A 57,671-nucleotide genomic window follows, 5' to 3' on the forward strand; every position below is an offset into this window, starting at 1 on the left:
GTTGTAAACGCCAGTCGAGGTGTCTCCGACATCTTCCTAAACATTACGCAGAATGCAGGTAACCTAGTAACATTCAAAATACAATCTCTGAATCGCACAAGCAGCAGACTCACGGCTTCCTTTGGTAAACAAGTAAGCGGTGTCTCCAGTGCCAATATCATTCTCCAAGATAAGAACAACAAGATCACTGCTAGAGGATTCATTAACAAGAAAGCAATCGTACCCGTTAAACTTGAAAGCGGTTGTCAATGTGGTTGCTCCTGCACGCGTACCCAAAAAATACGATTCAAAGACGGCACAACATTAAAGATCAGCATCGATAAATCGCTCCAATTTGCCCTTAAACGACTATTTACTAAACTTGAGCGTGTAATCAAAAAGCTGACTCCGCGGAGAGGCAAAAGCGCGACCGCTGATCCCGAATGCAATGCAAGATGTTACCGTATCGGAAACGCTTGTCGGTCTGCATGTGGCATCTTCGCTGTCTTATGCACGCCGATATGTTTGAGTGCGCAGGCGGTTTGCCTCATTAGCTGTTTGCCGACATAGCATTTCTATCCAAAGAAGCCACTCCATTGGCAGGAGTGGCTTTGTCTATATTTGCTGATATCGTACTTTGAATAACATACATAATTTTCATGCTTCGCGGCTGTTACGGACCGACCAACACGCCATGAATAAATTTCTCCAATACGTCGACATCCGTTATGTTCTTGTTGCAAACCTCGCTATTCACGCACAAATAATTACCTATGGCCCTGTAATAATCTGGCGATGCACCTTCCGGTTTCCACTTCGTCACAGCAGTGTAAAGCGCGACCTCCGTATGCCGATTGCACACAAAGCAAACGCCCTTCTTATTAGTCGGTGTATACTTCCCTTCAATGCCGATTAGCTTTCCGTTCAGATCATAAACAATGAATAATTTATTCGTTGCAATATCGGTCCAGCCCAGATATGTCGCGAATCTATAAGTGATACCTGTAAGATCAGGTATTTTCAGTTTCTTGTGCTTAGGGAAAAGTTTCTTTATTTGATTCTCCGTCACATCCGCATATGCCTCTGCTAAATAAGGCTCCAAGGCATGCAGATATCGCTGAAAGTCCGCAGTGGTTTGTAGCTGTTTCAGGTTCACAAGCAATTGTTTTTGCAAATCAGTTAGATCCGAAAACAATCCGCCTATCTTGACTTCTGTATCATTGCGAACCGCTTCGACCACTTTCAAATTGGAAACGGAATTACAAGCATTTTGTAACTGACCGATTAGTTTCTTAATCTCGTTGTATTGATGGTTTCTAATGAATGGTTGACTCATAGCTTTCAGCCCCTTATTTTTGATGAAAATAAAATAAGCTGCAAAGCCCCATGATTAGAAACGATATTTTCTCGGGCGATCACCATAAACGAATCACCCCATGCAAAGATCGCCCTAATGAAAGGCTCTGCATGAGTCGCATCTTATTCCGGCAAAATGATTTGCCATATTTACCGCCTCCCTTATAGATATAAATTATAAAGGAGGTCCTACGCTACCCGCAAGTGTTGCACCCAATGGAATAATTCCCAAATTACCTTACAATAAATAAAGCGTTTACAAACTTAAGGAATACCCATATACTATTTCTATTTGAATGGTCAATTCTACATGAAAGAGAGATCATTACGATGAAACGGTGGTTACCACTTGCTATACTCTTTACGAGCGCGCTTTATATTTTTGAAATTCGACCGGAACATCAAGCATTCAAATTCTTGTTCAAATTAATTCCGATGTGGCTGATTTTGTATTACGCATACTCGCATAGGCCTGCAGTCAAAAAAAGCGTACATTGGTTGATGTTAATCGGTTTATTCTTCGGCATGCTTGGCGATGGACTCATTATGTATTGGTTCGTGCTTGGGCTTGTTGCTTTCCTAATCGGTCATTTGTTTTATACCGCAGGTTTTCTCGTCCAATGGCGTTTCTCTTGGTTGCGCTTCTCTTCGATCGTACCTATCGCCATTTATTCCTTCATAATGGGCAGAGAACTAGTGATCTCGCTCATGGAGCAAAATAACGCTGGTCTTGTGGTACCTGTGCTATTTTACATTATCGTTATCTCCCTAATGGGCTTGTCCGCGATTATGACTGGTAATAGAGGGGCGATTGTCGGCAGTTTTCTGTTCTTGATTTCGGATTCTATTCTGTCCTGGAACTTGTTCGTCTCTCCCATTTCCTATGCGGATATCTTGATCATGACAACCTATTACAGCGCCCAGTTCATTATCGCTCGCAGCGCAACTCTTCCTGAACAAAAGGAATTGAAAGTGCACCCCTGAGTTGAGGAGTGCACTTTTTTCATTCTTCTAAATTACCCGATAGGTGTCCCATTAGGCAATTTAATATCTGGTTTCAAGAGAGTTACATCCCCCTTTTCCGGTACTCCTCCAAGAATTAATACTTCTGATCGGAAACCCGCAATAGATCGAGCGGGAAAGTTAACTACTCCAATGATTTGTTCCCCTATAATCTCTTCAGCCTTATAACGTTTAGTGATTTGAGCACTCGACGTTTTGATTCCGATATCTGGTCCAAAATCAATTTGGAGTTTAATCGCAGGTATTTTTGCTTCTGCAAAAAACTCCGCTTCAGTAATCGTTCCAACACGAATATCGAGTTTCAAAAAATCATCAATCGTTGCCATCGTTCATCCCCCTATTCAACTAAAAAGAATTTTCAACTATTCATTTACTATTTTGAACATTGTACTTTAAAGATTTTAACCAAAAATACATTCCCATACCGAGTAAGGTCATCATGCCGCCTAAGAACTGAAATGAAGATATTGTTTCTCCTAGTAATACATAAGCAAGAATGATGGCAAGAACCGGTTCTCCAATAATCCCTACCGAGACAGTCGTTGCTCCAATTGACTTTAACAAAAAATTAAAAATGTATTGTCCAAAAATAGTTGGGATTATTGCAAGCAACAAAAAATAAGTCCAATCTGATGTGTTGTAATCAATTAATGAGAAATTATTTATCAAATTGTAGACGAGCATGACGGCACCACCAATAAAAAAGACGAAAATGCTGTATACATTTGTATCGATTTTCCGGCTTACTTTCTGCCCCGCCAATAGATAGGCTGAAGCGAAGAATGTGCCTATTAACGATAATCCGTCGCCAATTAGTGCATTTTTCGAAATCCCTATGTCTCCCCATGCAATAACGATTGAACCCATAAGAGCAACGATCAAGCAAAAAACGGTTAGCAGATTAACATGTTCTTTAAACAAAAAGTAGGAACCAATCATAACAAATAACGGCTGTAATGCCAAGATGACCATGGAGCTTGCAACTGCCGTATAGACCAATGATTCCATCCAAAATAAGAAGTGTAACCCTAGAAAAAGGCCGGCTAAAATAACGATGGTCCAATCTTTTTTATTCATCTCAGTAGAGCGAACCCTCTTCCAAGGTACAAAAAAGAGCATGATGATGACGGAAATAAACAATCTGTACATCCCAGCCACAGAAGTAGGTGTATCTGAAAATTTTATCAGGATGGAAGAGATCGAAACCGACAATATACTGATAATTAACAAAATAAACGGATGAAATAGTAAAGGTGATTTATTTGAATTAACCATAGTTCCTCCAGGATGTAGAAACAATCCCTGTGCACAGAATTGTATGATAAGCCTTAGCTGGATATAATAATATCATCACCGACGTCTATTTTGTGCAATTAAATCTTTGATTTATATCGAAATATCGTCTAATACGGAGGTGCACTTTGAAAAAACAATTACACGAAACCATTCAGTATCCTGACGATGCATTTCCATACATCATGTATACGCATACCAATCATGGATCGATTCCTAAAGGCAGAGGCGTTAACGATCTACATTGGCATGAAGAACTACAAATTACTTTAGTGACCAAGGGGAAACTAACGATACAAGTCAATGGAATCAATTATGATTTAGAAACGGGTCAGGCCATCTTTATTAATAAGAGCGTTCTTCACATTGTTACAAACCTTAACCAGGATGGTGAATATGTTAGTTTTAACTTCCCGGAAAAGTTGCTCGCCTTTTATTCCGATAGTGCTATGGAAAAAAGATATGTACTTCCGTATACCAAATCTTTTTTGTTAAGTTTAGAAATCAAAGGGGATATGGAATGGCATAATCAAATTCTACAAATTCTTTGGGATATGAAAAAAGAATTTGAATCGAAGAAAAGCTGGGGATGGGAGTATGAGGTTTCCATTAAAACGGTCCAGTTATGGTTAATTCTTATATCAAACTTTTCTCTATCCTCAGAGGAGTCGTCTAAATACAACAGACTCCAACAAGAGCGGCTGCAATTGATGCTTAGCTTTATTCACCAAAACTATTCTAACAATTTGACATTGAAGGAAATAGCTGATATAGCGCATTTAAGTGTATCGGAGTGCACTCGCGGTTTTAAAAAAAGTATCCATATGACGCCGTATTTCTACTTGGTTACCTATCGGTTAAAAAAAAGCTGCGAGTTGTTACTATCAACTGACTATTCAATAACTGAAATCGCACTGCGAGTTGGTTTCAATAATGCCAATCACTTTATTCAGTCTTTTAAAAAGCATCATAACCTAACTCCTAAGGAGTTCAGAAAAATTAGAAATGAACAGACTTATACAATGAGATTATAATAAGGATAGTCCATCAATTTTTGAATTTCTTGTGCAACTGCATTATTTGTTATTGCTTCGATAAAAAATAAACCAAGATCGATTGAAGCTGTAATCCCTCCTCCGGTAAAAACATCACCATCACGCATAGCTCGTACCTTTACTACATCTTTGCAATACGGCTTTAGTAAGTCTAAAGCTAGTGGATTGGTGGTGATCGTCTTATTCTCAGTAAAACCTGCAGCCCCCAGCAAAAGTGCCCCCGTGCATACAGAAATTTTATATTCTACATTCTTTGCTGTTTTAATCCAATTAACAAATTCTGTGTCATGAATTAACGATCTTGTCGCTATACCGCCAGGGATAAAGATTAAATCATACTCAGATAAATCAGGATAAACACGATCTACTTTAATTATCAGCCCACGATCATCCTTCACTTCTTGCTTATTTGAGCAATAGTCCCAAGATAAATCATCTAGGATATTACGCTTTTTCAGCCATGTCACTGCATTATGAAATCCTGAAAAATCCAATGTTGTCATATCATCAAATAAAATAAATGCCATTTTCATCTGAAATCTCTCCTCAAGATTAATGTTAGTAATAACTTATTACAAATACTATAATATTATTGACCCCTTAATAAGGGGCAGATTGCATGCATATTTAGGGGTCAGATAGGAGGGGAATAAACATAGAAATTGTTCTTTCATTTAATACAGCTGAGCCACAATATATGCAATTGTATACATATATTCGTTCACTAATTCAGGATGGCGCCATACAAGATGGTGCAAAGTTACCATCTATTCGTTCTCTTAAGAGACAACTAAACATTAGCAAAACGACAATTGAAACCGCCTATCACATGTTGTTGGAAGAGGGTTATGTATTCAGTAAGCAGAGATCAGGATTAATTGTAGTTAACCCGCATCTTCTACAGTCACCGAATCAATCTTCTTCCATAAAACAAGCAGATACAGTCCCATCACTGACTCAAGTGGGTATAGAAGATCTTATTGATTTCAGTCTTCTAACCGTTGACGGTGATTCGTTTCCAATTCGTATATGGAAATCAATCATGGGCGAATCCCTTTCAATGAATTGTCAATTCATTCACGAATATGGGGAATCTCAGGGTGAATATTCATTGAGAGAAAGTATTTCTATATATCTTAGGAATTCACGCGGCGTCACATGCTCACCTGAGCAAATTGTAATTGGTAGCGGTATTTCTTATAGTGTTCAGCTACTCTCTAGACTGATTGGGGAGCGTTCTCTCATTGGAATAGAGAAGCATGGGATAGCCCAAGTCAGACAAGTTTTTAGTCAAAATAATTTCCATCTCATTCCGATCTCGATATATGATGATGAACTTTTTGAGAAGGAAATAAAAGAGAACAAAATAAACGTTTTATACGTAACCCCATCACATCGTCCCATGGGTAGTCCTATGCCGTTTGCTAATAGGCAGCAAATGCTTCAGTGGGCTATTAAAAACAATGGTTATATTATTGAAGATGATTATGATGGCGAACTTCGGCTTACTGGCAAACCAGTTCCTTCACTTCAGGGACTGGACAAAGATGGGGTTGTTATTTATATTGGAACGTTCTCGAAGGTTTTCACCCCCGCAATACGTTTGAACTATATGGTTTTGCCCCAAAGTCTACTTGAAAAACTACAAAGCTTAGATACCATCTTGTCTGGACCTTCTCGAATTGATCAATGGGCGATGCAATTATTCATTTCCCGTGGTCACTGGTATAGGCATTTAAGACGCATGCGGAAAATTTATCGATTAAAACATGATTTTTTAGTTCAATTACTACAAAGACATATGCCTGGAACTGTACGAGTTGAATTCAGTGGATCAGGCTTACATCTAGAAATGACTATCAGAACAAAACTAAGCACTGAAAAACTTATTGAGTTAGCGCGGAACGAAGGAGTAGTTGTTTACGGAAGCCAGGATGCACTATTACATACTGATCAAGGAGAGGTGAAAATCTACTTAGGATTTGGAGGAATACAAGAAAGGGACATGGAAAGAGGGATACTATTGCTAAAAAAAGCCTGGTCAGAAGCCCTAAACATAAAAGTGTGATTCTTAGTTTCCTGTGGTGACCTTGCAGCTCCGGTAGCCTGTTGATGTTAGGCACTACCATTCTAACGTGCTATCACGTTATCCTGCCCGATCGCTGAGAAGGCTGCCGGTCGTTCGCGGCAACCTCATTAGCTGTAAAAACGGACAATAACCCGCCATGCATTTCGTTCAAGACTTGTAAGCCTGCCGTTTCTAACCGCTTCTTCCCATGCGTTTTGATTGTTATGATAAGCGGAAATTAAGATTATCTCAGGGTACTTGTAATTCATGTGCTTGACGATGAAAGAGCTGGTCGACCCGTTTACGGGTGAGTGGTTATGACTGATAGCACAAAAGTGCTACTTATAGATCAAAAGACTCAATTTGGATGCATTTTACAGGATATTTGTGGATAAATGGAGAATGTTTCCATAAGAGGTTCACCTAAACTGCAAAGAGAGGTGAAAGCTTTTGAAAGGCCTCGTCATCACATTGATTTTGCTTGCAATGCCTTTTTTGGTAGGAATCCATTTAGCTCATGCTACGGGGGTCTTGGGTTCCATTGAGCCATTGAATAAAATCACTCTACCGATAGCGGAAGCGGTGACGGACTCGCTGAAGCCTATCGCGGGAGCGGCTGGGGAGCTGACGGACAAAGTTGTGCAGCCGGTCGCAGAAACGGTGACGGACCCGCTGAAGCCTATCGCGGAAGCGGCTGGGGAGCTGACGGACAAAGTTGTGCAACCGGTCGCAGAAGCGGTGACGGACCCGCTGAAGCCTATCGCGGAAGCGGCTGGGGAGCTGACGGACAACGTTGTGCAAGCGGTCGCAGAAGCGGTGACGGACCCACTGAAACCTATCGTGGAAGCGGCTGAGGAGCTGACGGATAACGTTGTGCAACCGGTCGCAGAAGCGGTGACGGACCCGCTGAAGCCTATCGTGGAAGCGGCTGGGGAGCTGACGGACAAAGTTCTGCAGGCGGTCGCAGAAGCGGTGACGGACCCACTGAAGCCTATCGCGAAAGCGGCTGAGGAGCTGACGGACAAAGTTGTGCAACCGGTCGCGGAAGCGGTGACGGACCCACTGAAGCCTATCGCGAAAGCGGCTGAGGAGCTGACGGACAAAGTTGTGCAACCGGTCGCGGAAGCGATAGGTGTGCAGCCGGTCGCGGAAGCGATAGGTGTGCAGCCGGTGTTGGACTTGGTTATTTCGCCCGCTGAGAGCGCCTCTGCGGATAAATCGCCACCCCCGAAAGCTGGTCCTTCGGACATAGCACCTTCGACTGCCCCCTCATTGCCTGTTGCGAGCCGTTTGGAGACTGCGGGAGGTTCATACACCGCTGAAATTCAATCAATCCCGAAGCCTACGCCGCCTCTATCCAAGGAAAAAGGTCACCAATCGGCAATCGCGAATTCGTCGAATAAATTTATATCTGCAAAAACAAGCCAATTTCCGGAAAGAGAACCGATCCCGACTATACCGTTATCGGAACCTACACTGCCTCCGTCTGCATCAGCCGCAGGCTCGCTGTTGCCTTTAGCTGCTAGTGTCAAAGATGGCAAAGCGAAGCCTTCGTATTCCGGAAGTGATTGCAAAGCGGTGCTGATTGATAAAACCGATGCCATGATACAGTGTAGCCGAATGTCATGGCATTGCCGGACCCGACATTACTTAAATTGGTCACATGCTCCGCCGCTGCGTCCTCCTGTCGCTCCTGCTCTCGATAATTGCTTCAGCCAATCGAGAACAAAGGAGTGTATCTTAGATGCGCTGCACAAAAGCCAAGATCAAACTAACGTTAAACGACAAACTGATTATTATGAACGTTTTGGTGCAATGTTCAAAGAAGACGGAGAGTCGATTTCAGTCCAGAATGTACCGCGAGCTGGCGAAAAAACTGATATACAAAAATGTGATAGACGCCTTCGACGGTCAGGAGCTAACCATGATGGCACTCGCTTTGGAACAGGCGGCGGACAGCTCTCCGAACCCTCGGTATAAGCGAATCTACAAGCAAATGGCTCAGAAATTGATGCTTGATAAGAAAAAGTTCCACCAGATCGCATTTCAAGAGCTATCCAATCGTTATCTCTTTAAGTAGATTAAAAAGTACCGCGTTGTGGGAAAATAAAGTTTTAGACTGGATATATTGAAACCACGCGGTTTTTAGCGTCACAATTCGTTAAATAAGTCTTAGACTGACCATATTATTTAGATCAGCGACAGCCATGGACGTGAAAATAGTCCTTGACTGTCGCTTTTTTATTGAACAATCGTTATCCGTTAGTTTAATGCGTAATGGAACTGAGTGTTAGAGTTTCTATCTTCCCATTGTATTTTATGGTGAGTTTGAAAACTTCATCTGTAGTGGGTTTAATGGTGACAACATCAGCATTTGCTTCAGATGACGTGTGAAAACTTCTAACTCCTTGTAACTCCTGAGGATACTGGCTTTCAAACTTAAACCTTTCTCCACCAACTAATTGATACTCAATTGGTCCGATTTTTGCTTCTCTGTTTCCTCCAATATTTTGAATATATATCGAATCAAACAATGAATTTTTAACTTTAAATATCGAAAAGGTGGCAAGCCACTCTTCCCCTTTCCCATAATAAACAACCTCATCTGACTTTTCTTTTAAATTAATATCCGATTCTTTGTTTGTACAACCTGAAATAAATAAAAGAATTGATAAAACAAGAGAAAACAATATTCGATATTTCATGAGTTCAATAACACCTCCTACTTTCGAACCCCTCCGTATACCACATTATACCATGTTAGGGAACATAAGTTTATTTTCCCTGCCCGTTTACGCAACGAAGGCTGCCGTACATGCTGGCAGCCTCGCTTTGGTTGTATTTGTTTGAACTATCGTTCTGCGTTAGCGTAACGAATCATTGCTTCATTCTTCGTAAGTCTAAAAATGCAGGTCTTAAACTTTATAATTTAATTTTGCGAGAGAATTTTTATAACTCAGCTAGTAACAAAACCAAAAACAAACCCATCATATCCTTTACTTCCAACTGTTTGAATCGCAGTGGCAGCAATTCTATCCTCATCTGCCAAAAGATCATAAAACTCCCTTACACCTTGTACACGTGGATCTTGACTGTTTTCATTAATAACTTCGCCTTCGCGAATGACATTATCTCCAATAATAACAGTTCCAGGTTTGGAAAAGTGAAGTGCCCATTTCAAATAATTAGGGTTATTCGGCTTGTCCGCATCAATAAATATAAAATCAAAAGGCTCAATTACTTCGTTACTCATCTGCGACAGTTGCTCTAAAGCATCCCCTACTCGAAGCTCTACCTTATCTTGAACTTCAGCCAGGCAGAGATTAGCTGCGGCCACCTGTGCATGATGTGGATCAAGTTCCAACGTGACTATCTTCCCCTCAGCAGACAGTGCTCGTGCCATCCAGATTGTACTGTATCCTCCCAATGTACCGATCTCCAAGATACGATTCGATCTTTGCATTTGTATAAGCAAGTTTAAAAATTTTCCTTGCGTGGGTGAGACATCATAAGCTGGTAATCCTGCTTTTTGATTTGTGGATAACACTTTTTCGAGAATAGCATCATTTTCAATTAGGCGCTCCGTTATATACTGATCAACCTTATCCCAGACATTTGTTTGACTCATATAGATCACTTCTCCTCTTCATTGTTAACTTCTAATTACATTATAATCGCGTTATAATCATAAATATAATATATGTTTAACACGTATACATATATATAATATATAAATTTATCATAGGAGTATCAAAATGAATCTACATGCCTTACGCTTGTTTCATGTCATCGCCACTACCGGAAGTGTGACTCGTGCTTCAGAATTACTCAATATTAGCCAACCAGCCATAACTTCACAGATTAAAAAATTTGAAAAAGAACTGCTCCTAACGCTACTCAAGCCCCAAGGAAGAGGTATTTCTTTAACAGATGCAGGTGAAGAAATTGCTTTACTTGCAAAGCGACTTTTTGCTGTAGAACAACAAATCGAACAATACACACAGGATTACCATAAAGGCTCAAACGGGTGTATCCGTTTAGCCGCGACGTATTTACCTGCTCATTTTCTGATACCTACATGGATAGGAAAATTCAAACAACAATTCGAACAAGTGGAAATGATAATAACAACTACGAATTCAAAAGAGGCTTTAAAACAACTATTAAATGTCGATGTGGATATAGCCATTTATGGGGGGATACCAGAGGAGTATTCGGATACGATTCAGACAGAGGAACTTTTTCAGGACGAGTTATGGTTCGTCGTTTCTCCTAATCATCGATATGCGAATCAACATGTTTCACTAATTGACATGATGAAGGAACCCTTCGTTATGCGTGAGGAGGGAAGTTCGACACGAGAGAGATTGTTATCCTTATGTCGCACCTACAATACTTCGACACCTATAATCTCTTTGCAATTCAATGGGTTGCATGAAGCTATCACAGCTGTTATCGCAGGCTATGGTGCCAATTTCGTTTCTTCTTTGGTTGTGCGCGAATATGTAAGACGTGGAGAGTTATGCCGAGTTTATATAGAAGGGATTCATCTAACCAATACAATTGCCATTTGTACCCGCAAAAATGAACCATTATCTGCTTCCGCAATGAACTTCATTAAGATGATTCGTCAAAATCCTGTTAGAAAATAGAAAAAGCTGACCACCTTCATTTGAACTAATCTGCCCGATCGTATTATGAGATCAACCAGAACTTACTGGTTGATCCTTTTTGCATTTGCTTGGAGGATTAAGGTAGTCGGGTCGAATGTAACTGCCCGTGGGACTAGATCCCGAGCGCTATAATATTCACCCCTACTTGTCATTACCATGATTGAGGCTGGTTGGGACGAAGATCCCGTATCACATGCGATGCTATGGAGCGACAAGAAGAACCTTAGGGGCTGCCAGCAAATATAAATCAAGGAGAGATCGGATGAATCCAGTTATTGGTCTAGATATTTCTAAAGATGAAAGCCATGGACAGGCTTTTTTAGAGCGTGGTAAACCATTCAAAGGGACGTTTCATTTCGAACATACACAAGAAGGACTCTTGAAATTGCTTCATGTTATTAAGGAAGTTGAGCAAGCGTCTGGACATCGTCCCACGCTGATTCTCGAATTTCAAATCGACTTAGAAAATCTAATCTTCGTAAAGTGAAAACGGATGCTGCTGATGCTTATCTTTTGGGAGAACTTCACTACAAAGAAGAGTTCGAACCTTTCAAAAAAAGGGGTGTGCAGTTACTTAATCTGCGCTATCTAACGCGGCAATTTGAGTCTTTTTCTAAGATGTGTGTACAGACAAAGCTACAGTTCCAAGCTGTTCTGGACCAGGTTTTTCCTGCATATAAAGGCGTGTTTGGGGCTATGTATTCTAGTGTTTCACTTCGATTCTTACACGAGTTTCCAACGTCAGATTCGGTTCTATTAGTCGATGAAGCAACGATTCATGCCAAGATCAGTCATCTACTTTCTTCTAAACGAGGACGCTCAGAAAACTGGATTAACGAAAGAGTTGGGCGCTTGTTAGATGCGGCAAAACAAAATCCCTTTCAACAAACTATGTATTCAAGCCATTTGATTAACCTAAGGCTCTTGATCACCCTCATTCTTCAGTACCAGGAACATCTCACGGAATTGGAAAATAACATTGATGTCATGGCTAAAGAAATTGAAGAGTATGATTTAATTCAGACAATTCCCGGTATTGGACCTAAAATTGCTGCAACAATTTTATCGGAAATTGGAGAATTCGACCTATTTGATAATCCTAAGAAACTGGTCGCATTCGCAGGTATTGACCCGAGCGTATTCACTTCAGGTAAGTTTACTGCAACCCGAAATCGAATAACCAAACGTGGCTCGCGGCAGCTCCGATATGCGCTAGTTATGGCTGTTCAGTGCGGTCTGATTCGTTCTCGAAACACTCGGATTAAAGAGTTTTACGACCGAAAAAGATCCGAAGGAAAGCCTCACAAAGTGGCACTAGTAGCTTGTGCAAATAAGCTTGTTCATTGGCTTTATGCCCTCATAAGAAACAAAAAACCGTTCAGGCTATCCTAATTGAATATTATAGGTATAACCTTCCAAAAACAACATGAATGGAGGGTTATTTGGCATGCTTACTTTTCACTACAACACATCAATTCTATTGACTTTACTCGAAATATTGACAAGCTATTAGCCGGTATCGTCAATAGACAACGGCAGCCGATCTGATAACCAGCTGCCGCTATATGAGTATAAAGTTATCTGTTAGTTGAATTCAAGAAACTCCAGACGGTTACCGAATGGATCATTTAAATAGAAACGTTTTACGCCTTCATCTGTTCTCGCATCATCGTCTATTACTTGAGTATTATTTTGAAGCAGATATGCCCGCAATGCATCAATATTTTTCACTTGAAATGCGGGATGGGCTTTTGTAGCAGGAACAAAGTCCTTTTGCACACCTATGTGGACCTGATGAATTCCACATTGAAACCAAACGCCACCACGCTTTCTCAAGTTTTCATGCTTAGGGATTTCCCTCCAACCAAGTAAATCAACAAAGAACAATTTTGCTGTTGGTTCACAGCCTTCAGGAGCAGCCAATTGAACGTGATCAATTCCAAAAAAGTTAAAAGACATAATATAACAACTCCCATTGGTTTCATTATACGGAACAAAGTTTCATTTATTGAAATTTATTTTACATTATAATCCAAATAAATTCCATATATAAATTCAACCAGTCTATCAAACTCTTCTGCCCTTTAGTTTAGAAAGTTACAAGCCAATCTACTGCTTCTCGACAAATCGGATAATGTTCTTGTCACGAATCGGGAATCGGATCAAGTTCTTGACAACCGACAATATTTTTGTAAAAAGGTGTCATAAACCATATATTCTTTCTTTTCCGTAATTTAAAAATAAGATTGTTATTTCAACAAAAAAGCACGCGCCTTTTTAAAAAGATATTTTTCTATCTATTATCACAGAACTTATTACATAACCTTAATTTATTTAATCAGTAATTTTTTTAAGCTCAAAAATAGTTGCCTCTGATAACATGATAAGCCTGTTGTTATTAACAACAAAAAAAGTTAGAGTTATGTTAACTTTTGTAGAAGGGTCACTTATATTTATTACTTTTATTACATCATTTATATTTAAGTCTGGGATAACTATTTTATATAATCTATAAAAAGAGTCGGAGTTATCACATGCCGCTGTAATCTTATTTAATGGATTTTTCAGTTCATATTGATAAATATTATAGTTTTTAAGTCCTTTTGATGAAAAAAAGTCTTTTTTGATAATAATTTCATCTCCAATAAATTTTTGCCCTGTTGGATATTCAGAAGCATCGTTATATGAATTTGCAAATCCTAAAAGCTTCTCAACTTTCCAAGTTCCATAGAAATATTTTTCAGTTTCATTATCCAAATTTATAATTTCTTGATTACAATATTCGGAAAGTTTAGGCTTACTAGAAGTATTTTGATTTGATGTCATTTCAACATTTTCACAAGCCGATGCTAGCATCAACATTATCATAATACAAACCAATAATATTTTTTTCATATTTCACACCCTTTTTTTTGGGATTGTGTCACAATCTCTTTAGACATCATATGGCTATTTACTGCGTATAATTTTTTGCGGTGATAGTAGGATTCAATATGCCAAAACACTGCCGTCCTGTTTTGAATGGTTCATGAAATGTTTGCTACGTGAATCAGAACGACTACACTCCTATTTATGGATTTAAGACAAGATACCAGTAGGACCTCACTAAGCGACCTTCGCTTCAAAAGAGTATTAATCAATAAAACAACAGCATTACAACACTTATGACTAAAATATGTATTTAGGCCATTAGCCACCATCCTTTGATAAGGAGACGCTTCGTAGCTTGTATTTGTTTCGAAGCAATTTGTGTTGTACGCAATTCTGTCATTTAGCTTAATCGTTACTATTCGAACCACGAAAAGCCCATGAGTTTATTAGACTCATGGGCTTTCATGTTTAAAACGTATTAATGATTAGGTACCACATATACACTTCCATCAGACAACACTTGTACGGTGCCGGAGGCTGATTCAATTTCACGCAGTGCCCAATGCCCCTCCGGTACATCCGGCCAGCTTGAAGACTTTACGTCGGCGGTCGGCCGCCCGAACAATCGGTTCAATATCGTCACTGCTTCCGCACGATTCAAATGATTTTCCGGCAGGAAGGTGCCGTCGGAATAGCCCTGCAAAATGCCTGCTTGCGAAGCTTGCTTAATCGCTTCGAAAGCCCAGTGCTCTTGCGTATCGCTGTACCCCGCATAGGAGGTGATTCCAGCTGCTCCAACCGGAAGCAGCCTAGCAGCAATGTTGGCAATCTCCCCGCGGGTAATCGCGTCATCAGGGCGGAAGCCGGTGTCGTCTTTGAGCACAAGCTCAGCAGCTTGCACGCGTGATGTTACTTCACTGCGTTCAGCCTCAGCGCGGACTGGAACAATTCGGAAGTAGGCATCCTTTCCGTCTTTGCCCATTTGCTGAAGGGACTCGGCCGATACTGTAATCTGCCCATCAGGCAGCACCAGTTGCAGTGACATTCCTCCATCTGCAAGCAAGCTTACCGTTTCGGCATTTATGCTGACAATTCGCTCATCTGCCGGATCTTCCGGCAAGTCCGTTACATAGATGCGAGCAACATGATCCTTATTCTGTGCAGCTTTTTCTTCCCATCCCTCGATTAAACAAGAAAAGAGCCGCCTCAAGGCAAGCCCTTCACTATCCCTCTATTTCTTTAAAAAGCTATCACGATACTGACCTGGCGTCGTTCCCTCCAACTTGCGGAAATAACGAATGAAATTGGCTGGCGTATTATACTTCAGCTTCTCCGCGATCTCGGAAATTTTCATATCCGTTTCTAACAGCCATTGTTTGGCCATGTTCATCCGATACTCCGATAAGTAATCGCTGAAATTAACACCTGTTTCCTTGCGGAATACTTTGGTCAAATAATTCGGGCTGTAATTCATGCGGCGTGCGCACACCTCTAGGGAAAGATCGGTATCGAAGCCGGTCTCTATCATATGAATAATTTGACTAGAAATGCTCTGATACTGCTCATCTAGCTTATGTTCCAAGTGAATTAGAAACGGAAGCATGACCACATCCAGAAACCACCGTTCCACCTCACTTACGGTTTTCAATTGAAACAGTTGTATAAACAAGGTTTGCTCATCGGGGTATAAATGTTTAGTTAACACGCCTGCATCCTTAACAGCCTGTAGCATTTGCACGAGAAGACGGACGAAGGACATGAAATATTCTTCATGCGTTCGCTCATCGATAGCAAGCGTCGTTATGAATTGGTGAAGACAGCCCGTAGCCTGCTCTCGGTCCGCGAGTTTTAAGGCGTCCAGCAACTGCCGTTCTGCGGTATCTGGATAACTCAATTGCATGCTCTTCTCCGGCTGCACATCCTCAATGAACAGGATCGATTCTTCCCCCAGGTTCATGCGGTACTTCAAAGCTTGCAACGATTCGCCATAGGCATGACGAATTTGTTTAATGTCGTTAAACGTATGGCTGAAGCCAATACTGACTTTCAACTCCAGATAAAGCTTGATCATCTGCATGATTTGATGCGCCGCCGTGTCGAGAAGATTCTTGAACAGCTTGGGATCTGTTTCGGCTCCTCCTAACAAAGTAACTTGGGAATCTCCCATAACGACGGGTGGCAGCCTCTGCTCAGGTGTAATAAGCTCGGAAACGATATTGTTGATCGCGAAAAGTAGCAAATCCTGATCCTGCTCTTCAAAACGCGTTTGGGATAACGTGTCAATCTGGATCGTCATCACGCACATGCTGTTCCATTCCGTCGGATGCCCGAAAGCTTCCAGCTTATCCTGAGCCTCCGTCCTCGCCATATCGCTCTGGAAAAGCTTGAAAACAAAGTATTCCCTCATTTGATGGGACTGTCCCAAAACCTCTTGTAATAGACTGGACTCCCTTTGCATCAACCCTCGAAAACGCTCATTAATAAATTCAAATTCATCGATGGCCCCTTCGGTGCTGACGGTTTCAGGAGAATTGCGCACGACTTCATACAACTTCCGAATCGGTTTATACATCTTCCTCGAACCTAAATAAGAAATGAGTAAAGCTAACAATAAAATACCAAGGCAAATATACAGGGTGAACCACCCTATACCCTGCGACTCCTTGTTCAGCTCATCGATGGACACCACCGATACATACATCCAACCGTTATAATCGGACTTCCGGTAGCTGATCCCGACGCGCTCCCGTTCCGAACGGGATGTGTAGAAACCCTGCTCAGCCATAGATAGCGATGGATTCCAGCCGATTGCTAGTTCTTTAATCTGCTTCCCAAGCAGATTAGCAGCATTGCCGGCGAAGACGACCTCTTGATCATCCAGCAGCAGAACGTTGCCCATCGCGGTATCCTTGTTGATTAAACTATTCACATCATAAATCGGAATCGACATGATCAACAGCCCCGATGGGTTAGGAGAATACGCTGGGATTTTCTTAATGAGTTTCATTCCCGTAGAACTTGTGGACCAGAATGAGGTTCTTGGATCATTCACCCATCCCGCATAACTTTCCATAGCCTTCGTTTCCAGCATGGACAAACCTGTATCATTAATGGACCATTTATTGGCTATGCTTATGAGTTCCATGCCCATCGTCCCGAGCTCATTGCTTTGCAGCTTACTCATCGATTCGAGCAGACTCTTCACTTTCTGAACGTACCCGTCCGTACCAGCCAATTCTCCCTTAAGAGCGTCGATAACTACCGGTTGATTCATATATTGAATAGCCGAGTAATCAATCAGCCTCAGCAACTGTTCAATTTGTGATTCTGTCTGTTTCAGCATTTGCTGATTGCTCTCATTGACCTTGGTTTGCACCGCATCCGACGCTTGATAATAGGAAAAAGCCCCCAGTATCATGACAGGAATCGTCGCGAGCAGCAGTGTAAACCATATGAGCTTGGATAAAAAAGTAGACGCACGTAATTTCATAAACAAGCCCTCGCTGTCCTTGTATGTCAATAATTGCGGCGCCTCTTCCCGGTTATAGACAGGAAGAAGCGCCGCTTCGCCTAACCATTATTTTTGTTGAGCTTTTTTATACTCAGCTGTAAATTCCTCGATGATTTTATCGCCGCCTTTTTTGCTCCATTCTTCCGTGACTTTGGTAAAGCCAGCCTCATCGACCTCACCCATGATGAAACGAACGCGAGCATCATTGATCAGCTTATCAAGCTCTGCGCCCAGCTGAGTTTTCGTTGGAGAAAGAAACGGCTCAATGACACTCGGCACAGCATTCGGCATTCCTTCTTCATACAGCTTCTTCACTTTTTTCCCCATATCGGGTTCTGTCGGCCATGCCAAGGTTGAAGGTGCGATGCGAAGCTGCCCTAAGTCACCAACTTGGTCTTTGTACAACTGCTCATTGGTGAACAAAGGATTACCGTTCTCTGTTTTATAGTGAACGCCTTCCACACCCCACGCAAACGTTTTCAATACATCGTCCTGCAGATTTTTCTCAAAGTAAGTTAAGATATCCTTCAGTTCAGCTTCTGTCTTCACACTGGATTTGGGGAACATGAACACACCGGAATAACCTGAATTCGCAGGCAGCTTGACTCCCTTTGGCCCTTGCAGCCCGATAACGAAATCCATCTTAGCTTTCGGATTCAATTTGTACAGATCAGCATGCTTATTAGGTGCATCATCAATACTTGCTAGATAGATACCGGCTTTGCCTGAGTTGATGTTTTCATGCAACTTAGTTCCTTTGATAGCGCCGAAGTCCTGATTAATCAGCTTCTCATCATACATTTTTTTGAGCAGTTTGAGCGAATCCATGTATTCTTTGGTCATAAAGTCAGGTATCACCTTACCGTCTTGCACGCCCCACTGATTAAAGCCGCCTAACGCAGTAACAAGGACAAGACTTGCATCGGTGATCAAATTATCATCGGTCAAAGTCAGACCGTACGTATCATTCTTACCGTTCTTATCCGGGTCGTTCAATGTAAATGCTTTCGCAACGTTGTAGAGGTCATCTACAGTTTTCGGCTGCTGCAGACCGAGGTTATCGAGCCAATCCTGACGGAAGATGATACCTTTTCTGGCAAAAGGACGGTCACGGTAGAGCCCATATATTTTACCATCTACGGAAATATTGTTAGCGATCTTTTCATTCCAATACTTACTGATTTTCGGAAAATCTTTGAGATACGGGCCGATTTCCCAGAAAGCGCCGGAACGGACAGCATTGATAATGGCCGAATTCTTGGTGTCCAAGACGACCATCGCTTGTGGGAGATTGCCTGAGGCTATCGTCACATTCAGCTTATCATTATAGGACGCACCAGGGACGAACGTGATATCCAGCTTGCTATTGGTCTGCTCCTGAATGGCTTTAAAAGCAGCATTCGTATCATCGGTTGCCGGTGGCTGCTGGCCATAGAAGGGAGACATCATGCTGAATTTAATCTGCTTTTGAGCCGTGCTCGTACTCCCAGGTGTGGTCTTCGCACTGTCACTTACGGGATCCCCACCTCCGCAAGCCGCTAATACGGACGCCATCATGACTGTCGTGCAAGTAACAGCTAACCCTGTTTTCAATTGACCCTTTGTTTTTCGCATACAAACCCTCCGTTATTTCATTTTATTGTATAGAAAGAAAGACGATCTTACCAGACTTGACCGTCTATCCTTTAACCGAACCTAGCAAAACTCCCTTGGCAAAATGTTTCTGCAAGAAGGGGTACAAGAGCAATATCGGAACAGCTGCAACGACGATAACCGCGTATTTAATGCTCTGAGGCGGAGCTGATATTTCCGAAGCTGCACTTGCGTCCGTAAAACCGCCTGCCGATAGAAGAACAATTTGGCGCAGCCACACTTGAATGGGCCACATTTTCGCATCATTGATGTACATAATGGCTGTAAAATAGGAATTCCAGTGCCCCACCGCATAAAATAGCGCGAACGTGGCCATAGCGGGTAAGGATAACGGAACAACGATTTTGTACAAAATTTGCAAATCATTGCAGCCGTCCATTTTCGCTGATTCTTCCAAACCCTCAGGCAGCTGCTGGAAAAAGTTTTTCAACAGGATCAGATTGAACGCGCTGATCGCCGAAGGGATCCATAGGGACCAATAGGTATCCAGTAATCCAAAGGTTTTGACAACGAGAAACGTAGGGATCATACCTCCGCTGAAGAGCATGGTAATGACGATTAACAGCATGAACTTACCCCGGCCGCGCAATGTTTTGCGTGCTAATGGATAGGCCATCAACGTTGTAAGCAGCAAATTGATCAGCGTTCCGACAACGGTAATGAATATCGTGATGAATAGGCTGGTGTAAATGATTTTGGTGGAAAAAATAAATTTGTAAGCATCCAACGAAAACTTCGTAGGAAATAGCACAACTTTCTTGATAAGCAGCTCTTCCGACGCTACGAGTGAACCGGATACGACATAAATGAACGGCAGCACCGTAATTACCGCAACGATAAATAGCATCAAATAATTGACTGCATCGAACACTTTACTGCTCATGGTACGATCTCTCATACTAATAAACCCCTTCCTCGCCGTATTTCTTTGCCATTGCATTTGCAGAAACGACCAGAATCAGGCTTACGAGAGATTTAAACAATCCCACCGCCGTACTGTAACTGAATTGCGCATTCACTAGACCGGACGTATAAACGTACGTATCAAACACTTCAGCTACTTCCCGGTTGCCGGAATTCAACATAAGGAAAATTTGCTCAAACCCAGTGTCCAAGAAGCTGCCTAGTCTTAAAATAAGCAACAAAACTATCGTCGTTTGGATGGCGGGTAACGTAATATGCCAAAGTTGGTGCCACCGATTAGCTCCATCCATTCGCGCAGCTTCATATAGCTGTTGATCGACGCCAGAGAGTGCCGCTAAGAAAATAATCGTTCCCCAGCCGGTTTCCTTCCAGATGACTTGCGATGTAATCATCGAAAGGAACCAATCCTTGCTTAACAAGAAGTTAATCTTGTCTCCGCCCATGTAAGCGAGAGCTTCATTCACAATACCACCCTCCGTTGTAAACAGGGTGTATGTCAGCCCTGCGACGACGACCCACGAGATAAAGTGCGGGATATAAATGATGGTTTGCACGAATCTTTTGAAAAACTCCTTCCGAACCTCATTCAGCATCAAAGCTAAAATAATAGGTAGCGGGAAGAAAAAGAGCAGATTGTAAACTGCCAGCACGAGCGTATTTCTGAACAGCTTCCAAAAATCCGGGTTCGTGAAAAAACGCTCAAAGTGCTGCAGGCCGACCCAGTGACTTTTTAAGATGCCAGCAAAAGGTTGATAATCCTGAAAAGCAATGACCACACCCAGCATCGGCAAATACTTAAAGATGATGAAGAATAAAAGGCCAGGAATCAGCATGCAGTACAGCAGTTTTTCTTTATTGATATCTAGCAAAAGCTGCTTCAGATATCCAGGTTTGTGCGATGTGCCCACTGAGGTCGCCTGCGTCAGCACGCGCTTTCTCTGGACTGTTGTTCTATTCATAGGTTAGTCACATCCTCCAACAATCGTTCACTGCCTTCATGTTAATTGCCTTATGTTGTTTCCGTCGATATTCATTTCGTTGCTTGTTCCAACCGATAATCATTTTCTTCCGTGCCGTTGTCATCTGCTATCCTTTGGTTATCTGAATAGCTGCGGAAGGAGCTCCGCTATATACCGTCTTTCCATTACAAACAATCGTGCAATGGTTCGGCTTCATATGGACGTCAATCTGTTGGTCGCGATAACGATAGCCAGAAATCGAGACACTTCCTTCTTGCGGTGGCTGTGGACATATCTCTAACGTTCCATCTAACTTCGGATTGATGCCCGCCATGCCAAACACCAGTGCTTCTGTGCCTGTGAGACCAGCTATGATGTTCCCCCGCTTATGGCTTGGAACGGCAGGCCGGTCGCTATAGTGCTCCTGTGGGAAATACGGCAGATGCTTGCCCATCCAGAACAAGCGCTTCAGAACATCCCAAGCTAACGCGGGCTGCCCCTGTTCCCACAACGTAAGCGCGAGCGTCGGGCTTTCACCTGTATAGCTGCCTCCGCCGGACCAGTCGGGGTCATTCAATTCATAATGCAGCGAATCTTCCGCAGATATACTGCTTACACCATAAGGTCCAAGAAAAGCTCCTTCTTTTAAATGTGTCAGTAATGATTTGGTCATATCCGCATTGCAAATGCCCATTCTTAATGTATCGAAGGCCTGAATCGTGTACACCCGCTCTACGTGCCCATTCGGGTACCGGCATAGAAACCATCCGTTCTCTGGATCCCATAAGTGTTCCTGAATCGCCGCACGGATACGGCTGGCTTTATCTCGCCATGTTTGGGATTCCCCATGTCCAAGTCGTTCTGCCATGTCGGCCAAACGATCATAGCACCACGCTCTTTCGGCGTTGGGGCTGGATACGACATGCTCATGAGCGGCGCTCCTCATTTCGAGCAGATTGTGCTGCTTGCCGTAATCCAGTAATTCGCCCCAAGCCGGAAGCCGTTCTTCATCGTGAAGCAGTAAATTTTTCATCAAATCATAGAGTTCCAAACCTTCACCATACTGTGTTACATTGCACCAGACCAAATTGAAGAAGGACCATAGACTGTACGAATACGGAACATCCTTCCCTAGACCGCTAGGAGCGAATCTCGAATGACGCTCAATACCGCTTCGCGCCATCATGTGCGCCAGCTCGATCACTTTATCACTTCCCAGCATCAATCCTAGCATCCGAGCTGCATAACCTCCGGTATCCCACGGATAACAGCAAATTCCGGCGCCTTCCATCCCAGCTACAACTGGGAAAGGCTGCATTGCAAAGTCAGGATGCTCCCATAGACAGATCAGACCGCTGACAAGCGAACGTCTGTAGTAATCTTCAAGACCGGGAATGTCACTGGTCAACTTGGGGATAGACTCACAGTAACGCTGAATCCGGTTCTCCCAGACCTCATATGTATGCCGTTCACATGCCGCTAAATTGTCATCCAAGCATACGGATTCTTGAGCCTTCGTCAACAGGATAGCCAAACGGTAAACCGCCTCTTGCCCAGATGCGAGTAAGTCAGATTCCCTTTTCTCTTGTATAAAAGTAACCCTTACCTTATCGTTCTCCCATATCCCATCTTCGACTTCATGCACCTCCGCGCCCTTAGAAGGATGGCCGAAATCCCAATCGTTCAGGGATTGAATGCCTGGATGGCCTGGCGTCACGCGTGGAACAATGTTCAACTGGATGCTGCGGTCTGTCCGATTCATAACCCATACTGTTAGTACAAATCCTGCACGATCCGCTAGCGGAACAAGTGAGCTTCGCACGGAGAGCGAAACCAGGCGTTCTTCCACGAAGTAGTGGTACGTTCCTGTCCGTTCGATCCGGTCCGGCCGCCATTCGGCGCCTGAATACAATAGCCCGCAATCCCCTTTCCCCTTGTTACCTGTATCGCTAATGCGATGTCCGTCTGCCATGAAATCAAGCAGCACTTCCATATCTTGCGCGCCAAAAGGTGGAGAGAACAATCCGCCGACGCCAGTCACCGTACCTGCTAGTGGAGCAACTGTACTATATCCGCTACATACCCATAAGTGATTAGCTGGAGCCACACTGGCTCGCAAATCAAATGCAAAGTCGTTCAATTGATAATTCATGGTTTCACCTTTCCTTTTCCATGTGCAGTCCGTCGTGCATCGACATCCTCATCTTAAAGAGCGTACAATGTTTCCGTCGATATTCATTCTGTTGGTTCTTTGTTTGTGGACCGGATAGACTGACTATATAGGCAAAAAGTAATCATCATCTGTTATTTCGTTATCATTTTCTGCGGGAATGGATAGCAAAAAACGCCTTTGTTGGAGTGATTCCAACGAAGGCGTTTTAATTAGGTCCTTTAATTCCGATTTTTGTTCTCTTTTTACGATCCTTATCAAACAAAATTGCTGTAAAAAATCCTATAAACCCTGCAACTATGCAATAAAAAAAGTACCCATCATTCAATTGTGATTTCCTTTTCGCTTTCCCATACCTTAATATCAATCCATCCGTGAAATTCTATAGTTATCAGGATATTTATGACTCTAACACTCCCCGCAAAGCACTTTGTTAATTCCCTTATTTTACCACAATGTATTCATTCCCGAAGCGTCAGAAGCTCTTATTAGTTTTCTTGATTTTTTTGAATTACTCTCATTAAAATAAGCTTCGTAAATACAAATAGAATAATGGCACATACAGCGAGCTCGAAATCCGAAGCGCATCACCATGCTCATTTCAAGTTATAAATAACGTTATGCTATCATCCTATGCTTTGGAAAAGTTTGGATTATATCCGAATAGCGTTATGGCATAGCGTTAATGCCCCTCTACATGCTCTTATTTAAAATAAAAGTAGAAATAGCGTTATGCCATCATTCTATTCTCGTCGAAAGTACACTATTAACCCGATTAGCGTTATGGCATAGCGTTATTTACCATATTTGAAAGGACGGCGATTCTCATGAAGAGATATGTATCGATGCTGGGAAATTACTTGCTCTATGTGATGGTCATCATTTTAGTCATCTGCCTCTACAATATCGTTATTGATCCTGTATTAGGATGGGGACAGTTCGGACAAGGAAAAAACATCCCCATCCAGGTATTCATGGTACTTGTAGTTACGATCGCTCTTTCCGCAATTGTTTATGCCATTAAATATCGAATTTTGAAACAGACACCGGTGAACTTTTGGAGTCTTAGCAGCTTTTCGCCAATCAAACTGAGCTTTTCGATTCACATGATAACAATGGGGCTGGCGTTCACTTTATTGAATGCTGCCTCCATGAAACTACTTCTTTCCTACGATCTTCCAACGTTCAATGATTTTACAGAAGAATATTTCGCCTCTGTTCCTTTCGTTTACATTATACTTTCCTCTGTGCTCACCACTGCACTTGAGCTGATCCTGTTCATCGGTATCATGTTCAACGAAGCCCGGAAACAGGTTCCCGTATTCTGGTCAATTCTAGTCATCGCTTTGATTATTGCGGCGTTGCAGCCGGGAGGAATCGCGATGCAGCTTCTAGGTGTAGCGTTAGGATTCATTTATGGATCCATCTATGTACGTCTTCCATCCATATGGTCTGTTCTGCTCATTGGGATCGCGTTTAACATCAGTCTGTTCGTCATGAAAAAAATCGGTTGGCTTGATTCCATGGCGAACATGTCGGAATTCACTCTTATCCTGCTTGCGGCAGTCATGGCGCTCTATCTCATCTTTAGCACCCTTTGGTACTGGAGAAAACCTAAAGAGGCAGCTTAATCTTAAAAAAGCGACCGATCCACTAGGATCGGCCGCTGCTTATCATATATTATTTATAGCTTTGCAACATCGTTTCCAGGTATTCCTCAATGGGAAGCGACTTCCGCAGCGCCAACAAGTTATTACCTGCCTCGCCAATGACCGTCCGGAATTGTTTGCTTTCTCCGAATGCTTGAGCCGCGATGGCATCGACGATGATTTGTGGATCATCCAAATTGCTGCTATCCGTATTATTCATCAACGTGGTAATTTTATTCATTAGGTCGTCATAAGCCGTGATACTCTCGTCTTTGTTCCATCGAATGTTATTCTTAAAATTGTTGCCAGTAGAGCCGCCTTGTTCGATGAGACGAAGCTCGATATTCAACGGTTTAAGCTCGTAATACAGCCCTTCCGTCAAGCCTTCTAGTGCAAATTTTGACATGTTATACAAGGAACCAAGTGGAACCGCCGTTGTGAAACCCATGAAAGAACTAATATTGATAAACATGCCTCCACCTACGGCTCGGAAATGTGGTACAAATTTTCGAATGACATTGATCGGTCCACGAACGTTGACGTCATATTGCCAATCGATCGTCTCTTCCAAAGCCAATTCCAATGCCCCATAGACACCCATTCCTGCGTTGTTGACGACGACGTCGATTTTCCCAAAGGCCGCAATCGCATCATCGACAGCAGAATGGACTTCCTCCAGGTTCGTAACGTCCAATTTGAAAAGCTTCACATTCTCGTATGCGATCAGCTCGGTTTCATTTTCCGGTGTGCGCATCGTCGCGGCGACGTTCCAGCCGAGGTTCGCAAAATGAATGGCCGTCAGCTTGCCTAGCCCTGAGCTAGTTCCCGTAATAAAAATTGTTTTTGTTGGCATAATAATTCCTCCGATACTCATTTTTCGCCCAATTAAATTGAACGTTCATTCTATAACGTGTAAAGTCCTTTATTAAACGAGGCGATTTGCAACAATAATTAATCTATCGAACGTTCAATCTATTTATGATAAAAGAAGTAGGCTGAACTTAACTGTTCGAACCTTTTTCTTTGCTCACCGCGTTCCAGCAGGCGAGAATTGCTTGATTGACGATTTCTTCTGTAAGGTCCTGCGAATCTCGCTGATATAACTTCAGAAGATAAACGATGGAACCGTAATGCATCTGAACCATCATGCGCGGCTCTAGAACGACGAAAATATCTTCGTTGACTGCCTGCTGATACAGCTTCTCAAGCGGCCCGCACCAGCCACCATTGATGGCTTCCTCCTTGGTCTGCTCATAAATATAGGGTGAAAACGAGTACTGCTCAATGAACCGAAACCCCTTCGGATACTTCCTGCCTAGCTCGAATACATTTCTCCAAGCCTGATGGAAACGTTCCTTTACGGAATTAGCTTGGTTCAGGTCTTTCGTTACGAACTCACCGTTGAACAAGACAATAGCCTTGTAAAGCTCATTAATAATGTCTTCCTTGCTGCTGAAGTAATGATAGATGTTACCTGTTGAGACACCAGAATCCTTGGCTATCAACGACATCGATGTAGCTTGCAATTCCCGGTCGATGATCAGATGCAACGTTGTCTCCAAGACCGCCTTCTGAACTTTGTTGTATCGTTCGAACATGTCCTGCCTCCTTCCGCTCATAATAGATCGAATGATCGTTCTAATCTTATAACAAAGATTTGCTTAAGTCAATTCTTCGTAGCCTCTCTCTTAATGGTGCATCGTGCTCTGCGGTTTTTTGTAATACGCCGCGTTTGAATATTGGTATCCTGAGAGTAGACAGATGAATAATGAAACGAATTCGAAAGGGGCATACGACAATGGCTATATCCAATGCAGTGGATTTTATCGATTTTACCAACTCCAGTGAGTGGGAGACATGGCTGGCGGAGCATAGCGACCGGCAAGGCGAGGCCTGGCTTCGGATCGCCAAAAAAGGATCTGAAATCCCGTCGATCACCATTCAGGAAGCGCTCGATAGCGCACTGTGTTACGGCTGGATCGACAGTCACCGGCGGTCGTTCGACGCACGATATTATCTGCAACGGTATTCTCCGCGGAGCTCGAAGAGTCCTTGGTCCTTGGTCAACTTGAAGAAAGCGCAGCAGTTGATCGAGACCGGAAAGATGAAGGAGCGCGGTTACGCGGAGATTCGCCTCGCGCAGTCGGACGGGCGATGGGATGCCGCATACGAATCCCAGAAGACCGCAGCGATTCCGCCGGATCTCGCGGCCGCACTCGAGGAGCATACACAAGCGAAGCAGGCATTCCACCGGCTCGACAAGACTGCCCAATACGCCGCGTTCCTGCCTATCTTGAAAACAGCGACGGCCGAAGTCCGCTCATCTCAGTTACGGAAAGCGATCGCTAAGCTGGTAATGACTCGTTAAACTTGATCGCGTATGGAGGATGCAGGGTCGCGGAGTTCTCTTTTGTACTGCGCCGGCGTCTTGCCCAGAACACGCTTGAAGTCCGAGATGAAGTGTTGCTGGCTGCTGTAACCAAGTTGGTAAGCGATATCCGCCCAATCAGGAACATCGTATATGCGAATGGACGAAGCCGCTTGCAGCAATTTGTTCCTTTGGAGCTGCCACTTGATCCAACGACTTTACGAGGAATGGCCAACGTTAGCTTCTGGGCCGAGGACGTGAATGCGGCGAGAGCTTGGTATACGAAACTTCTCGGAGCGCAGCCCTATTTTCAAGCTCCGAATCCGGAAACTCCCGCGTATATCGAGTACCGGATCGGCGATTATCAGAACGAGCTCGGCATCATCGATAAGAAGTACGCGCCCCCGGCAGCTAATATGGCAAGTGCTGGTGGCGCAACACTGTACTGGCACGTGGACGATGTTGCCTGCATGCTGGAGAAGTTGAAAGAGCTCGGCGCCACGGTGTACGAACCGCTGACGGAGCGTGGCGTGAATTGGTTCACGGCGTCGGTGGTAGATCCATTCGGAAACATTATCGGCTTGATTCACAGCCCGCATTATCGGGAAGTATGGAGCGCCTTGCAGTAGGAGCAGAGCGACTACACGTGCCGCTATTTTCACAATCGGGATCAGACAACGCGACGCATGCCTCCTCTAAGAAAGCCATTGACAGACAATGGCTTTCTATCATACATTATTATTGATTGATACAGTCAATCAATTAGAGGAGGTCAATAAATATGTCTAACTCAAAGAATTTTTCCAATATACAAGGCTTTTTTCACCAACACGAGGTTCTATCAAGTGACCGAACACGAATTGGATTCAAATCGATCGGCAAGGGTCCTGGGATCATACTTGTTCATGCTGCATTAAGGGATTCTAATGATTATATCCGCTTAGCCATTGCGCTCTCTCACTCTTTTACCGTTCACCTTATGGATCGAAGAGGTCGGGGCTTGAGTGGTTCTCAGGGTCTAGAGTATGCTATGAATAAAGAATGTGAAGATGTTCAAGCCATCCGGCAAGCGACAGGCGCCGACTATTTGATTGGACATAGTTATGGCGGGCTTGTCTCTCTGGAGCTGGCTAGAATGGACGCTTCATTCACCAAAGTAGCATTGTACGAACCTGGCGTGGTGATTAATCCGATGGACGATGCTTGGATGCTGCGTTATGAGCAGGCGATGCTCAAGAATGATGAACGTGACGCATTTGCACATTTCGTGAGAGGGATGGGCCATACCCCTTTAACGAGGCTCCCCTATTGGTATGCCAAACTCATCTTGAGGCTCATGGTACGTGGAGACCATTGGCGTAAAACCGCTCAATTACTTCCGCAAAATTTACTTGAGCACCGTGAAGTGCAGCGGCTCTCTTCTTCTTATCAGAATTACAACAGTATCCATGCAGATGTGTTGTTGATTCAAGGGGGCAAGAGCTCAGATTATACGAAAGAAATGATGAATGAATTAAACCGAACAATTGCCCGATCAACATTGGAAACCGTGAACAATTTGGACCATTTTGGTCCAGAGAATGACGGCGGTCCTGACCAGGTAGCGAAACTGCTCACCACCTTTTTTCTTATATCCGAAGGAGATTGAATACATGCCGCGTTTAAAGGAAGACCAACTTCAAAAAATTTACGAAGAACGCAAACAGCAGATTACGTCGGCTGCAGTCAAAATTTTTGCCCAGCGCGGCCTCCCAGGTACGAAAATCAGCATGATAACCGCAGAAGCAGGCGTGAGCCATGGGCTGTTCTACCATTATTTTAAAACGAAGGAAGAACTGTTCACCTCCCTGGTCCGCGAAGCAGTTGAAACATCGATGCAAGAAATGGACAATTTGAGCCAATTGACGGGATCTCCGATCGAAAAAATTAAAATCCTCACACAAGGCATGCTCGATGAAAGTGGAGCTCCGTATTTTATGCTGCTCCATCGGGCACGGAATTTTGAAGAGGTTCCTGAAGAAGTCAGTCAACTGATTCAAAAATACCCGGTTGATGTCTACGTCAAACTTTTGCTGCCCTTGTTTGAGGAAGGACAACAAAGAGGGGAAGTCGTGGATGGGGACCTGGAAGAATTGATTGCTAGCTATCTCACAATCCTTTCCGGTGTGATGGTATTAGGTAATGGATATGTGACTCCCCAAGTGGATACGTTGTTGAGATTTGTTGAAAAGAGATAATACAAATTATTAATTGGATATTGTTGTAGGAGGAGGATTCCGATGGACGAACAAGCCAGTCATAACAACAACTCCAAGGAGAAAGCCGGCTCCAGCATCTGTGAAGTACTGCAGATTCTGGGTGCCAAATGGGCCTTCCTCGTGCTTGAAGAATTGCTTAACGGACCACAGAGGTTTAATCAGCTTCAGCGGAACTTATCCATCGTCAAGACCCAATCCCTCACCGATACACTCCGACACTTGGAAAAAAACGGTCTCGTGCACCGCAGGGTCTATCCTACTGTCCCCGTAAACGTTGAGTATTCGCTGACGGAAAAGGGCACCGATTTTCAATTGGCTTTGAAGGAAATGGACAAATGGGTACAGAAGTGGGGGAATACGATGTTGGCCCAGGAACCTACTGACTGAAGATCTTAATAGAACAGCATACCATCGACCGCTTAGTGGATAACTACTTAGCGGTTTTTTGTCATGGACACAAAAATATCTACTTACTTAAAGTAAGATAATCCAAATAATTGGATTATGTCCAACTACTTTGCGTCCTTACTTAAATAAAGTAACTCGAATATAATCGAATTACTCACTCACCGGACGCGGCCAAGTGTTTAGAAAACGAGAGAAAGGAAATGATTGCTATGAATCGAAAAGTCATTTATATGCTAACCATAGCTGTTTTCTTCACCGCTACTTCCGAGTTGGTCATTGCTGGCATTCTTAATGTGTTAGCTGATCAATTACATGTCTCGGTCGCTCTTGCCGGACAGCTCATCACTGTCTATTCTCTCGCGTTCGCTATTGGAACACCAGTCGTCGTGTCACTGACGGCACGAATGGAAAGAAAGAAACTACTTCTCCTCGCCATGCTTGTCTTTATATTAGGCAATCTCGTCTCCTTCGTCAGTTCCAGTTTCACACTGTTGATCGTATCCCGAATGATACTGGGAGTGAGCTCTGGTGTCTTGCTTGTAGCCGCATTCAGCGCCGCAGCCAAAATGGTCCCGCCTGATAAAATCGGCAGCACCATGGGCACGATCATTCTCGGCTTCAGCAGCGCCATGATCCTTGGGGTACCGATCGGAATAGCGCTGACCCATATATTCAGTTGGCAGATGATATTCCTCTTCTTAGCCGCAGGCAGCTTCATCATCATGATCGGTATGGCGCTCATGCTACCGGAAATCAAAGGAGACGCTCCTGTTTCGTTCAGCCAGCAATTCACTATACTTGCGAATCCGGTTATTCTGACCGCTTTGCTTCTCGTCTTGTTCAGAGAAGCTGGGAACTCCATCCTGTTCACGTATTTATCTTCATTTTTAGATACCATTCTCCATAGGAGCGCTTCCGATATCGGGATCATCATGCTTTCATTCGGAATTGCTGGCGCACTCGGCTCCCGCATTGGCGGTTCCGCCGTTGACAAATGGGGAAGCGTTCCCGTAATGGTCATCAGCATGATCTTTCATGTTGTTACGCTTTTGCTGCTGCCTCTAGCTATCCACTTGTTCCCGCTTGCTATTGCACTTTTATCCATGTGGATCATAGCCATGTTCATTATGGGACCAGCTACGCAAAGCTACTTCATCGCGAAGGCTCCGCAATCATCTAATCTCATCATAAGCCTGAACATTTCCGTGACGCAGATAGGTCTTGCCAGTGGTGCGAGTGTGGGAGGCATGGCTGCGACATTGCATTCAACGGTCTTGTACAATCCGTGGGTCGCAAGTGTTACATTACTTATAGCATTCATTGCAGCGATAGTCTCATTCCAGAAGAGCAAAATGTTGGAAAAGCATATCGCTATCTAACGATTGGCAAAACAACTTCTACCATAGTCCCTTTCCCAACTTCACTTTCGATTCGCAAAGTCCCATTATGATTTTGGATGATTCGCATTGAAACCATTAATCCTAACCCTGTTCCTGTTTCTTTTGTAGTAAAAAAAGGGTTCCCAATCTTGGTTATCTCTTCTTGCGGGATTCCATAACCCTTATCTTTAATTCGAATGCATATTCTATCATTCATTTGTTTGGCCTTTATGGACACTTCTCCACCTTTAGGCATGGATTCAATGGCATTCTTTAAAACATTGATAAATACTTGATTGATACTGCGTTGGCACTGAATGAATGATAAATTGTCATCTAACTCTATCTTTATTTGAACGTTATGTAGGTTGGCTTGTCCTTCAAATAATCTGGTAACGTGATTTAATATATGAACCAAGTCCCTTAATTCAAATGCCTCATTTGAAGGTTTCGCTAACACTAAAAGCTCACTTACAATTTCATTGATGCGATCAATTTCTGATAACATGACTTCATTACGTAATTTTTTAGTACCATCCATATCTTCTTTCACATACATTTGCATAAATCCTCGTAAACTGGTCAAAGGATTTCTAATTTCATGGGCGATCCCAGCTGCAAGTTCGCCAACTAAGGAAAGTTTCTCTGATCTGCGGATTAACTCTTCGGAATGTATCCGTTCTGTTATATCACGCCCCATACTGATAACATGTTGAACATCTCCTGCAGCATTTCTAATTTTTTTGGAGTGTGATTCTTGCCAAATATAATGACCATTTTTATGCCGAAGACGATATATAAATATTCTGCTATCCGAATTATCGGAATTACCTCGCCGTAACCAGCCACCGTTCATATCATCTGGATGCCAATAGTCATAGGCATATTTTCCGATAAGTTCATCTGGCGCATATCCAAGTTGGTGGCGGATAGCTGGCGAGGCATATGTGATCATTCCGTCTGGCGTTAAACGCAAAATAACGTCCTGTGAATGTTCAGAAATAAGGTTGTGCAGTTCTTCAATCTTCTTAAACTCTTCTTCCTTCTCTTTTTGTTCTGTTATATTTACAATTTGACAAATGAATATGTCATTACCCTTAATTCCCTGTTCGTTCCTTTCTGCAGTAACATTTAGAAGCCCCCACAATAGGCTCCCTGATTTATGAATATACCTTTTTTCTATGTGATAACCATCTATTTCGCCCTGCACCAATTTACGCCATATTTCCAGATCAGCTTCTACATCTTCAGGATGGCTGACAGCCGTAACAACGAGATTTATGAATTCACTTTCGCTATAGCCTAGCATTTTGCCTAGAGATGGATTCGTCTTTAAAAAACTTCCGTCACAAGATATCAAAGCCATTCCAATTGAAGATTTCTCAAATGCACGAAAAAAAAGACTATGGTCATTGAAATGAGATAACATCTGAGTCCTCCGATTAAGCAGTTACATTACAAGGAATTGCAATGCTTTTGCATTCATTCTATCACTTGATAAGGTAACATTAAACTTCCATCACTTTGATAAAAAAAAAAGGAGCTGCCGCGAAGCAAGCCCCCTAACTATAATTCTGCATTATTATAAATGACTTCAGCAAATTTGAAACAATCACTTCGCTGGAGGAATGCTTTGCGGATTGTTAAACACATTGTTAGGATCATACTTAGCTTTTACTTTCCGTAACCTTTCATAGTTCTTGCCGTAGTAAACCGAACCGGAATTTTTAATCCCTTGGTCCGGAACGTTAATGTAGGATCCAACAATATATGGCTGTAATTTCCGGCGCGTTTCGCGTGTTAGAGCAATGTTTTTAGCGGCATGTGATGGTTTAACCCACGAGGTATTCCATTCCACATAGAAGTCAGCTTTCCGCCAGTAAAACGCGGTAGCTCTAGGTGCGACTCGGCTCACCGCACCGCCCCAGTTGAGAAAATAAAATCCCGCTGTTGTATTCCCCTCTGCTTTCTCTAGAAACTCGCGCATAGTTTTAAACGCTTTGTCCGGGAAAGGACGCCTGCCAAAACCACTGGAAAATTGATTGCTGAACTTTTGAGTAAGCACAGGGTCAGGAACAAGCAAAATTTTGGTGACTTCCGCGTAAGGAAGTAAACGAATGTTCTTCGTAGGTGTGCCGACGCTCGTTATAGGTTCTAATAGGCGGATAGCCTCCTTTTTAGAGCCAAGATACAACCCGATCATGCTGACATTGCCGCCTATTTTGGGTCCAACAGATAACTCGCTGCCTAATTTTGTACTTGTAAAAGGTGCCCATCGCTGCCAAGCTTTGACGACCTCTTCAAACTGATTCCAGGGCCAAGTAATTTGGAATACAGTAGCCGTTTTGGGAGCACGCCGAACTTTAAATTTGTATTTCGTGTATACGCCAAAGTTACCGCCACCGCCACCTCGGGAAGCCCACAGAAGATCGCTATTACATTTTTTGTTTGCATGGATCACTTTACCATTGGCGTCAACCATTTCGATTGCGAGAAGATTGTCGCAGATCAGACCTACCGTTCGTTGAAGTGGGCCAATTCCTCCTCCAAGCGTGATTCCTCCGATCCCAACTGATGGGCTGTCACCAAAGGGAGCCATAAAGCCTCTCCGAACAAGCGTGCTTACGATTCTTCCTACTCGATTTCCTGATCCGACAACGACTGTTCCGAGTTTTCGATTAAGTTGAATTTTCTTCATATCACTAACATCAATAACAATGCCCCCATTGACCTGTGACAAATTGGTTTCCAAGGCATGTCTTCCGCTTCTTGGTCGAATCGGGACATTGTTTTTACGTGCCCATCTTATAGCATTTGCTACGTCTTTGGTTCTTTGAGCAAACACAAATACTTTCGGAAATCTGTCCGTATGAGGATCCCAATTTTTTCGTGCCACGTCATACCCTGGATCTCCTTTAAAGATCACGCGTCCCGTAAGTCCCGTTTGAGATATCACAACTCCAACTCCCTATGAGTTATTGGCTATCCATGATGTTCATTAGCCATGCATCATATTAACGTATGAAGGATATTTGTCACGGGAATGGGCTTCAGCTTAGTTAATTACTTTTATTTAATGGCTTTGATGATTGCCGATTGAATATAGTTATCTACGTTGGCGCCTGGCACCCAATCCTTAATGAATTCTCGAGAATCATCTTTAGGTTCAACGATAATGTTTTGAAATCCACTTCTTTGCAAGAATACCATGACTTCATCAATTGTAGATGCACCTGAAACGCACCCCGCGAGTGAATTAAGATCACTTTTTAATTCTGCTGGAAGTTCGGAAGTCATGACTACATCGGAAATCGCTAAACGGCCACCTTGTTTTAATACACGAAAAGCTTCATTAAAAACTTGCTGTTTATCAGGTGACAAATTAATAACACAGTTTGAAATAATAACATCAATCGAATCATTCAATATCGGCAAATACTCAATTTCACCTAGACGAAACTCTACATTTTCATATCCATGTTTCTGAGCATTTTGGCGTGCACGACTAATCATCTCTGGCGTCATATCAACTCCATAAACGTTACCCGTTTCTCCAACTTGTTTAGATGCCAAAAACACATCAAAACCGGCACCACTTCCTAAATCAAGAACAACTTCTCCCAATTGTAGTGAGGCGATTGCTTGAGGATTTCCACAACCTAACCCAAGATTCGCACCACTCGGAACAACATTAAGCTCCTCATTTGAGTAGCCTAATTTGGCGGAAACCTCATCTGGCGTGCTACAGCAGCTTGTTGCTGGTTCAGAGGAGGAGCAACAACTTGCGTTTGGAATGCTCTCGATTGCAATTTGTTTATAGCGATTGCGAACATGTTGACGTACCTCATCATTTTGAACCTGACTCATTGATTATCTCTCCTTTATTATATCAAGAATTTTTGATTAATAACTCATTTAAAAACCCACCTGTGTGGGTTACGAGCAACATTCGCTTGATTGATTTTCGCTTTTTCGGAAGATACAGCATAATTCTGGTGAAAGTAACCGGTTGACCTCTACGTGATTTAATTCATAATAACTCCAAGTACCTTTGGTCTCTTTCGCGATCAGATTAGCATCAAGCAATATCTTCAGATGGTACGATAACTTTGACTGCGGCATGTTTACAATCTCAACCAAATCACAAACGCAGACACTTCCCTTTTGCGTAAGCTCATACATGATTTGCAACCGTTTCTGATCTGCTAATGCTTTAAACTGGAGCTCGTATTTCGAAAAATCAACTTGACTCTCATCTTTTGAAGAAATAGGAAGTTCTTTAATCACCATTAGCACCTTCTTAAATCAATTTTATTTGATGAATAGATCTTAACACATCCTAATTGTAAGATTCAATAGATAAATCAATTTATTTTGATCTATTCAAATCTATTCTAGTTGATAATTTACAAATTCTTAACTTTTAATATATAATCAAATAATTATATAATAATCCACGAATGATACTTGAATCTGCTGATGTAAAGGAGCGAGTTATTTTGCCTGAAATGGAAATGTTATCTGATGTGTGTAAACTTCTCGGGGATAAGATGAGACTCTCTATTCTCTCTCTGCTCAAAGAACGTGAACTATGCGTATATGAGATTGTTGAACTCGTACAAACTAGTCAGCCCAATGTGAGCCAGCATATGCGAAAGCTGAAAGCCGGGGGGTTAGTGAAGGAAACCAAAAAGGGGCAATGGGTATTTTATTCGCTAAACATTGAGGATAAACCCTTCCTGCACGAGTTTTTTCAGTACCTGCCATCACAAAAAGAAAAAGTAAATGCAGTATCATGTAAAGATTTAAACTGTTGCGATTAGGAGGAAACCATGACTTACGTAGCGGTTATTATTTTCCTGCTTACATTAACTTTTGTAATTTGGCAGCCAAGGGGCCTCAACATTGGATGGTCATCATCCGCGGGTGCTATCCTTGCTCTTATCTTCCAAGTTGTGTCTTTTCACGACGTACTGATGGTTACATCTATCGTTTGGAATGCCACACTCGCCTTTGTCGCCATAATTCTCATTTCCTTAATCTTAGACAATATCGGATTTTTTGAATGGGCAGCCTTGCATATGGCGCGAATTGCGAAAGGCAATGGAAAACTCATGTTTGTTTATGTCATTTTGTTAGGCGCGGCAGTTGCCGCATTTTTCGCCAATGACGGTGCTGCATTAATTCTAACTCCGATTGTATTAGCAATGGTTCGAGCGTTAAAACTCCCTGATAAAATGATTTTACCCTTCATCATGGCAAGTGGTTTTATAGCGGATACCACTTCATTGCCCTTTATCGTCAGCAACTTAGTCAACATCGTATCGGCTGACTTCTTCGGCATCGATTTTGTCACCTATGCAAGCCGCATGATAGTACCTAGCCTATTTTCATTAGCTGCAAGTTTGGTTGTTTTATTCGTTTTCTTCAGAAAGGACATCCCAACGAATTACGATATGAAGGAATTAAAGCAGCCCTCAGATGCCATCAAAGATCATAGGCTTTTCCGGATGTCGTGGGTTATTCTTGGCATCCTTCTCGTCGCTTATGTGAGTAGTGGATTTATTAAAATCCCTGTTTCCATCATCGCAGGCTCCGTGGCACTGATCTTCATTTTAATGGCTAGATCTAGTAAGGTGATCGAAACGAAACGAGTGATCAAAGATGCTCCTTGGGCTGTCGTCATATTCTCAATCGGCATGTATGTAGTGGTTTATGGCCTTAAAAACGTAGGTCTTACCGATGCCCTAGGCGAGTTGGTTGAGAACCTAGCAGAACAAGGATTGTTCGTTGCAACAGTGGGAATGGGCTTCTTATCTGCTCTACTGTCCTCCGTCATGAATAACATGCCGACAGTTATGATTAATGCTCTAGCCATCGAAGGTACGAACACAGATGGAATTATTCGAGAAGCATTGGTTTACGCCAATGTTGTAGGAAGCGATCTTGGACCTAAGATTACACCGATCGGATCACTTGCAACACTGCTATGGTTACATGTTTTATCTACCAAAGGTGTAAAAATCACATGGGGCCATTATTTTAAGACAGGTGTCATTCTTACTATCCCAACTCTCTTAATTACTCTTACGGGGCTTTATTTATGGCTTCACATTATTGCATGATCCCATACAAAAAAGGAGAACTAAACCATGGATAACAAAAAACCTTTAGTCTATTTTCTTTGCACAGGAAACTCATGCCGCAGCCAAATCGCTGATGGCTATTTGAAAGCTTTAGGCGGGGACCAATACGAAGTGAAAAGTGCCGGTTTAGAAGCTCACGGTTTAAACCCACGTGCAGTAGCAACGATGAAAGAAGCTGGTATCGACATTTCGAACCATACCTCTGACGTGATTGATCCAGTAATTTTGGCTCAAGCAGATTTCATCATTACTTTGTGCGGTCACGCTAATGACAACTGCCCCGTTGTCCGAAATGATACAGCAGTAAGATGGCATTGGGGATTTGACGATCCTGCCCAAGCAACTGGCACGGAAGATGAAATTACAGCTAAATTCCATGAAGTTCGTGATTCCATTAAAAACAGAATCGAGCAATTTGTGAAGGAAGGCAAGTAATATGACTTAAAAGGCATAGTACTCCGTAAAGTCTCGAACATTTAAATCTTAATTCAACAGGCTGCCGTGCATATTGGCAGCCTGTTTTTCCTATCCTTCTCGGTCAACAGAGTACTGCACTTCACCCTTTACGCTTTTGAAAATCGATCATGAACTCAGCGAGATCTTTACAAGCTTGATAAGGAACAGCATTATAAGCGGATGCACGTAGCCCCCCAACACTTCTATGGCCAGCCAGACCATCAAAGCCATGCAACTCCGACTCCTGAATAAAAAGTTTCTCCAATTTTTCATCCATCATTTGCCATGTGATGTTCATCATTGAACGAAACGGCATTTCAATAATTCCTTTGTAGTAGCCACCGCTGCTATCAATCACATCATAAAGAAGGTTTGCTTTTTGAACATTCATTTTCTCTATTTCAGCGATACCTCCCTGCCGATTTACCCAATCAAGCACAAGTTTCATCATATAAATGGAATGAACCGGGGGTGTATTGTAAAGTGATTTGTTTTGAGCGTACGTTCTGTAATTTAGAATAGCTGGAATGGTGTTCACACATTCTTTGAGCAAATCTTCATGAATGACCACAACGGTTGCGCCTGCGGGTCCAAGATTTTTTTGAGCTGAAGCGTAAAACATTGAGAACTTGTTAAACTCGAGCTTCCGGCTAAGTAAATCACTTGTCATGTCTCCAATAAGGGGAACTGAGCTAGTCGAGGGAAAATCACGAAATTGTGATCCCTCAATCGTATTATTGGTTGTGATGTGGATATAGGCAGCATCTGGATCTACGTTTAAATCGCTCACAGCCGGAAGAATGCTCCAATTTTGCGATTGACTACTCGCTACAATTTTTGCATTGCCAATTGTTTGGGCTTCTTTATAAGCCTTTTCCGAAAAACTACCCGAAAGAATATAGCTTCCATTCCTTTTAGGTGACATCAAATTCATCGGTACCATAGCAAATTGCATACTTGCGCCACCACTCATAAATAAGACTTGATAGTCTGAATTCAAGCCCAAGAGCCCAAGCATAATCTGCTGTGTCTCCTCGAATAGCTGCTCAACATCCTTACTACGATGAGACATCTCCATAATGGATATGCCTTTCCTATACTCAATAAATTTGTCCTGTGCTTGATTCAGGACCTCAAGAGGAAGAGCTGCCGGACCCGGATTGAAGTTGTTAATACGATACATGGTTACGAACCTCCTTCAATTTGTGAAAACGCAAAAACGCCCCTCGTCTTATTGGGACGAGGAGCGTTTGCTCGCGGTGCCACCCAACTTGATCGAACATAGCTGTTCGATCCTCTTGGTTCCGCGATAACGGTCGGGACCGGCTAACTTAGGAACATCATTTGCATGATGCTCTTGACGGAAACGCCTCCGAGTTGGATTCTCATCATAGGCATAATTCAAGTATTTATTTATATTCAGTTAAACCTACCACAGGTATTTTGTCAACTAGCATAACGACGACATCTTATATACATTTCAGTTTAAGTCTTCTTTTAAACGTCACTTATTTATTACTTAGTTGTTCCGCCAAACCGATTAGAATTCCTTCATTTCCACGAATATAGCAGAGCCGATACGAGTTCTCGTACTGAACCACTTCGCCAACAAGCTGAGCACCATGCTTAGTGACGAGTCTGGATACCATTTCGTCAATGTCTTCAACAGCGAACATGACGCGTAGATAACCGAGAGCATTTACAGGAGCAGTTCGGTGATCTGATATAGTAGGTGGGGTGAGAAATCGCGAAAGTTCTATTCGGCTGTGGCCATCTGGGGTAATCATCATAGCAATTTCTACACATTGTGAACCCAGACCTGTTACGCGACCAGCCCATTCACCTTCGACAGTAGCTCGCCCTTCAAGCTTCAAGCCAATTTCCTCGAAGAAAGAGATTGCGTCATCAAGAGATTCTACAACGATGCCAACATTGTCCATTCTTAGTAATTTGTTTTTTTCCATAGTTTTATCTCCTTATGTGTACAATTTCATTACCTGATCAGCTTCATATTTATTCTATCCATATTACCAATTCCCTCAATGTCCTTTCAATAAATTATTTATGGCGTCTGTATATTCACCTTCAATTTTTTTGTACCTGCCACCCTCTTGAATCCCAATCTTATCCCTTGTAACCCACAACTCCATGGTATCTGAACCAACGCGTTTCTTAACTACTAGTTTGAAATAAGGTGCTTCAATTTGTGAATCTGCTTTTGGGTCGGCTTTTTTTTGATGGCGAAATGACTTCTCTATAGAGTCAAATAATACATCTCTCGAATCATCTCTTGGTATTTCTATTACCTCTCCTAGCCCATTCTTCCCAGGTTTATATATCGTTATGGATGTTATATAGTTGTTGTTCGTCTTGAATACGATAATTCCAATTAGAAGGACTGCTAAGCTTAAAATTAACCACCTTGATATCCTCATCGTAACCTCCTGATGGATTGAATATCCGATTAGAGCAGTTACACTACTTCAACTCTGGTTTTGATATTTTATGATAATGAGATTAGAATTTTCTATTTTGTGAATGATTTCTATACTTGATCCTGATAACAATCTCACAGCAAATTTGTTATTTTCCATATCACTATAGTCTTGAATTGTACCTTTATCTTTTAGCTTGTTTAACTCTTCCTGATAGAAGGATTTAAAATCACGTTCATTTACATAGGTCAAATAAAACGGAGAACAAACATTTTGATTTCCTTTAAATACAGTTCTTTTAGGAAGAGGAATTGCCATATTTTTAAGTTCATCTTCATATTCACATTCAAATATTTTACTTGGGAAAAAATAACTTTTTACATAGTTATTATAGTTTACATTCCAAAAGTAACATTGAATAATAATAAAAATGGGTATCGAGATCATCAAGATAATTGATGGAACCTTTTTCCTTTTGGCTACTTTCACAATTACAATAAGAATAAGCAGTCCAATAATCATAGCAATTGTATATGGTATATATAGGATATTCCCAGCCAAACAATCACCTCACGTATATATGTATTCGGTAATCTTACCAAGCTACCTTCATCGAACCACTCTAAGAGCCACGGACATTCTCCAACAGTCATATAATGTGGATAGTTTCGAATAGGCTTTCCACCCTTTATTATAAAAAGTTCTCTTGCCTTTGCTTCAAGACTTCGTCGGATTGTTAGGTAGTCCACGGATCTTTTGCTTGCGAATCCTTTCTTCTGGAATCGAATATCGTTAAGTATTCTCTCCGCTTCCGATGGTTCTAAATCTGATAGATTTCGAAAAGGTCCTGTTGATTTATCAAAATAATGGTATAGGAAATTCATCATTGCATTACCTCACAAAATGTAAATTATTACTCTATATAATCATATCACGATTCTGAACGAGTCTGCCGATTGATACCAGTAACCTCGAACTGGTAAGCCGGAGATATGTGGGTGCAGCCGGATAAGCCGCCTTAGCTAGATTCTAAAGCTTGACTATGGAATTTATATTTGATACAACGAAGCTACGACTTAAGAAGGCGGTGTAATGGATGGGGAAACCAATAACATTCAGCATTATCGGCGGTGCAGGCTTTCGCGCACAGTATTTTCTAAGAATTGCACAGGCTCTTCCAGAACAATTTTGTATTAGCGGAATGGTTATTCGTGACGAAGCCAAGGGAAGAGCGATGGAAGACTTATGGAAAGTGACTACTTATCGGACACTGGATCAGCTCTTGGAAAATGAACAACCGGACTTTGTTGTACTATCCGTCAACGCATCCGCCGCTATCGATTATATGCTGCAGCTGGCGGAACGCGGAATTCCTGTACTTGCAGAGACACCTCCTGCACCTGATCTGGATGGTTTACTGCAGCTACATAACAAGCTTACCCGTCAAGGCGCGCGAATTCAAATTGCAGAACAATACCAATTCCATCCTATCCAAGAAGCCCGACATAAGATTATTAGGTCAGGACAATTAGGCAATGTTAATCAAGTGACCGTATCCATATCTCAGTTCTATCATGCAGTAAGCTTAATACGGAAAATGTTAGGTGTGCGCTTTGAAGATGTCCGTATTAGAGGAATGAAATTTGAATCCGATTGGGTCGCTGGGCCGAACCGAAGTGGTCCGCCAACAGAAGATAAATTAATCAAGTCAGAGAGAGATATAGCTTGGTTGGATTTTGATGGAAAACTGGGGATTTACGATTTCACTAAGGATCAGCATCGCTCATGGACCCGTTCAAACCATTTATGTATTAGGGGGGAACGGGGAGAAATATTTGATAATCGGATTAGCATACAAGATCCTTCCTGTACACAGATTCAAATGGAATTAAAGCGCATCAATAAAGGTGAGTATGAGAACGCGGAAGGCTATTTCCTTAAAGGAATTATGGCGGGAGAACAATGGGTATATGAAAACCCCTTCATGCCTGCAAGGTTATATGACGATGAAATTGCTATTGCAGCCTGTTTAAAGAAGATGGCGGTTTATGCCGAGGGCGGACCCGGATTTTATGGTCTTCCAGAAGCTTCTCAGGACCACTATATCGGCATGCTGATTGAGCAGGCGATTAGAACCGGAGAGACAGTAGTGTCAACTCGACAACCATGGGCTGATAACGAATAATTAGAAATGGCACCCCATTCGGGTGCCATTTCTTTTAATTGTATTCGATTATTTTATATTTCTTACATCCACATTCGTATTAGGTAGAAGATGTAAGTAATCGAACTGTACTACACATCCATCACCAACTGGACTCTGGGCAACTACACCAACTTTTAAACTATGGATATTACTCATTCCAAAATACCGCACTAATGCCCATTCATTACCATCAAGAGAGTAATGAAAAGCTAAACAATTATCATATCGAGATACTCTTAAGAAAGGGTTTGTATTCCCGACATAGTCGCCGATACAATCATCCGAAATATCTTTAGTTACAACACTAACAATGGATGGTCGACCTCTAAAATCCTCATAACATAACTTGGCCCAATTATTCTCGTCAGCCATTACCATAAGGCAGCCGGAGTCATTCCGGTCACGTATGTCTACGCTAACCCGTGTGGTTAAAATGAAATTTGTATCTGTTGTCGTATATAGGAATGGAGCAGAATTTTTTCTACTTTCCTGTGTTGGGTTATGGAAGAAGTCTGCACGAGGTGGAGCAGTGATCATAAGTGAATTTTGTTCAGAAAATTCCCATTCATGTGGTTCATTCATCCATTTAAGAGAAGTATTTAGACTCTTCCCCACGCAGTTATTAAAAAGACTCATACCTAACCATCGCCACCCATCCATATCAGATATCTACCATAGTGTATATGTAGTGTGATTATTATAACAGAGGGGAAACTATTTTGTTCAAATCTCTTACTACATTTCTCCGTGTTACTCTAGTAGCTGCATAGAGTTGATCTGTCCACACCTCTACTCCTTGCTTCCCTCTTTACGTTGGAAACGGTCTTCTGCAATCGAATGTGCTTCTACGATCAGTCTCTTTGTTATTTCAACATTATCTTCAATCGGATTAAGGATGCAGACAAAGTGCTGACGTGCATAGTGGGGATGTGGCAAAAATACGTTGAGTATGGAATAGTCGATGTCTCTATCCGATGGGCAAGGGATGAGATTGTTGAACGTCTCTTTGCTCACTCCAATATTGAGGCGAAATACATCTTCCCGGTCAAGGTTGGACACATCGTCAAAGTCATTATCTGAATCAGCAATGGTTACAAACGGCAAGCGGTCATCCTTGCAGACAAAGAAGAACGAATAGCCGAAGTTGTCCACCCGCTGCACATTCGGCAGTTCCATTGTAAATGCTTCAAAAACTACTTGATTCATCATTTTCCCTCCAGAGTTTCAGATTTAAATGTATATTTACCCACTTGAAGATTCTTCAATATCCGCTTTGTTGTGGATACACGTTAGCTTACTCCCTGTTGCTTGAAATAATATTCTGAAGTATTTCCTTGCTTTCTATATCCTTGGGTCTTGGCTTTCGCCCAATTTGCTCATAAACATTTTTTTCTTCGAGCAATTGAGATGGGCTTAATACATACGCGGAAATTCCATGCAGCGTGAATTCCTTTTTCTGAAGAGCATCTATTCTCCATTCCCATTCAGGTAAGCCATTCGGAGTAATCGCACCATCGAGAGCTCGATTTAAATACAGAAATTGAATATCGATTTTGGCTTTAACAAAGTCCGTTTGCCTATCACTCACTGGGATCCTTTTATAACCTAATTCAATTAATTCCCTCTCTAGAATATCTCGATGATGAACCCATGTTACTAAATCAAGATCTTCATGAGGGCGTGTAACCTCCCCCAATATGAAGTCTATGGCCCATCCTCCACGCAACCAGAAATGTCCATTGAATTTTGCAAATATTGCATTCATCTCTTTAATCATATTTAACTGAGCTTGCGTTTGATCATTTTTATTTTGTGCCATTTTGAGTCCCCCATAAATGAACTATCGTTCCGTTAAGAGAACGAATTAACTTTTGAATTGCTGTTCAAATACTGATTCAGCAATCTCTAAAGCCTCAAAGTCACCATGAATAATAAATAGAAGATAACAGGTAATCCTATAGCAGATATTATCATCCACCCAAACCATTTAAAATGATGTCATCCACGTCTGATGTTCCGATGCCTAAAAGCCCCTGAGCAATTTCAACAGACAAACTCACAAAGCATATAAATAACAGATTGGCCTTTACTCTTTTGTCCTTTTTGAATAATGACAAATAAGTACCAAGAGGAATGAAAATAATTATATTACCAACAACATTACTAAATGCGAATCTTCTAATTGTCGCAGAACCGCCAAGTACATACTCCTTTATACTATAAAAAGGAATAAGATTGATTGACCTATGTATAGTCCTTTGACTATTAAACAACTCCAAAAGTGACATTCTGGATAAGAACAACAATTTAATTAAAAAAACGATGTAACCAATGAAAACAACATATAAAAAGATTGTTTTAATTCGTTCTCGTTTATTCATAATACCTCCGTATTTCATTTCACCTCTCAATAACAATTACGTAGCATTTGATTCCTTTAGCTGATAATACAAACCACTCGAATCCGACCATTCCGCGAAAAGCACGCGCCCATGATCTGTAATTCCACTAAGCTGCAAAAGCTGCTCCACCCAATTCTTGTCTCGACCGAGGCGCTTCAATGTATCTTCATTGATGCTGCCGTTTTCAATGATGTAAGCGGGAAGGCTGACTGTGCTCTGTTGATCTTTGGCATTACCGCTGATCTTTTCTGGATCCTTCTGGAGCAGCACGCTGATGCTGCCGTTCGTCTCGAACAAGGCGTAGGCCACTTCGCGCAGTGAGAAAATATTATTTTCCCGAAGCAGCATGCCCAATTGGGCGAAATCGAGATTGTTGCGCTTCATCGCCTTGAAGTCAATCACACCGTCCCGGATAATCAGATCCGGCGTCCCCGCGGCATACCGGGAAAGTCTGGGGAATCGTGCGATAAACTTTTCCAACCCTAGCGCTAGAAGCGTCCAGATAATCAGAGCAAATAGTAGATGGCTAAGATGAATGTCATCATCATAAATCGTATTACCGACGAGTTCACTGAGCATTAAAGAGGAAACGAAATCAAAGGCGGTCAATTGGGAGATCTCTTTTTTTCCCAGCAGCCTGGTCATGATCAAAAGTCCTACCAAAGCGACTGTAAGCTTGACACCGATACTTACATAAAGACTGGTATCCACCTTCATCTTTCCCTTCGGAGTATATATTCAATAGATTTATATAACAAATAATACCACATATTGAGAATTAACCTTATTAAAGTATGCTGACTATCTAAACACACACACTAGTTCTATGAGACGGGCATATACTAGAGTAATACAGCTAGAAAGGGGGTATTCCCTTGACGCGATCCGATTCTTATTTAATTTGTAAAAAGTACCTCAACCGCGAAGTTACGATAAAAACGACACACGGCACTTACCGTGGCACGATTGTGAAAGTCGACGGCCACAAGGTCTATTTGAAACAAACACGCAATGGAAAGAAAGCACATATCTCGTTCCTGCCATTTCTTCTCCCATTAGTTCTGTTTGATCTCTTAGCCATTTTCCTGGTGGAATCTAGACCTTGTTCTCCGTTCAGACCCTTCCTCTAAAAAAAATGACCATCACAACAACATCCTGTGGTGGTCATTTCTTATTCAACGCTTTTTTATCCAACTTCCCTAATGGGGTATAGGGCAAATGCTCGACGAAGCTGATCTCTTTGGGTAACTGAAATCGTGCCAATCTAGCGCGCAGCCAATTTAGGAGTTCGTCTTTCGTCATATCCGTACCAGCTACCAACTGAACCCACGCTTTCAATCGCTGTCCAAAAAGCTCATCCGCTATCCCCATGACAGCTGCAGCCTCGATGAAGGGGTGTGTGAGCAAGATTTGTTCTACCTCGAACGGATACACATTCTCTCCCGCTGAAACAATCATACTGTCTACTCTTCCACGCAAAAAGTAATACCCCTTCTCATCCCGATAGCCCAAATCGCCTGTTTCGATCCATGCACTAACTTTGTTTCGCATCGACCATCTGTTTCGAATACATATTTGACCAACGCTGCCGACCGGAGTTTCTACTTTCTGATCATCCATGATTTTCACATGAACACCATTAATCTTTCTGCCAATCGTGTTGGCGGAATAGACCAAATCCTGCGGAACTGCAATGATATTCAAACCCGCTTCCGACGTGCCGTACAGATTGTACAGTACTTCTCCCAATTGACTTAGCGTCTCTTGAACCAATTTCGGATTGAGCTCAGCTCCGCCTGAAGCTATACAAGACAGCGAATTCAAATCGTCTGCGTTGGTTTTTAACATTTTATGAACCATTAAAGGAACTACCGTTACGATATCAACCTGATGCTCCCGAATCAATCGACAAGCTCTCTCTGCATCAAATCCGCGTTGAATGACTACTTTTTTGCCTAACGCGCAGAAAAGGAGCAACACCGCTACCCCATAACCATGATAAATAGGCGTCGCAATATAGGCTGTATGCTTGTTCAGGATTTGCAATCGGGTCAGGAATCCCGCAAAAGGATCCAAATAATTGAATAGCGATGGTTGATGCGCCGCTTCTTTGGCTTTGCCTGTTGTTCCACCTGTCAGCAGCACTAATTTCCCGGAGGACGCTCGGCGTTGTTTTCTTTGTTCATAAATAGTTGTAACAGCTAAGTTATTGATCGCAGATGAGGTAGGATGATAGCTGGGCAATTTGGCATTCGTGAACGTTGTTTGCTCAAGCAAAGCGCTTAGTTCGTCGTCATAAACCACAAGGTGAAAATCTTTACTTGCCAGAATCCCCTGTAATTGATCCTTACCCATTTCCGCATTCAGTAGATAGATATCCGCCCCTGTAAAAGAGACCGCATAGATGGCTTTCACCAAAGAAGCATGGTTTTTGCACAAGAAACCTACTCTCTTACCGCCAGTAAGTTGGTATTCCTTCTCTAATTGAGCCGAAAGCTGTTTGGATTGTGCAAACAATTGACTATACGTCAAGGTCTCTTGCTCATCCGCTAACGCGATTTGGTCCCCATAGGTTCTAGCTGCAAATTGCAACAGAGCCATCAGATTGGTGCCCGATGCGTAGATGGCGGAGGCTAACCGGAACAACGCGACCAACGAGAGCAGCCTAATTTGAACTAACACATAGATTAATTTAAACATCTTCATGGCCGTTACCCTTTTTCCTTGATAATCTAGGCATTGTCCTGAAAAACAGGGAAGCTAGCCCTCCGAAAATCAACCACCATGGCTTGAACGTTTGCTTCCTGGTATAGATGGCATTACCGATCATCTTGGCGACATGTTCTGGGGACATGGCCGGTAATTTGCGATACGCTGCGGTTGACAGAATCATAGGTGTTCTTACAAGCGGGAGATACATCGAGGTCGTGGCGATCCCCATCGTGTTCAGCTCAGGTGCGGCGGATCGAAACCACGTGTCAAAAGCTGACTTCGATGCCTGATACGCCGCCCAATGGGGCATAGGAATAAGCATCACATTGACCGTCGACATGTTAATGATATGTCCTTGATTTTGCTCAAGCAGCGGTATGATAGAGAGCAATAGTTGAACCGGCGCGAAATAGTTAATCGCCATCGTACGCGTGAAATCGTGATAACGGTCCAACGACTCCCGAATAGAACGGTTGATCGAATGACCCGCATTGCTGATGACGATATCGAGCCCATCTGGCAGTTGATGGAGAAAGGTTAGTAAACGCTCCATGTCTTTCGGATCTCGAAGATCCGCAGGGAACACACTTACGTGGGCTGCTTTCACTTCGATATCACTCTTCATGGCTAGGAGCTTCGCCTCTCGTCTGGCTACCAAGATCAGATGAACCCGCATCTCGGATAGCAGATAAGCAAGTTGCTCACCGATTCCCGAACTGGCACCTGTAATTAGGACCGTTTTGCCTGCTAGCTGGCGCTCTAGCTTCTGTTTGTTTATTTTCGTCGGTGGGAATAAGAGATTTGAGAGAAGACTGTGTAGGCTAGCGCTTGGCATGATTTCACTACCTTCTTTAATTGAGGCTTTAATCGGATAAGGGGATGTACTTGGAGTAAGTTCCCCCGCCGCTTCAACTACACACATCAATAACTGGATAACCTCCAGTTATTTTTCCGATTTAAACTTGAATTTCAGATTTAACTGGAAAATATGTAGCTAATTATCGAGTTTCTGCTGTTTCTGAAGCAATCGTTTGAAATTAAATGTAGGTTATACAGTTAATCCTATAAAATCGGAAATTCTCACGGAATTAACTGTATGTTATCCCGTTATTTAGCACACAGGGCTTAGCGCGATCTAGCTGCCCCAGCCTTACCCCAACGTCAACACCGTAATCTCAGGACGACACATGAACCGTATCGGACGAACTGATACGCCAATCCCTCGATTCGTGTAAAGCGTAAGTGCTTGATTGTTCCCTACACGATAAAGTCCTGAGGGATATTTGACGCCATACGGCACGGAGGCCAGTGGCCCAATGATCGGGAGTCTTACTTGACCACCGTGGGAATGCCCCGAGAGCTGCAAATGGACGGTTCCCGCAGCTGCAACAACATCGGCATAATCCGGTGCATGGGATAACAGGAGTACCCATTCTTCTTTTTTCGCTAACTGCATCGCCGCTTTAAGATTAGGAACGCCCTCCCACATGTCCTCTACGCCGGCGATCCATATGGATTGGCTGTCTTTCTGAATCCGTAGTCCCCGATTGCGCAGGCAGTGAAACCCACCACCCTCTAACACATCTGCCACTTCTTCAACATCGCCATAATAATCGTGATTGCCGAGCACGGCATAGCAGCCGTAAGTTGCTGTGATCGTCTTCAAAACATCTCGTATTTCTTGCCCCTGCCCACCAATCTCATAATCGACGAGATCGCCGGTGAAGCATACGATGTCTGGTTTTTCCGCCTGAATGACCTCAACGACCTTGGTTAATTGCTTGATATCCAGATGAAATCCAAAATGTAGATCACTGAATTGCACAACCCGCAATCCCTTGAAGGCCTTCGGCAGTGTAGGAAAAGCCAAAGAAATACGCTCCACTTGCAACCAACGAGGCTCAACCCATGTGGCATACCCGTAACTTAACGGTGGGACTGATAATAGACTTCCACCCAGCAGCAAACCCTTTTTCAAAAAGGAACGACGACTCATTTTCTCTTTATTGTCCATATTACAATTATATAACATGACCTACAACGTGAGAAGGCTGTCCCTCCGGCAGATGAACACTGCTGAAGAAACAGCCTCTAGGGCAACGCTTATTTTGCAAGTGCAGCAAGCACATCATCAATCTTTTTGCCATCAGCGATTGGACCGCTTTTCATCCATGTTTCAAAATTAACCTGATACACATGCCCCTTTTTGACAGCCGGAAGACTCTGCCACAGCGGACTAGCGAGCAATTCCTTGGTCTTGTCCTCTGCTCCTGTATCCGTTGTAATAAAGATGTGATCGGCATCCAACTGAGGGATCATTTCCATGGATATCGGCACAACTTTCCCATTCTTGTCCAAAATCAATTCTTTCACAAGCTTCGATGGCGTAAGCCCCAAATCTTGATATACAACAGGTCCGGCATAACCCGGGCCGCCATAGAGTCGGAACTCTTTCGTATGAACACGAACGATTGCAACCGTTTGATCGCCAATCTTTTGCTTGATGGTCGCTCCAGCCTGCTTGGCTCTCTGGTCATACTTCTCAATGACATCCTTCGCTTTGTCTGTTTTGCCAAACAGATCACCTAAAGTGCGAATCGTCGCTCTCCAATCTGCTCTTGCATCTTTAAAGGCGTACATCGGAGCCACTTTGGAAAATTGACCATACCTTTTCTCATCATATACATTTTCCAAAATGAGATCAGGCGCCGCTTCCAAAACGGCTTCTACACTTCCACTCACATCGATGGACGGTATCGAAAGACCCAGATAATCCTGTCCGCTCCATGTTCCGATCTTCGATTGCTTGAACGGCTGAATGCCCAACGACAGCAGTTCGTCTTCCAAATAAATTCCGAGAATCCGCTTCGCATCAGCGGGAATCTTCACTTCATGACCGATCTCATCCTTGACTGTCTTCTCCTGAGCTGCAGGCTTGGCCGACGCCGTTTCCTTCACAGTACTTGGGCTGACCGTCGCGGTCGCAGTGTTCGCTGCATTCGTATTCTTAGACCCACAACCTGTAAGCGATACCCCCAATGTGACAGCCAGTGCCCCCATCATCCATAAACGAGTTTTCTTCATGTCGATTACCACTCCTTATGCCTCTCTTTACTGAGAATCGTTATCAATTGTATCGTGATCCTCTTCGACTGCCAAGGACAAAACCGTTCATGGAGATGGACAATTGTGACATCTATTGTCCCAGGAATCGCAATGCTTCCTCCATCTTCATGGTATTCATCAAGATGCCGCTGCTCATCCATGTATAGTAATCTGCGTGATAGACATTCCCTCGCTTCACAGCTGGTATGTCATGCCAGTTTCGGCTGTCCATCAACGTCTGCAGCTGCTCTTCGCAACCTGGATCGACGACAAGCAGCAGTTGGTCCGCATCGAGCTGTGAAAGATGCGATATCGATACGCTTGCCCAGTAATCGTCCCAAGCCAGTCGGCGCACAAGACCTGGCGCCTTCAGTCCCAAATCCCCATACAGCACAGGTGCCGTATACGAATGCCTGGACCCGCCATACAAGCGAATTTGATCTGCATGGATTCGCAGCAAAGCGACCGTTTGCTCACCGATAGCTGACTTGATCTGTGTCGATGTTTCATGGCATTTGCGTTCATAACGGGAAAGCGCCTCTTCCAGCTCTTCCGATTTGCCCAGCAAAGTAGCAATTTCACCCAAAACGCGCCTCCACTCCTGTTTATACGAGATCGTAAACGTCGGTGCGATTCGATTCAGCCTGGCTTCCAGCTTCGGATCAATGTATTGGCTGCAAAGAATCAAATCCGGCTCAATCTGCAGCAGTTGGCTCAGATGACGTTCGCCTAGCTCAGCTTCCTGCTCTCCTAAATGAATGGATCGTTGCACTTGGGACGACAAGGGGTGTACTCTATCAATCATAGAAGCGTAAGGGGTAACCCCCAATGCTAGCATATGGTCTACATACGGCGGGAACAGGCATGCCACATGGTTTCTTTGTTTCTCCATATAGACTGTAGGCGACATGCCAACCTCTTGCTTGAATTTGCGGCTAAAATAGTACTGCTCGCCATAACCGGCATATTCTGCGATCCAACCAATCGACGCTTGACCGCGAATCAACTCGCGTTTGGCATGATTGATGCGAATGTTCGTCAAATACTCGCCTAGCGTCCTGCCAGTCTCTTTCCTGAATATACGGGAGAAATATTCAGGGCTCATGCCAGCCATTTGCGCAAGCATGTCGCGTGTAAGATTATCCTGGAAATGACGCTCCATATAGTCGATTATCCGGGCAATTCGCTCCTTCGCTTGTCCGACAGCTTCGTTGCCCAAATCCTTCATCACCCAGTAAAGGAGCTCTTGAAAAACTACATTTAAACGGAACCGTTCAACGCGCTCTTGGCTATCGCGCTCCATATACAGTCGTTTGGCGAGATCTACTGCTTGAGCCAGCGAATGCTCTGGGATAGCGCCGCACCACACTTTGTCGCCTTGGCCCGTATCTCCTGAATTGCCTATCGGCTTCTGGTCGTAAGGAAAAGCCTCGAAGGTGAAATCGTACCAGGCCAATCCTTCTCCTGTGCTCACGCTGGCAGCCGTATACGTCCCTGGCCGCAGCAGGCAGCAGCTGCCTCGTTGAAGAGGAATCCACTCGCCATCCACCATACATTTGCCTTCTCCGCCTAGGATAAGAAGCATTCTATAGGCATGCGGAATCTGCAGCTTGATGAATCCATCCGTGTCCAAACGATGATATTGAATCTGAAGCAGCCTAAGCGCCACTTTATCTAGCGGCAGCCACCTTTCTAGGGTATCATCTATCGCCGATCCCTCATTTCCTTCTGTCTTTTGCTTTAGCGTAGCACAAAACGGCTGGACATGTGTTCTTATCCATAAACATCGTTTCCGCAGCTCACACCAAACGCAGCGCTGGCTCCATCTTTAGCAGCCTCTCTTATACACACAGTATACCCAAACCTAGCTGGCCTTGTAAGGGAGTCTCGACTAGAAAGCAAGATTGCAAAAGCCGATCTGCACGATACTAGAGGAATAAACTTAATCAGGTGAGAGAAATATTTCCAATCGCATGCAACAAATCTTCCATGCCATCCGTTTAGTGGATACAGGTAAAATAATGGAAACCTACAATAACGAAGCAAAGGATGAGCTAGATGAAGAAAAAGGTTTTGGCCGTAGGCCTCCTAACGACCGCAATCCTCTTAACATCCGCTTTTACACCTGTCTCTACGCAGGCTGGTCAGGAAACGATCGTCAAGCTTGAAGGGCAACCGATTGCTTTCTCGCAGCAGCCACGTATGATGGATGGCATTCTAATGGCGCCTGTTCGCGATCTTGCAACCGCTTTAGACATGGAAGTAACTTGGAATGAAGCTGAACGGACTGCTGTCGTTACACGCAATGGGTACGAGCTTAAGCTGCCCCTGAATGCCGACTATGCCAACATCAACGGGCAAGCAACCACCATGAATGGTAGTACCCAAATCGTAAGTGACTCCCTCTACGTCCCACTGCGTTTCTTTATGGAGAGTGTCAATCATGTTGTTCGCTGGGATTCAGCAACTAGTTCCGTTAATATCACCAAGCAAACGGACAGCTTGCCGGTTGTCGGTACTTATGACCACTTAGTTACCCTATTAACGCAGAATGAAAGCAACGGGATGCGCACAAATGTTGTCATGATGAAATCTGCCATCGCTGAATCTTCCTCGACAGCCCCAGTGCCAGCTCCCCCCGGCATTGCTGGTGTCGTGGTCCAAGACTCGGCCAAATCCGTGTCACCCGAGTACTCTGGAACGAATGTGCAAGTGCAAGGTGTGGACGAATCGGATGTCGTCAAGTCAGATGGAACGTACATTTATACCGTGAATAAGCAGCGGATCGTCGTCACCCAAGCGTATCCGGCAGATCAGATGAAAGTGCTGAGTATCCTTGATTTCCCCCAAGCGGCAAACACCACAAACGCGCAGTTCCAACCGAGTGAAATCTACGTGGATGATACGCATCTGGTCGTGTTGGGGCAATCCTATCAAAACCTCATCCCCGTGCCATATAATGAGGCCTCAAGCAACAGCAGCAAAACCATCGGCATTGTAGACAAGAGAATGATTTCACCGATCCGATCGCAGGCAACGACGAAGGTCATGGTTTACGATCTCACGGATCGGAGTAACCTGAAGTTACTGAAAGAAGTTGAGCTTGAAGGAGACTATATTTCTTCCCGTAAAATGGGGTCTTCACTCTATTTTATCGCCAATAAATATGTCAATTACTATTACTACCGCGATAAGGCGAATACGGATGACGCCAAAAAAGAACTAGCCCCAGCTTATCGAGATTCCTCGGCAGGTGATTCTTTCACCTCGATTCCGTTAGATCAAATCTACTATTTGCCCAAAGCCCTTGAGCCCAACTATGTGCTCGTCGGAGGTCTTAATCTGGGCGATCTGACGCAGACGATGAATGTCACCTCGTACCTCGGCTCGGGTCAGAATGTCTACGCGTCTGAAGAGAACCTCTACGTGGCGGCCACAACCTATGAAGATCAACAGCAGGAGACGAACCTGTATCAATTTGGGCTAAACACAGGAAAAGCTGTATATAAAAATACCGGCAAAGTGCCTGGTCATCTTCTCAATCAATTCTCGATGGATGAGCATAACGGTCACCTCCGACTTGCTACAACCACGGGAGAAGTCTGGCGGACAGATGAAGGCACATCCAAAAACCACGTCTACATCCTTGACGCGAACCTGAAAGAGGAAGGCAAGATCTTAAACATCGCGCCAGGCGAGCGCATCTATTCTACCCGTTTCATGGGCGACCGCGCCTATATGGTTACTTTTAAAAACACGGACCCGCTATTCGTCTTAGACTTAAAGCAACCGGATCAGCCGAAATTGTTAGGGGCATTAAAGATCCCAGGCTACAGCAACTATCTGCATCCTTATGATGAAAACCATATTATTGGCTTCGGCAAAGATACGGTTGAGGTTGAAAACAAAAACGCAGCAGGCTCACAATCCATCGCCTATTATCAGGGCATGAAAGTAGCTTTATTCGATGTATCCGATGTGAATAATCCGAAGGAGAAATTTACGGAGCTGATCGGGGATCGGGGAACGGATTCTGAGTTGCTGTACAATCATCGTGCTTTGCTCTTTTCTAAGGAGAAAAATCTACTTTCCTTCCCTGTTTCGGTGATGAAACTCGACCCTGCGACCACCAATTCGAAGAATTCGGCTAGCGCATATGGAAGCTTTGCTTTCCAAGGAGCGTACGTTTACAACCTTGATTTGGAAAAGGGCTTCCAGTTCCGCGGCGGCATCACCCATCTCTCGAAGGAAGATCTGAGTAAGGCGGGTCAGCATTTCTATGCCGGTGACAAACAGGTGCAGCGCGTTCTTTATATCGGTGACACCCTGTATACCGTGTCGAACGGATTCATTAAGGCGAACGACCTTAGCACGCTGAAAGAAAAGAATACGGTCGTCATCCCGTAAATAAAGAAAAAACCTCGAATCCTATAAGGATCGGGGCTTTTGTGTTTGGCTAAGGCCAACTTAGATGGCTAAAACCTCTTTCAGATACGTGGCTAATGAAACGAGTTGATTGCCAACAACGTGCTTCGTTTGCTTCTCCGCAGCCTGAGCCGCTGGAACCATCGAGAGCTGAGCAGCAACCACGCGCTTCGTTGGGTTTTCCTCGATCAGAGGGATCAACCCATCTGTGACAGCTTGTATGTATTCACTCTTCTTCCCATGCATGATGAGCTCAAAGGTATTCGCCAGAAGGGCAGGCGCTGCTTCAAGTGCGATCCCTTTCTTAGCGGCGTAAAGGAATAACTGGTTCATCGTTCCTTGTACAGTGCTTGGATTCGTAAAAGCAACAATCGCAGGCTGATCCAGCTGACAGATCTCTTCGAATAGCGGATCATCGATTTTGATAATCGGAATTGGAAAAGGATGAACATTTTCATCGTAAATGGCGGTAAAAAAAGTGCATGTTATTAAAATCGCGTCTACGTGGCTTTTGGCTATCCAATTCAGTGTGTCGAGCACTTTCTTTTGAGCCATTTCGGTCGTGAAATCCGCATCCAGCTTGATCCGATCTAGACCCGGATCTACATAATGAATGAGCTCCACGTCCAAACTGCGCAGGGCATTGTCAATATGCTCAATATTCGAATAATGGGCATGGAAGCATCCGATTCTTTTCATTATTAATCTCCCAAGATGTACGTTTTCAAGAAGTCATTGCGGAACTTGCCATCTGGATCACATTGGCGAAGCAGTTGCTGAAAGTCTGGCAGTCTCTCAAACAGTGACTGCACGCGGGCCGGCGACATCGTAAACAGCTTGCCCCAATGCGGTCGAACTTCGAAAGGCTCGAGATGCTGTTCAATGATAGGCAGCACTTGTTTAACAGCTTCCCAATTCGGTTTCCATGTAAAATGAAAAGCGACCATCTGCTGCTTATAGCAGGGACTCATCCACAAATCATCTGCCGCAATTGTACGTACCTCAGAAACATACAGCAGAGGCGAGATGAGCTCTTTGATACTGTTGAGCGCACATAATGCCGCATACGCATGTTGGCGGGGCACGTAGTATTCGCTCTGCAATTCTTCCCCTGCACTAGGCGTGAAATCCATCCGAAAGTGCGGCATCCGTTCATGCCAAGGCCCTGGTATTCCCATCTGTTCACTGCAATTCTCGGAGGTGTGACCTGGCACGGGATGACGATGTGCATCAGCGAGCTTGGCCCCGTATAACTCAGCTTCTACCTGCTCCGGAGCGGAGGATTGAACACTCGTTACCTGCTTCTTCCACAGTTGATTAAACGAAGATTCCTGCCAATTTGTGAAAAGGCTGACACTGTAGCCACTGGAGAAAATGTCGTCGAAGTGCTCTTCTAGCTGCGCTAATGGCACATTGTCGTACACATGTTGATGCATCAGAAAGGATGGGACTACATTCAAGGTGATTGTCGTGACAACACCTAATCCACCTAGTCCTACAGCTGCACCGGCAAGATGTCCATTTTCATGGTCTCGGGAGAATAGCACGATACTCCCATCCGCGATGACCACTTCCATGGCATGAACAGCCGTCGCCAAATTGCCATGGCGATCACCAGAACCATGTGTTGCGGTAGCGCATGCGCCTGCAACTGTAATATGAGGTAAAGAAGCGAGATTGTGCAGCGCGTACCCATTCGCGTGAAGATACTCGCCTAGCTCACCATAGCGAATGCCTGCTTCAACCGTTACCCGATGGTTCGTTCGATCAAGCGAGATCACACGATTCAGCTTCTCAAGCGAAATCAAGCTTTCCGTACAGTCAGCGATGCCATTGAACGAATGGCGCGTACCAAGCACCTTGATTTGTTGACTGCTTGCTACTAATGCTTGTACTTCTTCTATGTTCGCAGGAACATGATAATTGGCGGCGCTGTACGTGTAATTGCCAGCCCAGTTGCGATTATTGATCATCGTTGTATGTTCTCCCTTTTCCCAGCAGTTTTATCATTTTATCACCATTTTAACATAACCCACTATCCAAGCATAAATCCTATGCACAACATCACATGATAGTAAACCCATCCGGCCGCTTACTCTAGCATACAAAAAAGGCACCCATAGTCTGAACGCTTTTTCAAAGTGTCCAGACTACGGGTACCAGCGTACAGACCTCGAGTCTTTTGTA

General features: G+C 43.4%; 56 protein-coding genes and 1 pseudogene (1 of these 57 running past the window's edge). 20 read left to right on the top strand and 37 right to left on the bottom strand.

All coding sequences use genetic code 11. The features are described from left to right. Window positions 1-549 carry the 3' portion of a hypothetical protein gene (locus GC096_RS27680; protein WP_171634726.1) on the top strand. 102 nt of this gene lie to the left of the window's left edge, so only the last 549 of its 651 coding nucleotides appear in the window; its start codon lies off the left edge, out of view; the stop codon is at window positions 547-549. A 103-nt stretch (window positions 550-652) separates the two neighbouring features. Here GC096_RS27680 and GC096_RS27685 read toward each other — a convergent pair whose 3' ends face one another. After that, window positions 653-1,315: a FusB/FusC family EF-G-binding protein gene (locus GC096_RS27685; protein WP_171634727.1), complete on the bottom strand. Its 663-nt coding sequence runs from the start codon at window positions 1,313-1,315 to the stop codon at window positions 653-655. Window positions 1,316-1,665: 350 nt separating this feature from the next. On the opposite strand from GC096_RS27685, the gene GC096_RS27690 reads away from it, so the two are divergent. Further along, window positions 1,666-2,319: a lysoplasmalogenase gene (locus tag GC096_RS27690; RefSeq protein ID WP_171634729.1), complete on the top strand. Its 654-nt coding sequence runs from the start codon at window positions 1,666-1,668 to the stop codon at window positions 2,317-2,319. 32 nt (window positions 2,320-2,351) lie between these two features. On the opposite strand, the gene csaA is transcribed toward GC096_RS27690, so the two are convergent. Beyond that, entirely contained in the window at window positions 2,352-2,684 is a 333-nt protein-coding gene (gene csaA / locus GC096_RS27695; protein ID WP_171634731.1) for a chaperone CsaA, read from the bottom strand. Window positions 2,685-2,724: 40 nt separating this feature from the next. Then, window positions 2,725-3,633: a DMT family transporter gene (locus tag GC096_RS27700; protein WP_171634732.1), complete on the bottom strand. Its 909-nt coding sequence runs from the start codon at window positions 3,631-3,633 to the stop codon at window positions 2,725-2,727. Between the two features lie 146 nt (window positions 3,634-3,779). On the opposite strand from GC096_RS27700, the gene GC096_RS27705 reads away from it, so the two are divergent. Further along, on the top strand, window positions 3,780-4,685 hold the full coding sequence (locus GC096_RS27705) for a helix-turn-helix domain-containing protein (RefSeq protein ID WP_171634734.1): 906 nt from the start codon (window positions 3,780-3,782) through the stop codon (window positions 4,683-4,685). On the opposite strand, the gene GC096_RS27710 is transcribed toward GC096_RS27705, so the two are convergent. Next, the gene (locus GC096_RS27710) at window positions 4,667-5,239 is read right to left on the bottom strand and encodes a DJ-1/PfpI family protein (protein ID WP_171634735.1); all 573 of its coding nucleotides are present in this window, start codon (window positions 5,237-5,239) and stop codon (window positions 4,667-4,669) included. The two genes, GC096_RS27705 and GC096_RS27710, sit on opposite strands and share 19 nt — an antisense overlap. A 164-nt stretch (window positions 5,240-5,403) precedes the next feature. Here GC096_RS27710 and pdxR point away from each other — a divergent pair, with 164 nt between their 5' ends. Continuing rightward, on the top strand, window positions 5,404-6,774 hold the full coding sequence (gene pdxR / locus GC096_RS27715; RefSeq protein WP_171634737.1) for a MocR-like pyridoxine biosynthesis transcription factor PdxR: 1,371 nt from the start codon (window positions 5,404-5,406) through the stop codon (window positions 6,772-6,774). Between the two features lie 450 nt (window positions 6,775-7,224). Further along, window positions 7,225-8,754, top strand: a complete 1,530-nt coding sequence (locus tag GC096_RS27720; protein WP_171634739.1) for a hypothetical protein — start codon at window positions 7,225-7,227, stop codon at window positions 8,752-8,754. Window positions 8,755-9,041: 287 nt separating this feature from the next. On the opposite strand, the gene GC096_RS27725 is transcribed toward GC096_RS27720, so the two are convergent. Both GC096_RS27725 and GC096_RS27730 read right to left on the bottom strand, forming a co-directional pair. Beyond that, window positions 9,042-9,479 carry a hypothetical protein gene (locus GC096_RS27725; RefSeq protein WP_171634741.1) on the bottom strand — a complete coding sequence of 146 codons (438 nt, stop codon included), beginning with the start codon at window positions 9,477-9,479 and terminating at the stop codon, window positions 9,042-9,044. Window positions 9,480-9,730: 251 nt separating this feature from the next. Beyond that, on the bottom strand, window positions 9,731-10,402 hold the full coding sequence (locus tag GC096_RS27730; protein WP_171634742.1) for an O-methyltransferase: 672 nt from the start codon (window positions 10,400-10,402) through the stop codon (window positions 9,731-9,733). Between the two features lie 127 nt (window positions 10,403-10,529). Between GC096_RS27730 and GC096_RS27735 the strand changes: the two genes are divergently transcribed. Beyond that, window positions 10,530-11,426, top strand: a complete 897-nt coding sequence (locus tag GC096_RS27735) for a LysR substrate-binding domain-containing protein (RefSeq protein WP_171634744.1) — start codon at window positions 10,530-10,532, stop codon at window positions 11,424-11,426. Between the two features lie 283 nt (window positions 11,427-11,709). After that, window positions 11,710-12,839 (top strand): annotated as a pseudogene (locus tag GC096_RS27740) (IS110 family RNA-guided transposase). 192 nt (window positions 12,840-13,031) lie between these two features. Here GC096_RS27740 and GC096_RS27745 read toward each other — a convergent pair. The 8 genes from GC096_RS27745 to GC096_RS27780 all read right to left on the bottom strand — a co-directional run bounded on the left by GC096_RS27745 (window position 13,032) and on the right by GC096_RS27780 (window position 23,517). After that, window positions 13,032-13,406: a VOC family protein gene (locus GC096_RS27745; RefSeq protein ID WP_171634745.1), complete on the bottom strand. Its 375-nt coding sequence runs from the start codon at window positions 13,404-13,406 to the stop codon at window positions 13,032-13,034. A 375-nt stretch (window positions 13,407-13,781) separates the two neighbouring features. After that, a complete protein-coding gene (locus GC096_RS27750) occupies window positions 13,782-14,342 on the bottom strand; it encodes a hypothetical protein (RefSeq protein WP_171634747.1) in 561 nt (186 codons plus the stop codon). A gap of 454 nt (window positions 14,343-14,796) precedes the next feature. Continuing rightward, window positions 14,797-15,528, bottom strand: a complete 732-nt coding sequence (locus GC096_RS27755) for an S-layer homology domain-containing protein (protein ID WP_171634748.1) — start codon at window positions 15,526-15,528, stop codon at window positions 14,797-14,799. Between the two features lie 21 nt (window positions 15,529-15,549). Continuing rightward, complete coding sequence (locus GC096_RS27760) at window positions 15,550-17,808, bottom strand: helix-turn-helix domain-containing protein (protein ID WP_171634750.1); 2,259 nt, start codon at window positions 17,806-17,808, stop codon at window positions 15,550-15,552. 87 nt (window positions 17,809-17,895) lie between these two features. Further along, on the bottom strand, window positions 17,896-19,443 hold the full coding sequence (locus GC096_RS27765) for an extracellular solute-binding protein (protein WP_171634751.1): 1,548 nt from the start codon (window positions 19,441-19,443) through the stop codon (window positions 17,896-17,898). A 64-nt stretch (window positions 19,444-19,507) separates the two neighbouring features. Further along, the gene (locus GC096_RS27770; RefSeq protein WP_246303001.1) at window positions 19,508-20,380 is read right to left on the bottom strand and encodes a carbohydrate ABC transporter permease; all 873 of its coding nucleotides are present in this window, start codon (window positions 20,378-20,380) and stop codon (window positions 19,508-19,510) included. A gap of 1 nt (window position 20,381) precedes the next feature. Then, window positions 20,382-21,239, bottom strand: coding sequence for an ABC transporter permease (locus GC096_RS27775; protein ID WP_216626285.1), 858 nt, complete (start codon window positions 21,237-21,239; stop codon window positions 20,382-20,384). A 253-nt stretch (window positions 21,240-21,492) separates the two neighbouring features. Next, window positions 21,493-23,517, bottom strand: coding sequence for an MGH1-like glycoside hydrolase domain-containing protein (locus tag GC096_RS27780; protein WP_171634754.1), 2,025 nt, complete (start codon window positions 23,515-23,517; stop codon window positions 21,493-21,495). A gap of 845 nt (window positions 23,518-24,362) precedes the next feature. Here GC096_RS27780 and GC096_RS27785 point away from each other — a divergent pair. Beyond that, a complete protein-coding gene (locus tag GC096_RS27785; protein ID WP_171634757.1) occupies window positions 24,363-25,166 on the top strand; it encodes a hypothetical protein in 804 nt (267 codons plus the stop codon). Window positions 25,167-25,215: 49 nt separating this feature from the next. On the opposite strand, the gene GC096_RS27790 is transcribed toward GC096_RS27785, so the two are convergent. Next, window positions 25,216-26,037, bottom strand: a complete 822-nt coding sequence (locus GC096_RS27790; RefSeq protein WP_216626279.1) for an SDR family oxidoreductase — start codon at window positions 26,035-26,037, stop codon at window positions 25,216-25,218. 148 nt (window positions 26,038-26,185) lie between these two features. Continuing rightward, window positions 26,186-26,782, bottom strand: coding sequence for a TetR/AcrR family transcriptional regulator (locus GC096_RS27795; RefSeq protein ID WP_171634760.1), 597 nt, complete (start codon window positions 26,780-26,782; stop codon window positions 26,186-26,188). Window positions 26,783-26,982: 200 nt separating this feature from the next. Between GC096_RS27795 and GC096_RS27800 the strand changes: the two genes are divergently transcribed. Next, window positions 26,983-27,552: a YdeI/OmpD-associated family protein gene (locus tag GC096_RS27800; RefSeq protein WP_171634761.1), complete on the top strand. Its 570-nt coding sequence runs from the start codon at window positions 26,983-26,985 to the stop codon at window positions 27,550-27,552. Here the strand turns inward: GC096_RS27800 and GC096_RS27805 are convergent. Next, window positions 27,549-27,734, bottom strand: coding sequence for a helix-turn-helix domain-containing protein (locus GC096_RS27805; RefSeq protein ID WP_216626280.1), 186 nt, complete (start codon window positions 27,732-27,734; stop codon window positions 27,549-27,551). The genes GC096_RS27800 and GC096_RS27805 overlap by 4 nt on opposite strands. 45 nt (window positions 27,735-27,779) lie before the next feature. On the opposite strand from GC096_RS27805, the gene GC096_RS27810 reads away from it, so the two are divergent. From GC096_RS27810 to GC096_RS27830, 5 genes are all read left to right on the top strand, one after another. Then, window positions 27,780-28,181 carry a VOC family protein gene (locus tag GC096_RS27810; RefSeq protein WP_171634862.1) on the top strand — a complete coding sequence of 134 codons (402 nt, stop codon included), beginning with the start codon at window positions 27,780-27,782 and terminating at the stop codon, window positions 28,179-28,181. Window positions 28,182-28,333: 152 nt separating this feature from the next. Then, window positions 28,334-29,200, top strand: coding sequence for an alpha/beta fold hydrolase (locus GC096_RS27815; protein ID WP_171634763.1), 867 nt, complete (start codon window positions 28,334-28,336; stop codon window positions 29,198-29,200). Between the two features lie 4 nt (window positions 29,201-29,204). Next, window positions 29,205-29,789, top strand: a complete 585-nt coding sequence (locus GC096_RS27820; RefSeq protein WP_171634764.1) for a TetR/AcrR family transcriptional regulator — start codon at window positions 29,205-29,207, stop codon at window positions 29,787-29,789. 42 nt (window positions 29,790-29,831) lie between these two features. Beyond that, a complete protein-coding gene (locus GC096_RS27825; RefSeq protein ID WP_171634766.1) occupies window positions 29,832-30,197 on the top strand; it encodes a winged helix-turn-helix transcriptional regulator in 366 nt (121 codons plus the stop codon). A gap of 230 nt (window positions 30,198-30,427) precedes the next feature. Then, a complete protein-coding gene (locus tag GC096_RS27830; RefSeq protein ID WP_171634768.1) occupies window positions 30,428-31,597 on the top strand; it encodes an MFS transporter in 1,170 nt (389 codons plus the stop codon). On the opposite strand, the gene GC096_RS27835 is transcribed toward GC096_RS27830, so the two are convergent. The 4 genes from GC096_RS27835 to GC096_RS27850 all read right to left on the bottom strand — a co-directional run bounded on the left by GC096_RS27835 (window position 31,590) and on the right by GC096_RS27850 (window position 35,887). After that, window positions 31,590-33,026 carry a PAS domain S-box protein gene (locus tag GC096_RS27835; RefSeq protein WP_171634769.1) on the bottom strand — a complete coding sequence of 479 codons (1,437 nt, stop codon included), beginning with the start codon at window positions 33,024-33,026 and terminating at the stop codon, window positions 31,590-31,592. The genes GC096_RS27830 and GC096_RS27835 overlap by 8 nt on opposite strands. Window positions 33,027-33,209: 183 nt before the next feature. Continuing rightward, window positions 33,210-34,550 carry an FAD-binding oxidoreductase gene (locus tag GC096_RS27840; protein ID WP_376769529.1) on the bottom strand — a complete coding sequence of 447 codons (1,341 nt, stop codon included), beginning with the start codon at window positions 34,548-34,550 and terminating at the stop codon, window positions 33,210-33,212. Between the two features lie 116 nt (window positions 34,551-34,666). Then, complete coding sequence (locus GC096_RS27845) at window positions 34,667-35,464, bottom strand: arsenite methyltransferase (RefSeq protein WP_171634772.1); 798 nt, start codon at window positions 35,462-35,464, stop codon at window positions 34,667-34,669. Between the two features lie 69 nt (window positions 35,465-35,533). Further along, window positions 35,534-35,887 carry an ArsR/SmtB family transcription factor gene (locus GC096_RS27850; RefSeq protein ID WP_171634774.1) on the bottom strand — a complete coding sequence of 118 codons (354 nt, stop codon included), beginning with the start codon at window positions 35,885-35,887 and terminating at the stop codon, window positions 35,534-35,536. A 209-nt stretch (window positions 35,888-36,096) separates the two neighbouring features. Between GC096_RS27850 and GC096_RS27855 the strand changes: the two genes are divergently transcribed. From GC096_RS27855 to arsC, 3 genes are read left to right on the top strand one after another with little or no spacing between them, the layout of a single operon-like run. Next, on the top strand, window positions 36,097-36,420 hold the full coding sequence (locus tag GC096_RS27855) for an ArsR/SmtB family transcription factor (protein WP_376769526.1): 324 nt from the start codon (window positions 36,097-36,099) through the stop codon (window positions 36,418-36,420). A gap of 9 nt (window positions 36,421-36,429) precedes the next feature. Next, window positions 36,430-37,722 (top strand): arsenic transporter, encoded by a 1,293-nt coding sequence (locus GC096_RS27860; protein WP_171634775.1) that lies wholly within the window; start codon window positions 36,430-36,432, stop codon window positions 37,720-37,722. A 27-nt stretch (window positions 37,723-37,749) separates the two neighbouring features. Further along, window positions 37,750-38,178: an arsenate reductase (thioredoxin) gene (gene arsC, locus GC096_RS27865; protein ID WP_171634776.1), complete on the top strand. Its 429-nt coding sequence runs from the start codon at window positions 37,750-37,752 to the stop codon at window positions 38,176-38,178. A gap of 121 nt (window positions 38,179-38,299) precedes the next feature. Here arsC and serC read toward each other — a convergent pair whose 3' ends face one another. The 4 genes from serC to GC096_RS27885 all read right to left on the bottom strand — a co-directional run bounded on the left by serC (window position 38,300) and on the right by GC096_RS27885 (window position 41,195). Then, window positions 38,300-39,382: a 3-phosphoserine/phosphohydroxythreonine transaminase gene (gene serC, locus GC096_RS27870; protein ID WP_171634778.1), complete on the bottom strand. Its 1,083-nt coding sequence runs from the start codon at window positions 39,380-39,382 to the stop codon at window positions 38,300-38,302. Between the two features lie 325 nt (window positions 39,383-39,707). Continuing rightward, entirely contained in the window at window positions 39,708-40,163 is a 456-nt protein-coding gene (locus GC096_RS27875; RefSeq protein ID WP_171634780.1) for a VOC family protein, read from the bottom strand. Between the two features lie 75 nt (window positions 40,164-40,238). Then, window positions 40,239-40,634, bottom strand: coding sequence for a hypothetical protein (locus GC096_RS27880; RefSeq protein ID WP_171634781.1), 396 nt, complete (start codon window positions 40,632-40,634; stop codon window positions 40,239-40,241). 48 nt (window positions 40,635-40,682) lie between these two features. Further along, window positions 40,683-41,195, bottom strand: coding sequence for a hypothetical protein (locus GC096_RS27885; protein ID WP_171634783.1), 513 nt, complete (start codon window positions 41,193-41,195; stop codon window positions 40,683-40,685). 535 nt (window positions 41,196-41,730) lie between these two features. Between GC096_RS27885 and GC096_RS27890 the strand changes: the two genes are divergently transcribed. Next, window positions 41,731-42,819: a Gfo/Idh/MocA family protein gene (locus tag GC096_RS27890; RefSeq protein WP_171634784.1), complete on the top strand. Its 1,089-nt coding sequence runs from the start codon at window positions 41,731-41,733 to the stop codon at window positions 42,817-42,819. Window positions 42,820-42,867: 48 nt separating this feature from the next. Here the strand turns inward: GC096_RS27890 and GC096_RS27895 are convergent, their stop codons facing one another. The 5 genes from GC096_RS27895 to GC096_RS27915 all read right to left on the bottom strand — a co-directional run bounded on the left by GC096_RS27895 (window position 42,868) and on the right by GC096_RS27915 (window position 45,953). Further along, window positions 42,868-43,476 (bottom strand): DUF1349 domain-containing protein, encoded by a 609-nt coding sequence (locus tag GC096_RS27895; RefSeq protein ID WP_171634786.1) that lies wholly within the window; start codon window positions 43,474-43,476, stop codon window positions 42,868-42,870. Window positions 43,477-43,629: 153 nt separating this feature from the next. Next, a complete protein-coding gene (locus GC096_RS27900; RefSeq protein ID WP_171634787.1) occupies window positions 43,630-44,049 on the bottom strand; it encodes a DUF6194 family protein in 420 nt (139 codons plus the stop codon). A gap of 85 nt (window positions 44,050-44,134) precedes the next feature. Next, the gene (locus tag GC096_RS27905) at window positions 44,135-44,659 is read right to left on the bottom strand and encodes a nucleotidyltransferase domain-containing protein (RefSeq protein ID WP_171634789.1); all 525 of its coding nucleotides are present in this window, start codon (window positions 44,657-44,659) and stop codon (window positions 44,135-44,137) included. A gap of 151 nt (window positions 44,660-44,810) precedes the next feature. Continuing rightward, window positions 44,811-45,221 (bottom strand): VanZ family protein, encoded by a 411-nt coding sequence (locus tag GC096_RS27910; RefSeq protein WP_246303002.1) that lies wholly within the window; start codon window positions 45,219-45,221, stop codon window positions 44,811-44,813. A gap of 36 nt (window positions 45,222-45,257) precedes the next feature. Continuing rightward, entirely contained in the window at window positions 45,258-45,953 is a 696-nt protein-coding gene (locus GC096_RS27915) for a DUF421 domain-containing protein (protein WP_312886356.1), read from the bottom strand. Between the two features lie 164 nt (window positions 45,954-46,117). On the opposite strand from GC096_RS27915, the gene GC096_RS27920 reads away from it, so the two are divergent. Continuing rightward, window positions 46,118-46,372 (top strand): hypothetical protein, encoded by a 255-nt coding sequence (locus tag GC096_RS27920; RefSeq protein ID WP_171634792.1) that lies wholly within the window; start codon window positions 46,118-46,120, stop codon window positions 46,370-46,372. A gap of 34 nt (window positions 46,373-46,406) precedes the next feature. On the opposite strand, the gene GC096_RS27925 is transcribed toward GC096_RS27920, so the two are convergent. The 5 genes from GC096_RS27925 to GC096_RS27945 all read right to left on the bottom strand — a co-directional run bounded on the left by GC096_RS27925 (window position 46,407) and on the right by GC096_RS27945 (window position 52,728). Next, window positions 46,407-47,948 (bottom strand): AMP-binding protein, encoded by a 1,542-nt coding sequence (locus tag GC096_RS27925; protein ID WP_246303004.1) that lies wholly within the window; start codon window positions 47,946-47,948, stop codon window positions 46,407-46,409. Then, a complete protein-coding gene (locus GC096_RS27930) occupies window positions 47,935-48,876 on the bottom strand; it encodes an SDR family NAD(P)-dependent oxidoreductase (protein ID WP_246303020.1) in 942 nt (313 codons plus the stop codon). The genes GC096_RS27925 and GC096_RS27930 overlap by 14 nt, the downstream gene beginning before the upstream one ends. Before the next feature lie 228 nt (window positions 48,877-49,104). Next, complete coding sequence (locus tag GC096_RS27935; protein ID WP_246303005.1) at window positions 49,105-49,950, bottom strand: metallophosphoesterase; 846 nt, start codon at window positions 49,948-49,950, stop codon at window positions 49,105-49,107. 107 nt (window positions 49,951-50,057) lie between these two features. Continuing rightward, the gene (locus tag GC096_RS27940) at window positions 50,058-51,038 is read right to left on the bottom strand and encodes an ABC transporter substrate-binding protein (RefSeq protein WP_171634794.1); all 981 of its coding nucleotides are present in this window, start codon (window positions 51,036-51,038) and stop codon (window positions 50,058-50,060) included. A 112-nt stretch (window positions 51,039-51,150) separates the two neighbouring features. After that, entirely contained in the window at window positions 51,151-52,728 is a 1,578-nt protein-coding gene (locus tag GC096_RS27945; RefSeq protein WP_171634796.1) for a helix-turn-helix domain-containing protein, read from the bottom strand. Window positions 52,729-53,117: 389 nt separating this feature from the next. On the opposite strand from GC096_RS27945, the gene GC096_RS27950 reads away from it, so the two are divergent. Continuing rightward, a complete protein-coding gene (locus GC096_RS27950) occupies window positions 53,118-55,466 on the top strand; it encodes a beta-propeller domain-containing protein (protein WP_171634797.1) in 2,349 nt (782 codons plus the stop codon). Between the two features lie 60 nt (window positions 55,467-55,526). On the opposite strand, the gene GC096_RS27955 is transcribed toward GC096_RS27950, so the two are convergent. Together GC096_RS27955 and GC096_RS27960 are read right to left on the bottom strand one after the other, a co-directional pair. Next, entirely contained in the window at window positions 55,527-56,183 is a 657-nt protein-coding gene (locus GC096_RS27955) for a hypothetical protein (protein WP_216626281.1), read from the bottom strand. 2 nt (window positions 56,184-56,185) lie between these two features. Beyond that, window positions 56,186-57,457 carry an FAD-binding protein gene (locus GC096_RS27960; protein ID WP_171634798.1) on the bottom strand — a complete coding sequence of 424 codons (1,272 nt, stop codon included), beginning with the start codon at window positions 57,455-57,457 and terminating at the stop codon, window positions 56,186-56,188. Between the last annotated feature and the right edge of the window lie 214 nt (window positions 57,458-57,671).

Source organism: Paenibacillus plantarum (assembly GCF_013141695.1).
GTDB lineage: Bacteria > Bacillota > Bacilli > Paenibacillales > NBRC-103111 > Paenibacillus_E > Paenibacillus_E plantarum.

Excerpts from the sequence above, each read along its gene's own strand:
- GC096_RS27685 (WP_171634727.1), bottom strand. The coding sequence starts at position 1,315 with ATGAGTCAACCATTCATTAGAAACCATCAATACAACGAGATTAAGAAA.
- GC096_RS27690 (WP_171634729.1), top strand. The coding sequence starts at position 1,666 with ATGAAACGGTGGTTACCACTTGCTATACTCTTTACGAGCGCGCTTTAT.
- csaA (WP_171634731.1), bottom strand. The coding sequence starts at position 2,684 with ATGGCAACGATTGATGATTTTTTGAAACTCGATATTCGTGTTGGAACG.
- GC096_RS27700 (WP_171634732.1), bottom strand. The coding sequence starts at position 3,633 with ATGGTTAATTCAAATAAATCACCTTTACTATTTCATCCGTTTATTTTG.
- GC096_RS27710 (WP_171634735.1), bottom strand. The coding sequence starts at position 5,239 with ATGAAAATGGCATTTATTTTATTTGATGATATGACAACATTGGATTTT.
- pdxR (WP_171634737.1), top strand. The coding sequence starts at position 5,404 with ATGCAATTGTATACATATATTCGTTCACTAATTCAGGATGGCGCCATA.
- GC096_RS27725 (WP_171634741.1), bottom strand. The coding sequence starts at position 9,479 with ATGAAATATCGAATATTGTTTTCTCTTGTTTTATCAATTCTTTTATTT.
- GC096_RS27730 (WP_171634742.1), bottom strand. The coding sequence starts at position 10,402 with ATGAGTCAAACAAATGTCTGGGATAAGGTTGATCAGTATATAACGGAG.
- GC096_RS27735 (WP_171634744.1), top strand. The coding sequence starts at position 10,530 with ATGAATCTACATGCCTTACGCTTGTTTCATGTCATCGCCACTACCGGA.
- GC096_RS27745 (WP_171634745.1), bottom strand. The coding sequence starts at position 13,406 with ATGTCTTTTAACTTTTTTGGAATTGATCACGTTCAATTGGCTGCTCCT.
- GC096_RS27750 (WP_171634747.1), bottom strand. The coding sequence starts at position 14,342 with ATGAAAAAAATATTATTGGTTTGTATTATGATAATGTTGATGCTAGCA.
- GC096_RS27760 (WP_171634750.1), bottom strand. The coding sequence starts at position 17,808 with ATGAAATTACGTGCGTCTACTTTTTTATCCAAGCTCATATGGTTTACA.
- GC096_RS27765 (WP_171634751.1), bottom strand. The coding sequence starts at position 19,443 with ATGCGAAAAACAAAGGGTCAATTGAAAACAGGGTTAGCTGTTACTTGC.
- GC096_RS27770 (WP_246303001.1), bottom strand. The coding sequence starts at position 20,380 with ATGAGAGATCGTACCATGAGCAGTAAAGTGTTCGATGCAGTCAATTAT.
- GC096_RS27775 (WP_216626285.1), bottom strand. The coding sequence starts at position 21,239 with ATGCTGATTCCTGGCCTTTTATTCTTCATCATCTTTAAGTATTTGCCG.
- GC096_RS27780 (WP_171634754.1), bottom strand. The coding sequence starts at position 23,517 with ATGAATTATCAATTGAACGACTTTGCATTTGATTTGCGAGCCAGTGTG.
- GC096_RS27785 (WP_171634757.1), top strand. The coding sequence starts at position 24,363 with ATGAAGAGATATGTATCGATGCTGGGAAATTACTTGCTCTATGTGATG.
- GC096_RS27790 (WP_216626279.1), bottom strand. The coding sequence starts at position 26,037 with ATGCCAACAAAAACAATTTTTATTACGGGAACTAGCTCAGGGCTAGGC.
- GC096_RS27795 (WP_171634760.1), bottom strand. The coding sequence starts at position 26,782 with ATGTTCGAACGATACAACAAAGTTCAGAAGGCGGTCTTGGAGACAACG.
- GC096_RS27800 (WP_171634761.1), top strand. The coding sequence starts at position 26,983 with ATGGCTATATCCAATGCAGTGGATTTTATCGATTTTACCAACTCCAGT.
- GC096_RS27810 (WP_171634862.1), top strand. The coding sequence starts at position 27,780 with ATGGCCAACGTTAGCTTCTGGGCCGAGGACGTGAATGCGGCGAGAGCT.
- GC096_RS27815 (WP_171634763.1), top strand. The coding sequence starts at position 28,334 with ATGTCTAACTCAAAGAATTTTTCCAATATACAAGGCTTTTTTCACCAA.
- GC096_RS27820 (WP_171634764.1), top strand. The coding sequence starts at position 29,205 with ATGCCGCGTTTAAAGGAAGACCAACTTCAAAAAATTTACGAAGAACGC.
- GC096_RS27825 (WP_171634766.1), top strand. The coding sequence starts at position 29,832 with ATGGACGAACAAGCCAGTCATAACAACAACTCCAAGGAGAAAGCCGGC.
- GC096_RS27830 (WP_171634768.1), top strand. The coding sequence starts at position 30,428 with ATGAATCGAAAAGTCATTTATATGCTAACCATAGCTGTTTTCTTCACC.
- GC096_RS27835 (WP_171634769.1), bottom strand. The coding sequence starts at position 33,026 with ATGTTATCTCATTTCAATGACCATAGTCTTTTTTTTCGTGCATTTGAG.
- GC096_RS27845 (WP_171634772.1), bottom strand. The coding sequence starts at position 35,464 with ATGAGTCAGGTTCAAAATGATGAGGTACGTCAACATGTTCGCAATCGC.
- GC096_RS27850 (WP_171634774.1), bottom strand. The coding sequence starts at position 35,887 with ATGGTGATTAAAGAACTTCCTATTTCTTCAAAAGATGAGAGTCAAGTT.
- GC096_RS27860 (WP_171634775.1), top strand. The coding sequence starts at position 36,430 with ATGACTTACGTAGCGGTTATTATTTTCCTGCTTACATTAACTTTTGTA.
- arsC (WP_171634776.1), top strand. The coding sequence starts at position 37,750 with ATGGATAACAAAAAACCTTTAGTCTATTTTCTTTGCACAGGAAACTCA.
- serC (WP_171634778.1), bottom strand. The coding sequence starts at position 39,382 with ATGTATCGTATTAACAACTTCAATCCGGGTCCGGCAGCTCTTCCTCTT.
- GC096_RS27875 (WP_171634780.1), bottom strand. The coding sequence starts at position 40,163 with ATGGAAAAAAACAAATTACTAAGAATGGACAATGTTGGCATCGTTGTA.
- GC096_RS27880 (WP_171634781.1), bottom strand. The coding sequence starts at position 40,634 with ATGAGGATATCAAGGTGGTTAATTTTAAGCTTAGCAGTCCTTCTAATT.
- GC096_RS27890 (WP_171634784.1), top strand. The coding sequence starts at position 41,731 with ATGGGGAAACCAATAACATTCAGCATTATCGGCGGTGCAGGCTTTCGC.
- GC096_RS27895 (WP_171634786.1), bottom strand. The coding sequence starts at position 43,476 with ATGAGTCTTTTTAATAACTGCGTGGGGAAGAGTCTAAATACTTCTCTT.
- GC096_RS27900 (WP_171634787.1), bottom strand. The coding sequence starts at position 44,049 with ATGATGAATCAAGTAGTTTTTGAAGCATTTACAATGGAACTGCCGAAT.
- GC096_RS27905 (WP_171634789.1), bottom strand. The coding sequence starts at position 44,659 with ATGGCACAAAATAAAAATGATCAAACGCAAGCTCAGTTAAATATGATT.
- GC096_RS27910 (WP_246303002.1), bottom strand. The coding sequence starts at position 45,221 with ATGAATAAACGAGAACGAATTAAAACAATCTTTTTATATGTTGTTTTC.
- GC096_RS27925 (WP_246303004.1), bottom strand. The coding sequence starts at position 47,948 with ATGAAGATGTTTAAATTAATCTATGTGTTAGTTCAAATTAGGCTGCTC.
- GC096_RS27930 (WP_246303020.1), bottom strand. The coding sequence starts at position 48,876 with ATGTGTGTAGTTGAAGCGGCGGGGGAACTTACTCCAAGTACATCCCCT.
- GC096_RS27935 (WP_246303005.1), bottom strand. The coding sequence starts at position 49,950 with ATGAGTCGTCGTTCCTTTTTGAAAAAGGGTTTGCTGCTGGGTGGAAGT.
- GC096_RS27940 (WP_171634794.1), bottom strand. The coding sequence starts at position 51,038 with ATGAAGAAAACTCGTTTATGGATGATGGGGGCACTGGCTGTCACATTG.
- GC096_RS27950 (WP_171634797.1), top strand. The coding sequence starts at position 53,118 with ATGAAGAAAAAGGTTTTGGCCGTAGGCCTCCTAACGACCGCAATCCTC.
- GC096_RS27955 (WP_216626281.1), bottom strand. The coding sequence starts at position 56,183 with ATGAAAAGAATCGGATGCTTCCATGCCCATTATTCGAATATTGAGCAT.
- GC096_RS27960 (WP_171634798.1), bottom strand. The coding sequence starts at position 57,457 with ATGATCAATAATCGCAACTGGGCTGGCAATTACACGTACAGCGCCGCC.